This window comes from Variovorax sp. RA8 (genome assembly GCF_901827175.1).
Classification (GTDB): domain Bacteria; phylum Pseudomonadota; class Gammaproteobacteria; order Burkholderiales; family Burkholderiaceae_C; genus Variovorax.
Window position 1 is genome coordinate 4813650 of the sequence record NZ_LR594662.1, and the last position, 54002, is coordinate 4867651.

Here is a 54002-nt window from a genome sequence, read left to right on the forward strand (position 1 = left end):
TGCCTTCGTGGCTCAGCACGGTAAACACACCGTTGCCGACATATCGCAGGTCGATGGAATCGGACGCGGTGCCGCCGATCGAGCCACCCGTGCCCAGGGTGGTCGATGCTTCGGACATGAAGAACTTAGAGCCGAACGCGATGGCCACCATTCTGCTGGCGTCCGCCGAGGCAGCCACCCAATACCACGGCCGGCTGGACTCGCGCGCAATCCAAGTCACGCCGCTGTCGATCGAGGTGTAGATCTGGTCGTCGGCCGCTACCGCCACCAGCTTGCTGCCATCCGCCGACGAAGCCACCGAGGTCCATGCGTGGGCGGACTCGCGCGCCGTCCAGCTGACACCGCTGTCGGTCGAGGTGTAGAGCTGGCCCCCAACATCTACTGCCGCGACCAGCTTGCTGCCGTCGACGGACGAGGCCACGGAAGACCACATCCGACCGGACTCCCGCGGCGTCCAGCTGACACCGCTGTCGGTCGAGGTGTAGAGCTGACCGAGAGCGCCGTCCACCGCCACAAGCTTTGTGCCGTCGGTCGAGGAGGCGATGGAAGTCCACCATCTATTGGACTCACGCGCCGTCCAGCTTGCGCCGTTGTCGGTCGATGTATAGATCTGGCCGCCGGACACCGCAGCAGCCAGCGTGCTGCCGTCGGCCGAGAACACCATGCGACTCCGGCTGATGACGGTGCCCTGCCCATCGACGGACGACAAGGGCAAATTGGATTCGCGCACGGTCCAGTTGGCCCCGGCCATGCCGCCCAGGCTCTTCGTGTCCACCGCCTGCCCGGGGTTCTGCGCGATCTTCCAGCCGCCCAGGCCGGCACCGCGAACGCGCACCACGTCGCCGATGGCCGGACTGGCGGGCAATGTCACCACCACCTGCGCCGTGGCGTTGCGGGCGATGTAGCAAGTATTGGGCTGCGCCTGCACCGCCACGCCAGTGACGTCGACCTGGGGGCCCCCTGCGCAGTTGCAGATGTAGCTCGTGGCGCTGACTTCGTCCGCATCCAGCACGCCGTTGGCGTTGCCGTCCACCCCTGCAATCACCTTGCTGCCGCCAGCGCAATTCGCAGCCACGGCATCGCCGACCACGCTCGCCAGCGTGTTCGATTCGCTCGCGGCAATGCTGCCGTCCGTGCCGTTGCACACGTAGCCCGTGCTGCCGATCTCGGCTGCTTGGTCCGCCGGTGTCGATGCTTGGGTCGACGATGCTTGGTTCAGCGGTGCTTGGGCCATCGGTGCTTGCCCCGGTGCTCGTACTCGAGGGTGTGCTCGCAGCTGCGAGCGCGGCCAGGGCGGCCCATTCGCTTCGATCGCTGCCACCGCCGCCGCAGGCGCTCAGCAGCAAGGACAGCATTAGGGTCCCGATGAGGGGGTAAGAAGTTCGCATGACTCAATCCTGGAAAATAAGGAGCGCGCGGCACCTCGGCCACGGCGGCCCACCACTTCCAGGCCCTCTCGTACGCAGGTCCAGTCGAGGCAACGACGATTCTTGTGACGGCGGATCGCTTTGCTTTGATTCCGACAGAAAAAGCGAGAATTCAGACGGCAGGACTCGGGCCATCGGCCGCGTATTTCGTACCTGCCCCGGTCACGTGCGCGAGACGTTCCGCTTCTGCTTGTGCGGCGTGGGGCGCCTACGCCGGCAGCATCAGAAGGTCGACATGCCCCACGTGCAGGCAACTGCGCGGCGCTGACACCCGCCGTTGCGCCTGCCACGCCTGAATGAGCGCGTACGCGCTCGGATCCTGTTCCAGCGCAGCGCTGCCCATGCCGTCGATCATGGCCTGCAGCATGGTCATCTCCTCGATGTGCCAATCGCTGCACGACCGAGTGACACGGTAGTCCATTGCAGTCAGGCGAGCTGCCGCCATCGCCGGAGCTTCGCCTCCGAGCGCGGGCCCGAAGCCCTTGTCGCGACGCTGGTGCGCCGCAAACAGTTGGTGGACGAGCTCATCGCCTTCGACAACGGGCGTCCAGTTCACGCGCCCATCGACGCTGAGGGCAAGGAACATCGCCGCGTTCGCCTTTCGCACCCGCTCGAACAGCGCATCGAGCCAGGATGCGGACACCAGGTCCAGCAGCGCAGCGGCGGTGACGAGCTGTGCGTCCGCGAAAGGCACGGTATCCAGCGCGCTCGCGAGATCGGCGCGCCGCCATCGCACCTCTGCATTCCAATCCGGCCCTTCGATGAGAAGGCACTCGATGCCAGCACGCACGACCAGCCCCTGCGCGCGCGACCACTGCGCGAAAACGCCGGGCAGCGCAGCCAGAAGCCGCGGATCATGGTCGACCAGCAGCCAGCGCTGCGCGCCGCCCAAACAGGGCGCCAGCGCACGCAGATTGGCGCCGGTGCCGCAAGCCAGGTCCAGGACATCGAGCGGCCGGGCATCGCGGCGCATCCGGGTCGCCATGCCGCGCAGGTCCAGCGTCGCAGCCGATCCGGCGCGCGCCGCAAGATCGAACGGTTCGCGCAGTGCCAGCCACTCGGCGCTGAAGCCTGTCATGGCAAAGCCGCCTGCCGCCCGAAGCCCGCCAGCGCCGATGCAAAGCGCGCGCTGCTTTGCGCCCAGCTCGGCAGGTCGCCCCGCGCGGCGCGCGCGCCGGCGCCAAGCTGTGCACGCCAGGTCGCATCGTCCATCAAGCGCTGCAGCGCGCCGCGCAGTTCGGCAACATCGCCGGGCGCCACCAGCATTCCCGCCCCATCCGGCACGGTATCCGGGATGGCCCCGGCGCGCGTGCTGATCACGGGCAGCCCATGCGCCAGCGCCTCGGCCAGCGCCATGCCATAGCCCTCGTGGAAGGAAGACAGCACGAAGGCGTCGGCCTCGGCGTAGAGCGTGCGCAGGCCCGCCTCGTCCTGCTCGCCGTGAAGCAGCACGCGCTCGCGCAAGCCGTGGGCGTCGATGGCCTGCGCGAGCGCGGAAACGCAGGCGGGGTCCATCGCCAGGCTGCCGGCGCAATGCAGGACCCATTGCCGGCCCTTCAATCCGGCCAGCGCCTCGACCAACAGCGCGTGGCCCTTGCGCGGCGTCACGGTCGCAACGCACAGCAGCGACAAGGCATCGCCGCCCGAGCCCGTGGCCAGCGGCGCCGCCTCGGTGCCCGGCTCGACCACGACGATGCGCGAGGCCTCGACATCGAAGTCCGCCAGCGCGCGCGCGGTGGACGGGCTGGTCACGATCACGCCGCGCGCATGGGCGAGCGCACGCCGCTCGCTCTCGAAAAGCGCTTGGCGCCGGGCGGCATCCAGCCCCGTTTCGAGCGCAAGCGGATGGTGGACCAGCGCGACCCAGTCCAGCCGCTGCGCATGCTGCCGCACGAGTTCGGGCACGACACCGAAGGCCAGGCCATCGACGACGGCCAGCGCGCCATCGGGCAGGGCCTCGACAACATGCGCGGCGCGCGCCAGCGCGGCGGCCTCCGGCGCCGGATAGCCCTCGCCCAGCGACAGCACCTCGACCGCCCAGTGCCGCGCACGCAAGCCTTCGATGATGTGGCGGTCGTAAACGTAGCCGCCGGTGCGGGTGCCCAGGTCCCCCGGCACCAGGAAGCTGCACTGGCCTGAGCCGGTCAAAGCGCCGCCTCGTAGGCAGCCCACGCCACGTGCGATTCGTTGAGCCGCACGCGCATGGCCGCGAGTCCGCCGGCATGCGGGCCGAGCTCGCCGGCCGCGATGCGCCCGGCCACGCGATCGAAGATGACGCGCGCCATGAACTCGGTGGTGGTGTTGCGGCCCTCGAAGGCCGGGTCATCGTCGAGGTTGCGCAGGTTGAGCTCGGCCAGCACGCTTCGCAGGACCTCGGTGGCGCGCGCGATGTCGACCACCATGCCGTCGGCGTCGAGTTCGGCGCGGCGCAACTCCACGTCGACCACATAGGTCGCGCCATGCAGGCGCTGTGCCGGACCGAAGGCCTCGCCTCGAAAGCTGTGGGCAATCATGAAATGGTCGCGGACGTTGACGCTGTACATGGCTTCCTTGCGATGAGTGAAGGGTTCAGGGATAGTCGATGCGATGGCACAAGGTCTGCGGCGCGCCCGCGGCCAGGCGTGCCAGCACCGCCGGCAGCTCGTCGAAGGGCGCTGCATCGGTCATCAGCGCGTCGAGCGCCGGATCGCGCAGCAGCGCCAGCGCCAGCGCCAGCCGGCGGCCATGGCTCCAGCGCGCCCGCTGCGGCAGCGCGACGTGCCCCACTTGCGAGCTCCTGAGCGTGAGCCGCCGCGAGTGGAACGCCTCGCCCAGCGGCAGCGTGACGGCCTGCCGGCCGTACCAGCTCATCTCGAGCACCGTGGCCTCGAAGGCGGCGAGCCGCAGCGCGGTCGCGAGCCCCTCGGCGTTGCCGCTGGCATGGATGACCAGGTCCGCATCGGGACGCGCGCGCTGCGGGCTCGCGAAGACGAGGCCCAGCCGCTCGGCCACCGCACGGCGCTCGGTATTCGTGTCGATGAGCTCGACCTCGCAGCCCGGCACGCGTCCGGCCAGCCAGGCCGCCAAAAGCCCCACCACGCCCGCGCCCACCACGGCGACGCGATCGCCGATGCGCGGCGCCGCGTCCCACAGCGCGTTGACGGCCGTCTCCATGTTGGCCGCCAGCACGGCGCGCGCAGGCGTCAGGCCTTCGGGCAGCGGGTGCACCGCCTCGGCCGGCACCACGTAGCGGGTCTGGTGCGGATAAAGGCAGAACACCGTGCGCCCCAGCAGCGCCTGCGGCCCCTGCTCGACCACGCCGACGCTGGCATACCCGTACTTGAGCGGCGCAGGGAAGCTGCCTTCCTGGAAAGGCGCGCGCATGCGCTCGTACTCGCTCTCGGGCACCTCGCCGCGAAACACCAGCAGTTCGGTCCCGCGGCTGATGCCGCTGTGCAGCGCGCGCACCAGCACCTCTCCCGGGCCCGGCCCGGCCAGCACGGCCTGTCGCAGGCCGGCGCGGCCCGGCGCCTCGACCCAGCAGGCCCGGGACTCGCCCGGGGCGACGCGAGATGGATTTGCTGGCATGCTCCTTGGGGTCGTCCGCCGGCGGCGGGCGATTCGTGTTCGGCAACCGATCTTAAGACCATGCTCACGCGATCCCCTGATGCACCTGCGCGCGGCGCAACACGCCTGGCCGCACTGCGCCGCGATGCCTGGCGCGAGGCCCTCCCCTGCTTCCTCTTGTTGGCGGCGCTGGCCGCCTTGCTGGGCCACCTGGGCGAGTTCGGTCCCTGGTTCCAGCTCAAGTCGCTGGCCGTGTTCGCCACGGCCTTCGCTCTGGTACTGGCAGGCCTTGCCGCGCACGCGCCGAACACGCGCTTCGGTGCCGCCAACCGGGTGACGCTGGCGCGCCTGGCGCTGATCGCGCTGCTGGCCGCGCTGATCGGCGAGCCGGCCGACGACGCCGTGGCCTGGGGCAGCATCGTGGTCGCCACCAGCGCCGCGCTGCTCGATGCGCTCGACGGCCCGCTGGCGCGCCGCGGCGGCCTGGCCAGCGACTTCGGCGCGCGCTTCGACATGGAAACGGATGCGCTGCTGGTGCTGGTGCTGTCGCTGCTGGTCGTGCATTTCGGCAAGGCCGGCGCCTGGATCGTGGCGGTAGGCCTGATGCGCTATGCCTTCATACTGGCCGCGCGGCCCTGGCCCTGGCTGGCGCGCGCGCTGCCGCTCAGCGGGCGGCGCAAGACGGTGTGCGTCGTGCAGATCACCAGCCTTATCGTGTGCCTGGGCCCGATCATCGCGTTGCCTTGGAGCCGCGCCCTCGCGGCCGCGAGCCTCGCCCTGCTGGCGGCTTCCTTCGCAATCGACGTCGCATGGCTGCTGCGCCGACGGGACGTTCCACCGGAGACTGCGACATGAAAGCTCCCGCTGCCCGCACGCTGTGCGCGGCCTTCCTGCTGACGCTCGCCGCGGCATCCGCCCGCGCGGAGTCTGCGCGCTACGAGCTCGATCCCGAGCACCTCACGGTGGGCTTCCTGGTCGACCACATCGGCTATGCCAAGGTGCTGGGTCTGTTCCGCGCCGCGCGCGGCAGCTACAGCTTCGACGAAGCCACCGCCGCGCTCAGCCAGGTGCGCATCGAGATCGACACGCAAAGCGTGTTCAGCAACTACGCCAAGCGCGACCAGCATCTGAAGAGCGCCGACTTTCTCAACAGCGCCGAGTTCCCGCGCATGGTGTTCACCGCCGCCAATGCCAAGCGCACCGGCGAGCGCAGCTTCGAGATCGCGGGCCAGCTCGAGCTGCTGGGCCGCACGCAGCCGCTCACGCTCACGGCAACCTGGAACAAGAGCGGCCCCTCGCCCATCGACAAGGCCTACATCATGGGCGTCTCGGCGCGCGGCAGCTTCAAGCGCAGCGCCTACGGCATGCGCTACGGCGTCGACAACGGCTGGGTCGGCGACGAGGTGGCGCTGATCATCGAGTTCGAGGCCAGGCGCAAGTGACCACCACGCGCCAGCCCTCGACACCGCCCGCGGGCGGGGGCGGCTGGCTGGCGCGCTTCGCCTTGCCGCTGCTGCCGCTCAATGCGCTGCTGACGCTGGAGAACCACGGCCCCGGCCTGTGGCCGCAGCCTGCTCTACGGCTGTCCTTCGAGCTGGTGGTGGCGCTGCTGGCGCTGGGGGCGTGGGTCGCCTGGCGCGGCCGGACCGGCACCGGCGCGCTGCGCATGCTGGCCGCCGCGAGCAGCTTCTGGATCGTCGCGCGCTACCTCGACGTCACGGTATCGGCCGTGTTCGGCCGTCAGCTCAATCTCTACTGGGACAGCCGCCATGCGCTGGAGGTGCTGCGCATGGGCGAGTTCCCGGCCTGGCAGATCGGGCTGGGCGCGCTGGCGGTCCTGGCCGTGCCGCTGCTGCTGTACGCGCTGGCGCTGCGCTGCTGGCGCGCAATTGCGCAGGCCCTCGCTTGGCCGCGCCCGCGCCCGGCGATCGGGCTGGCCGGCCTGCTGCTCGGCGCCTGCTTCGCGGCGCACGGCGTCGGCGGGCGCGACACGCGCTGGTTCTTCTCCATGCCGGTAGCGCCGATCCTCGCCCACCAGGCCGGGGTGCTGGCGGGCCAGCTGCTGCCCGGGCAGGCCAGCGCGCGCCTCGCGCCCAGCCCCGACTTCGCGCAGGGCAGCCTCGCCGGCCTGCGCGGCGCGGACGTGCTGTTGCTCTTCGCCGAGTCCTACGGCGTTACCACGCTGGACGATCCGCGGCAGGCCGCCGCCCTGGCGCCGCAACGCGCGGCCTTCGCGCAGGCGCTTGCCGCCGGGGGGCTGCAGGTGGTGTCGGCGCGCGTACGCTCGCCCACCTACGGCGGCGCTTCATGGCTGGCCCATGCCGAACTGCTGAGCGGCGTGGACATGCAGGATCCCGGCGCCTACGAGCTGCTGCTCGCCACGCAGCGGCCGACCCTGGTGCGCCACTTCCAGGCCAACGGCTGGCGCACCGTGAACTGGATGCCCGGCCTGCAGCGGCCCTGGCCCGAGGGCCGCTTCTTTGGCTTCGACCGCTATGGCGACGCCCAGCGCATCGGGTACCGGGGACCGGCCTTCGGCTACTGGCGGGTGCCCGACCAGGCCTCGATGGCGCTGCTGCATGCGCAGGAGCTGGCCACCCCGCCCGCCGAGCGCGCGCCCCGCTTCATGGTCTTCGCGACGCTCGCAAGCCATGCGCCCTTCCGGCCGCTGCCGCCGTATGTGACGGACTGGGACAAGCTCACGGGCAGCGAGGCCTACACCCCGGCCGAGCTGGCGCGATCACTGGCCGCGCCGGTCTCCTGGCAGGCGCCGGTGCCGGCCTACCTCGAATCCCTGGCCTACACCTTCCGGTGGCTGGGCGACTACCTCCAGCACCGCGCGCCGCGGCAACTGCTCACCATCGTGATCGGCGACCACCAACCGCTGGCCAGCGTGAGCGGCGCCGGTGCATCCTGGGACGTCCCGGTCCACATCATCAGCGCCGATGCCGCGCTGCTGCGGCGCTTCGAAGGCCATGGCTTCAGCCCGGGCCTGCTGCCGGCACCGCGGACTGAGCCGACGCACATGCACGCGCTCACGCCGCTACTGCTCGAGGTCTTCGACAGCGGCCGGGCCGGCCTGACGGGCGCGGCCGAATGAGGCGGATCGTGTCAGTGTTCCGAGAAATAGTTCACAGCCGCGAACCACATGCTCTGATACCTTTTCGTCCATGCGCATCCTCCTCTTTCTTGCCAGCATTGGGGTCCCTGTCACGGCCTGGTGGCTGGGCTCCTTCACCGGCCTCTTGATCGCGATCGGCGGCTGCTTCGTGCTCGCCGCCGCGAGCTTCGCGTTCTCCAGGGCCGGCAAGGAGGCGCGCGAGTCGAAGCAGATGCAGCGCGCCTTCGGCCGCAGCACCACGTTCCTCGCCGGCCTGCGCAAGCACTGAGGCACGGCGCCGAGCCCCCTCGGCACGCGTTCAACCGGCAGCAGCCGCCTTGGCCACCGCGACTTCGGTCTCGCGCGGCAGCGTCACGTTGTTCTTCACGGCCAGAATCTCGGCCATCACGCTGACCGCGATCTCCGGCGGCGTCTTGCTGCCGATGTAGATGCCGATCGGGCCGCGCAGGCGCGCGAGCGAAGCCTCGGTCTGGTCGAAGTGCTCGATCATTCGCTCGCGCCGCGCCTGCGCGTTGCGGCGCGAGCCGATCGCGCCCACGTAGAAGGCCTCGCTCTGCAGGGCTTCCAGCAGGGCCAGGTCGTCGAGCTTGGGATCGTGCGTGAGCGCCACCACGCAGCTGCGGCGGTCGGGCTTGAAGGCGAGCACGGCGTCGTCGGGCATCTCGGTGCTGATCGTCACGCCCGGCGTGGACCAGGCGGTGCGGTACTCGGCGCGCGGATCGCACAGCGTGACCGCGAAGCCGCTGAACTTCGCCATGGTCGACAGGTATTCGGCCAGCTGGCCGGCGCCGATCAGGAGCATGCGGTACTCGGGCCCGAAGGTGTTGACCAGTTCCTTGTCAGTGACCGTGAGCTCCGCGGGCGCGCCCGCCTCGGCCAGCCGCACGCCGCCGTCCTCCAGCGAGACCGTGCGCTGCATCAGCCGCCCCTGCTCCAGCGCCTCGACGAGCGTCGCGAGCGAGGCAGCGTCGGGGTCGTACTCGAGCAGCAGTTCCAGCGTGCCGCCGCAGGGCAGGCCGAAGCGGTGCGCCTCGTCGGCCGTGATGCCGTACTTGACCAGCGCCGGCGGGCCCGAGGGCATCTCGCCCCGGGCGTCGTGGGCACGGCTGTAGCGCGCGATCAGGTCGTCCTCGATGCAGCCGCCCGAGACCGAACCGACCACCGCGCCGTCCTCGGCCAGCGCCATGATCGAGCCGATCGGCCGCGGCGAGGAACCCCAGGTGCGCACCACCGTCGTGAGCAGCGCGCGGCGGCCTGCGAGCCGCCAGTCGCGCAGCGTGCGCAGGACCATCACGTCGAGGTTTTCCATGCTCGTGTCCGTTGCGCTATTCGCCGGGCTTCTGGCCGGCGTCCGCTTCGGGCGAGTCGTCCTTCTTGCCGAAGCCCATCTTGCGCATGAGACCCGCCATCTTGCCGGTCTTCTCGGAAGGCTCTTCAGCCTGCGCCTCGGTGCCCTCGACCGCAGGTGGCGGGCCGTAGCGCGCCTGCATCTCGGCCTCGAAGCGCTTGAAGAAGTCGTCGGCCGTCGACTTGGCTGCGCCGTCGATCAGGCGCTGGCCCAGCTGCGCGATCTTGCCGCCCACCTGCGCCTGCACCGTGTAGTCGAGCTCGCAGCCCGGCGATTGCGCATCGGCCACCGGCTTGAGCGAGACGCTGGAAGACCCCTTGGCGAAGCCCGCCACGCCGCCCTGCCCCTCGAAGGAGAGCCTGTAGCTGTCGGGCGGCGTGATCTCGGCCAGCTTGACCTTGCCGTTGAACTTGGCCGAGACCGGACCGATCTTCACGGCCAGCGCGACCGTGTATTCGTTTTCGCCGGCAGGTTCGAACTTGTCGCAGCCGGGGATGCACTTCTTCAGCGTCTCCGGATCGTTCAGCGCCTCCCAGGCCTGCTGCTGCGTGATCGGGAGGCGGCGGTTGCCGAGCATTTCCATGAGGGTTCCTTTTTTTCGTCACCGGCCGCAGCGCATCAGCGCCGCGAGGCTGGAGGCCAGTTGCTCCAGTGCGTTGAGATTGTGGACCGCGAGCATCGCGTCCGCATGGCGGTGCAGCACCGCGGCCCCGCGCGCCAGCGGGGCATAGCCTTCGTAGCGCAGCAGCGGATTGAGCCACAGCATGCGCCGCGAATGGCGCTTGAGCCACAGCAGCTCGCGCTCCAGCACCTCGGGCTCGCCGGTGTCCAGGCCGTCGCTGATCACCAGCACGAGAGTGCGGCGGCCGGTCAATCGGCGCGCGTGGTGCCGCCGCAGCTCGGCCAACGAAGCGCCCAGACGGGTGCCGCCGGCGAAATCGGCGATCGCCTCGCCGGCGGCGCCCAGCATGGCGTCGGTGTCGGCGATGCGGAAGGCCGGCGTCAGGTCGGTCAGCTGGGTGCCGAAGGCGAACACGTCGCGCCGCCCGGCACGGCGCGTCGCCGCATGCAGGAAGGCCAGCAGCAGGCGCGCATAGCGCTCCATCGAGCCCGAGACATCGATCAGCACCAGCAGGGGCAGCGGCTGCGTGCGCCGCGCGAGCCGCGGCAGGCGCAGCATCTCGCCGCCGGTGCGGCCGGCTTCGTGCCAGACGCCCGGCCAATTCATGCGCGAATGGGCGCCGGCGTCGCCGGCCGCATGCAGGCGCCGCGCGGGGATGGTGGGCACCGGCAGCGAGACATCGCGCGCCAGGCGCTCCACCAGCCGGTACTCGGCGGCGCCCAGCGCGTTGAAGTCGGCATGGTGCATGCGCTGGCGGTCGCTGGCGGTCATGGCGGCATCGAAGTCCACCTCGCGCTCGGTCTGCGCGGCCTGCACCGTCTCGCGTGGCGCGGCGAGCGCCTCGCGCACCCGCGGCCGGCGCTTCGAGGGCTCGGCCTTTCCCTCGGCGCTCGGCAGCATCTGCGCGAGCAGCTTGGCGGCGAGTTCGGGGTCGCGGAACCAGGCGTCGAAGAGCTCGCGGAAGACCCCGCGGTCCTGCTCGCGGCTGATCATCACGGCCTCCATCGCGGCGGCGAGGTCGGCCCGGCTTTGTACGCCCACGAGCATCGCGGCCTCGGCCGCGAGCGCGATGCGGGCCGAATCGGTACGCACGCCGGCACGCCGCAATGCGCGGCCGAAGCCGGCCATGTTGTCGGCCAGCTTGCCGCGGCGGGCGTCACCGAGCTGGTGCATTCATGTCCCCGTCTCGCCGGTCTTCAGCAACTCCGAGGCCAGATCCAGCGTCAACGCCGCCACGTCGTCACGCTGCTTGAAGAGGATGCCGGCGGTGTCTACCACGACCTCGGGGTCGAGGGCCAGCGTGTCGAGCGCGACCAGGGCGCGGGCCCATTCCACGCTCTCGGCGATGCCGGGCGCGCGCTGGAAGGCATTGGCGAAAGGCGCGCTGCGCAACCCGGCGACGAAGGCCGCGACCTGCGCGGACAGGCGCTCGCTGGCGCCCGGCACCTGCGCGCGCACGATCGACAGCTCGCGCTCGCGCTCGGGGTAGTCCAGCCAGTGGTAGAGGCAGCGGCGCTTGACCGCGTCGTTGAGCTCGCGCGTGCGGTTGCTGGTGAGCAGCGTCACCGGCGGGACCAGTGCGCGCACCGTGCCCAGCTCGGGAATGCTGATCTGGTATTCGCCGAGGTATTCGAGCAGGAAGGCCTCGAAGGGCTCGTCGGCACGATCGACCTCGTCGATCAGCAGCACGGCGCCGGGCGCCGGCGCCTGCAGGGCCTGCAGGAGCGGCCGGCGGATCAGGTAGTGCGGCTGGTAGACCTCGGCTTCCACATCGCGCGCCGCGCCGTGCGCCTCGGCCGCGCGCATGTGCAGCAGCTGCGCGGCGTAGTTCCATTCGTAGAGCGCCTCGCGCTGCTCCAGTCCGTCGTAGCACTGCAGCCGCAGCAGCTCGCGCTGCAGCGCGCTCGACAGCGCCTTGGCCAGTTCGGTCTTGCCCACGCCGGGCTCGCCCTCCAGCAGCAGCGGGCGCTGCAGCTTGAGCGCGAGAAACACCGCCGTCGCCAGCCGCCGGTCGGCGTAGTAGCCCGCGCCTTCCAGCGCCTGCACGACCGCGTCGATGGTCGGAAACGGGAAGGTCGTGGCAAGCGTGGCGTCGGTCATCCGGAAAGCTTAGCCCAGCGCCTTGCGCACTGCCCGCTGCGTCAGCACGCCTATCAGATTGGCGCGGTAGGCCGCCGTCGCATGCAGGTCGCTGTTGAGCTCGCTCGCGTCGATCTTCACGCCGGCCGCGGCCTCGGGAGTGAAGCTCTTGGTCAGCGCTTCTTCGAGCCCCTTGTGCCGGAACACGCCATTGCCCGCGCCGGTGACGGCCACGCGCACGCCGCCGTCGCCTTGCGTCACGAAGATGCCGACCAGCGGGAAGTTGGAGGCCTTCTGGCGCAGCTTCTCGTAGGCCGCGCGCTTCGGGATCGGGAAGCGGACCGCGGTGATCAGCTCGCCCTCCTCCAGCGCGGTCGCGAACAGGCCTTGGAAGAAGTCGTCGGCGGCGATCTCGCGCTTGCTGGTGATGACGGTGGCGCCCGAGCCCAGCACGGCACTCGGGTAGCAGGCCGAGGGATCGTTGTTGGCCAGCGAGCCGCCGATGGTGCCCATGGCGCGGACCTGGCGGTCGCCGATGTGACGGGCCAGCCAGGCCAGGGCCGGGAAGGCGGCCTTGATTTCCGCGTTGGCGCCGACGTCGAGATGGCGCGTCATGGCGCCGATCACGAAGGCATTGCCCTCCTTCCTGACGCCGGCCAGCTCCTTGATGCCGCCGAGGTCGACCAGTTGCTCCGGCGCCGCGAGGCGCAGCTTCATCGAGGCCAGCAGGGTCTGGCCGCCGGCCAGCAGCTTGCCGCCGGCCGCGGCCAGCCTGGCCGCATCCGCCACGCTGGCGGGACGTTCGAGGGTGAAGGCATACATGTTGGATTTCCTCCTGAGGTCAGGGCGCCGGGCGGCCCTGGGTGCTGGCGGTCAAGGGCGCTTGCTGCGGTTCCTGCGTCGGGCTCACGCTGCCCTTCTGGATGGCTTCCCACACGCGGTGCGGCGATGCAGGCATGTCGAAGTCCTTCACGCCCAGCGGCGCCAGCGCGTCGAGCACCGCGTTGATCAGCGCCGGGGGCGAGCCGATGGCGCCGGCCTCGCCGCAGCCCTTGGTGCCCAGCGGGTTGTGGGTACAGGGCGTGCAGGTGGTGCCGAGCTTGAACATCGGGAAATCGTCGGCCCGCGGCATGGCGTAGTCCATGAAGCTGCCGGTCAGCAGCTGACCGCTTTCCTTGTCGTAGACGCAGTTCTCCATCAGCGCCTGGCCCAGGCCCTGCACGATGCCACCGTGCACCTGGCCCTCGACGATCATCGGGTTGATGATGGTGCCGAAGTCGTCCACCGCGGTGAAGCGGTCGACCTTCACCTCGCCGGTCTCCTTGTCCACCTCCACCTCGCAGATGTAGGTGCCGCCCGGGAAGGTGAAGTTGGTCGGGTCGTAGAAGGCGGTCTCGTCGAGCCCCGGCTCCAGCTTGTCGAGCGGGTAGTTGTGCGGCACGTAGGCCGTCAGCGCCACCTGGCCGAAGGGGATCTTCTTGTCGGTGCCCTTGATGGTGAACTCGCCGTTGGCGAACTCCACATCGGCATCGCTGGCCTCCATCAGGTGGGCGGCGATCTTCTTGGCCTTGGTCTCGATCTTGTCGAGCGCCTTCATGATCGCCGCGCCGCCGACCGAGATCGAGCGCGAGCCGTAGGTGCCCATGCCGAAGGGCACGCGGCCGGTGTCGCCGTGCACCACGTCCACGTTCTCGACCGGGATGCCCAGCCGCGCGGCGACGACCTGCGCGAAGGTGGTCTCGTGGCCCTGGCCATGGCTGTGCGAGCCGGTGAAGACGGTCACGCTGCCGGTCGGGTGCACGCGGATCTCGCCGCATTCGAACAGGCCCGCGCGTGCGCCCAGCGCACCCGCGATGTTGGAAGGCGCGATGCCGCAGGCCTCGATGTAGCTGGAGTAGCCCATGCCGCGCAGCTTGCCCCTGGCCTCGCTCGCCTTCTTGCGCTCCGCGAAGCCTGCCACCTCGGCCAGCTCCTTTGCCTTGTCCATGGAGGCGTGGAAGTCGCCGGTGTCGTACTGCAGCGCGACCGGCGTCTGGTAGGGGAACTCGGTGATGAAGTTGCGCTTGCGGATCTCGTCCTGCCCGAGATTCATTTCCCAGGCGCAGCGCGAGACCAGGCGCTCCAGCAGGTAGGTCGCTTCCGGCCGGCCCGCGCCCCGGTACGCGTCGACCGGCGCGGTGTTGGTGAACCACGCATCGACCTCGACGTAGATCTGCGGCGTGGTGTACTGGCCCGCCAGCAGCGTGGCGTAGAGGATGGTCGGCACCGCGGTCGAGAAGGTCGACAGGTAGGCGCCCAGGTTCGCATCGGTGTGCACGCGCAGGGCGAGGAACTTCCCGTCCTTGTCCATCGCCATCTCGGCATGGCTCACGTGGTCGCGGCCGTGCGCGTCGGACAGGAAGCACTCGGCGCGCTCGCCCGTCCACTTGATGCTGCGGTTGAGCTGCTTCGCGGCCCAGGTCAGCGCCACGTCCTCGGCGTAGAGGAAGATCTTGGAGCCGAAGCCGCCGCCCACGTCGGGCGCGATCACCCGCACCTTGTGCTCGGGCAGGCCCAGCACGAAGGCCGTCATGAGCAGCCGCTCCACATGCGGGTTCTGGTTGGCGACGTAGAGCGTGTACTCGTCGTTGGCTCGGTTGTAGCTGCCGATCGCGACCCGCGGCTCCATCGGGTTGGGGACGAGCCGGTTGTTGACGAGGTCCAGCTTCGTCACGTGCGCCGCCTTGGCGAAGGCCGCGTCGACCTGGGCCTTGTCGCCGAGCGCCCACTTGTAGCACTGGTTGTCGGGCGCGGCATCGTGAAGGGTGACGCCGCCGGCCTTCTTCGCGGCATCCGCCACGCTCACCAGCGCGGGCAGCACCTCGTAGTCGACCTCGATCGCCTCGGCGGCGTCCTTGGCCTGCTCCACCGTATCGGCCACCACCATCGCCACGTGGTCGCCCACATAGCGCACCTTGCCGATGGCGAGGATGGGGTGCGGCGGCTCCTTCATCGGCGTGCCGTCGGGGTTGTTGATGAGCCAGCCGCAGGGCAGCCCGCCCATCTTGCCGTCGATGTCCTTGCCGCTGAAGATGCCCACCACGCCAGGCATCTTCGAGGCCGCCGTGGTGTCGATGGACTTGATCGCCGCATGCGCATGCGGCGAGCGCAGGAACACGGCGTGGGACTGGTTGGCCAGGTTCACGTCGTCGGTGTATTGCCCGGCGCCGGTGAGGAAGCGGTAGTCTTCCTTGCGCCTGAGTGCCTCGCCGATGTGCGGCAGTTTCGCGAAGTCGGGTGCGCCCATGGTCGTGCTCCTTATGCCGTGGCCGAGGCCTGGGCCGGCGCGGCCGCCATGGCCTCGCCGCCCATCTGCACGGCCTTGACGATGTTCTGGTAGCCGGTGCAGCGGCACAGGTTGCCGTCCAGCAGTTCGCGGATCTCGGTCTCGCTGGCCTTGGGGTGGTGGGTGCACAGGTCGATCGCGCTCATCACCATGCCCGGGGTGCAGAAGCCGCACTGCAGGCCGTGGCACTCCTTGAAGGCGGCCTGCATCGGATGCAGCGTGCCGTCGGGCTGCGCGACGCCCTCGATGGTGGTGATCTGGGCGCCGGCCACCTGCGCCACCAGCACGTTGCACGACTTGACCGCGCGGCCATCGACCAGGATCGTGCAGGCGCCGCACTGCGCGGTGTCGCAGCCCACGTGGGTGCCCGTCAGGTGGAGATGTTCCCGGATGGCTTGCACCAGGAAGGTGTTGGGGGGTGCATCGACCGTGACCGCGCGGCCGTTGACCGTGAATGGAACCTGCATGTGGCTGTCTCCGTATTGGTGATGGCTGGGAAGCAACTGGAATGTTGGCCGCCGGCCAGGGTCACCACCCTAGGCAAAACCCTAGGCGCTTGCGGCTTGCCCTTGAAATTCTCAAAATGAAACATCCCGCCGCGCGGCGGGCCTTCAGCATGCGTCGATGACGGCGCCTTCCATCACGATGAGCATCTCTTCCACGCCCCTGCCCGAACGCTCGCTCGCCATTGCCCAGGCGCGGCGCGAATGGATCGAGGGCGAACCGGCCGGCGCACGCGGCGCCCGCATCGAGCCCTGGCTGCTGCGCTCCTGGCAGCGCTGCCTCGCGGCGGGCCACCGGCCGCAGCAGCGGCTGAGCTTCGATCCCGTCACGCGCCAGGCGGTCCATCGCGTGGCCGAGCGCAACCGGGCCCTGCTCGCGGCCGCGCGGCCGGTGCTGGCGCGGCTGTCGCGCGCCATCGCCGACACGCGCTACTTCGCGATCCTGACCGACGCCGACGGCATCGTGATCGAGGTCGGCCCCCTGCCCGGCGGCAGCGACCCGGCCGACCGCCATGCGCGCGACATCGCGCGCGTGGGCGTCGACCTGTCGGAGCGCGCGGTCGGCACCACCGCCATCGGTGCCGCGCTGGCCGAGCACGAATCCGTTTGGCTGCACCGCGGCGAGCACTTCTTCGACGACACCGCCATCTACAGCTGCGCGGGCGCCCCGCTGTTCGGCCCGCAGGGGGAGTGCGTCGGCATGCTGGACCTGACCGGCGTGCAGGTGGCAGAGCGGCCCGAGCTGCGGCACCTGGCGGTGCAGTCGGCGCACAGCATCGAGAACGCGATGGTGCACAACCACCCGTGCGCACTGCGGCTGCGCCTGGACTGGCCGGGCTACGGCGCCGGGCCCGGCAGCGAAGGCCTTGTGTGCATCGATGCCGACGGCCGCGTCACGGCCAGCAACACGGCGGCGCGCCAGATGCTGCACCGGCCACCGGGTGCGCAGGCCGCGCCGCACTGCAGCGATCTGTTCGCGCTGCCGCCGCACATGCTGTTCGACGCGGCGCGACGCGGCGACGCGGCGCTGGAGGTGCCGCTGTGGTCCGGCCTGCGCGTGCAGGCGAGGCCGCAACTCGCCGATCGCGCGCCGCCGCCGCACGCGACCGGCCCCGAACGCCCGCGCCTGCGCGATGTCGAGACGGCGCTGATCCGCCGTGCCGTCGACGATGCACGCGGCAACGTGGCCGAGGCGGCACGCGCGCTGGGTATCAGCCGCGCGACCGTCTACCGCAAGCTGGGGCGGCGGCGGCGCTCCAAGCCTGCATGAGCTGCACGGCCGCTCCGCGCCCCGTCGGCCAAGACCGACGCCGGCCCCCGAAATCCCCGCGCAAGCGCGGCCGCGCCGTCCCTTCCAGAATCACGGCATGAACACTAGCTACGCAAACGCCGAGCCCTCCCGCGAGGAGGTCGACGGTCTCTCCGGTTCCACGCTCGTCGAGTTCGGCGCCCCCTGGTGCGGCATCTGCAAGGCGGCGCAGCCGCTGATCGCCAAGGCGCTGGCCGGCGCGGAGCCGCTGCGCCACCTGAAGATCGAGGACGGCAGCGGCCGGCCGCTGGGCCGCTCCTACGGCGTCAAGCTCTGGCCTACGCTGATCTTCCTGCGCGACGGCCGGGAAGTGGGGCGGCTGGTGCGGCCCACGAGCGTCGATGCGATCTCGGACGAGCTCGCCCGGCTCGCCCAGCCTGCCTAGGGCATGCCCGCGGCGCGCGGAATCAGCCGCCCTTGCGCGCTTTTTCGTAGACCCGCGGCTGCGTCAGCACCTCGTGGCGCAGCGCGTCCTCCAGTTCGGCCTCGGTCATGAGCTTGCGCCTGAGCACCACCTCCCGAACATTGGTGCCGTTGGCGTAGGCCTCGGCCGCGACCTCGGTCGCCTCCTTGTAGCCGATGATCGGATTGAGCGCGGTGACCAGCGCGATCGAGCGTTCGATGCTCTCGCGCAGCCGGTCCGGGTTGGCGGTGATGCCCTTCACGCACAGGTCGGCCAGCGTCGTGCAGCCGTTGGTCAAGTGCTTGAAGCTGCGGAACAGAGCGCTGGCAATGATCGGCTCGAAGGCATTGAGCTGCAGCTGCCCGCCCTCGGCGGCAAAGGTCACGGTCAGGTCGTTGCCGAACACCTCGAAGCAGATCTGGTTCACCACTTCCGGGATCACCGGGTTGACCTTGCCCGGCATGATCGATGAGCCGGCCTGCATCGGCGGCAGGTTGATTTCGCCCAGGCCCGAGCGCGGCCCGCTGGAGAGCAGGCGCAGGTCGTTGCAGGTCTTCGACAGCTTGACAGCGATGCGCTTGAGCACGCCCGACAGCTGCACGAAGGCGCCGCAGTCCTGCGTCGCCTCGATCAGGTTGGGCGCGGTGGAAAGGTCGAGCCGGGTGATCGAGCGCAACGCCGCCAGCGCCTTGCCCGCGTACTCGGGATGGGCGGTGATGCCGGTGCCGATCGCGGTGGCGCCGAGGTTGATCTCGCGGATCAGCGCCGAGGCCTCGGTCAGGCGCGCGATGTCCTCCTCCAGCATGACCGCGTAGGTCGAGAACTCCTGGCCCAGCGTCATCGGCACCGCGTCCTGCAGCTGGGTGCGGCCGATCTTGAGCAGGTGCGCGAACTCCGTGGCCTTGGCGGCAAAGGCGCCGCGCAGGTGCGCCATCGCCGCCAGCAGGCGCTCGATCGCGAAGCAGGTGGCGACGCGGATCGCCGTCGGGTATACGTCATTGGTGCTCTGCGCCATGTTGACGTGCTCGTTGGGGTGCAGGTACTGGTACTCGCCGCGCTGGTGGCCGAGGATTTCCAGCGCGCGGTTGCACACCACCTCGTTGGCGTTCATGTTGGTGGAGGTGCCCGCCCCGCCCTGGATCACGTCGACCACGAACTGGTCGTGCAGCGCGCCGTGGCGGATCTCCTCGCAGGCAGCCACGATGGCGTCGCGCAGCTCGGGGGGCAGCAGGCCCAGTTCGGCATTGGCCTGCGCCGCCGCTTCCTTGACGGAGGCCAGCGCAATCACCAGCTCCGGGAAGGCCGAGATGGTGGTGCCCGAGATCTGGAAGTTCTCCTTGGCGCGCAGCGTGTGGACACCGTAGTAGGCCTCGGCGGGTACCTCGCGGTCACCCAGCAGATCGTGTTCGATGCGGAACTTGCTCATGCTTTGCGTCCTTGTGCGGCTCGTGTTGCTTCGGGGGCTGGACCGGAGTGTGCGCCCAAGGCGCTTCGCCGCAAAGCCGCGCGTGGACCCGGCGCGTCCGGCCCCGGGTGACCCGATCGCGCGGCGCACCCTACGATCTAACCATGGCCGCCCTCTCCTCCCCCGATACCCCCCAGCCACTGCGGCTGCAGCAGCTGGACGCGCTGCGCGGCTTCGCGCTGGCGGGCATCCTGATCGTCAACATCGCCTCGTTCGCCTCCGCCTATTACGTCGCGGCGGTGCCCGATCCGCTGTTCGCCCGGCCCATCGACCGCGCCGTGCGCTGGGGGGTGGCCTGCCTGTTCGAGACCAAGTTCTACCTGCTGTTTTCCTTCCTTTTCGGCTACAGCTTCACCTTGCAGATGAGCGCGGCCGGGCACAGCCGCGCGGCCTTCGTGCCGCGCATGCTGCGCCGGCTGTCCGGGCTCGCAGTCATCGGCGTGGCGCACGCGGTCTGGCTCTATCACGGAGACATCCTGTGCGCCTATGCCGTGCTGGGGCTGGTGCTCCTGGTCGCACGCCGCCAGAGCGAGGCCCAGGCGCTCCGGCGCGCCTGCGTCCTCACCGTGCTGCCGGCGATGGTCCTGATCGTGCTGGGCGGACTGCAGCTGCGCACCGGCGAGTTCACGGACCTCGCCGGTGCCCTCGCGCGTGCGGAGGCTGCGCAGCAGGCCTGGCTGGGCCCGCCCGCCGGCGTGGTCGCGCAGCGCCTGCGCGAGTGGGGCAACAGCTGGTGGGTCCTGGTGCTGGTCCAGGGACCGTGCGCGCTGGCCATGTTCATGGCCGGCTTCGCGGCGGGCCGGCGCCGCATCTTCGCCGACCTCGACGCCCACCGCGGCCTTTGGCCCCGCCTGGCCGCTTGGGGCCTCGCAGTGGGCGTGCCGGGCGCGGTGTTCTATGCAAACGCCACGGTTTGGGGCGTGGGCTCCGGACGGGACATCCTGGGCCTGGGCGTGAGCCTCCTGAGCGCGCCGTTCCTCAGTGCCGCCTACGTGGCCCTCGCGCTGATGCTGTTCCAGCGCGATGCCGGCGCGCGCGTCGTTCGCGCGCTGGCGCCCGCGGGGCGCATGGCGCTGTCCAACTACCTGCTGCAGTCGCTGGCGTGCTCGCTGATCTTCACCGGCTATGGGCTCGGCCTCATGGGCCGGGTCTCGCCGGGGTCCAGCGTGCTGATCGCACTGGGCCTCTTCGCCAGCCAGATGGCGGCCAGCGCCTGGTGGCTGCGACGCTTCGCCTATGGCCCGGTGGAATGGGTCCTGCGCGCGCTGACCGTCGGCGGCTGGCCGGCGATGCGCAGGACGTCGCAGCGCCCGGTGCGCTGAGTCTCAGGTTACGCCGCGCACCAGCTTCACCAGCCTTTCCAGTGACTTGAGCGCCGTCTCCGGCGCAGGGTCGAACTGCGCGTGCGCGATGGCGCCGTCGACGGCCAGTGCGATCAATTGGGCGTCTCTTGCGCGCTGGCGCGAGGGCGGCAGCAGCTTCTCGATCTCGGTCGTCATGGCGAGCTTGTGATTACGTGCGATCTCCAGCACCTCGGGCAGCGCACCGCCCAGCTCGCCCACGCTGTTGAGAAACGCGCAGCCGCGAAAGCGCGGGTCCGAGAACCACTCGCGCAGGGCCGGCACGAGCGCATCGACTCCCTTGCCGCGGTCGGCGCCGTGGCGCTGGAGCGCATCGGCGAACCAGGCCATCCAGCGCTCATGGCGATAGGCCAGGAAGGCGCGAACCAGCTCGTTCTTGCTCGGAAAGTGCCGGTAGAAGGTGAGCTTCGCGACGCCCGACTCCGCAATCACGCGGTCGATGCCCGTGGCACGGATGCCCTCGCTGTAGAACAGGTCGTGCGCGGTCAGCAGGATGCGGTCGCGGGCCGGGAGCTCCTGGCGCTGCGGAAGTTGTGCGGTCGACATGCGAGGCATTGTAGACAGATCCGTCTACCTGGGCTAGACTGGCAATGTAGACAGCTCTGTCTACTCCGTAGATCCCTACCTCATTCAACCAGGAACCCGCCATGGAAACCCGCCCGCCCCTGCCGCCCTTCACGCTCGAAACCGCCACCCAGAAGGTCCGCCTTGCCGAGGACGGCTGGAACTCACGAGATCCTGCCCGGGTGGCGCTGGCCTACAGCGAGGACACCCGCTGGCGCAACCGCGCCGAGTTCCCGGTCGGGCGCGCTGCCGCGCAGGTCCTGCTCGAACGCAAGTGGGCGCGCGAGCTGGACTACCGCCTGATCAAGGAACTGTGGGCCTTCGGCGGCCCGCGCATCGCAGTGCGTTTCGCCTACGAATGGCACGACGACGCCGGCAACTGGTTCCGCAGCTACGGCAACGAGAACTGGGAGTTCAACGACGCCGGCCTGATGACGCACCGCCACGCGAGCATCAACGACCTGCCGATCAAGGAGAGCGAACGCAAGTTCTTCTGGCCGCTGGGGCGGCGGCCGGACGAGCATCCGGGGCTGAGCGACCTGGGGCTCTGAGCTGACCACTGGGGGTGAGCACCGGCGCTGTCCGGTCAAGACGGACGGCTGCGCGGAGCCCCTACCCCGGCAACGCCACCACCACAGCCGCTTCGTCGACCGTGGCCAGCACGCGCTGCCGCGCACGCAGCCCCGACCCGCCGGGTGCGAAGCCGACGAGTTGCAGGCCGCCTTCGAGCGCCATCGCGATCTCGTCCCCGTCCTCACCGCGCGCAACGCCCTGCACGACGCCGGCAAGCTGGTTGCCGCGGGTCCGGCGCGGCGCGGCGGCACGGCCGATGCGCACCGCCGTCGCCTTGCACAGTGCGATCGACTCCATGCCTTCGGCCAAGCCCAGGAGCTCGGCGCTTTCCTGCGTGATCCGCGCGGCCATGGGCTGCACGCCGCCCAGCAACAGCGTCACGCGGACGATGCGGCCGGTGGGTTCGATCGACTGCACGATCGCCGGCAGCTGATTGCGCATGCTGGTGCGAATGGCCAGCCGCGCGACCGCCGATCCCGCGCCCGCGGCCCCTGCACGCGATTGCACCTCGCGCCGCGCCCGTGCCAGTGCGTCGGCCAGCTCGAGCAGATGCGTGCCATGCGCCGTGAGCGAGGCTCCCCCGCCGCCTGCACCGCCCACCGCCCGCTCCACCAGCGGCACGCCGGCCAGGTTGGTGAGCGTCGCGACCGCCTGCCACGCGGCCTTGTAGCTCACCGCCGCCTCGCGCGCGGCCTGCGAGATGCTGCCCGTGCGGCCGATGCCGCGCAGGATGTCGATGCGCTTGTCGCTCATGCCGTGGCCGAGCGCGTCGCCGAAGCGGGGAGATGCCATGCGCGGCATTGTGCAGCCGGGCCTTACACTTTCGCTATTCCGATGATGAATAGCGAAGATGAACCCCGCATCCCTGCTCTCGCGCTCGCTCGCCGCCCTGCTCGCGCTGGCCGCCTCGCTGGCCGTCCACGCGGCCGAGGTCCAGGTCGCGGTCGCGGCCAACTTCGCCGGCCCGATGAAGGTGCTGGCCGCCGGCTTCGAGAAGGCGACGGGCCACAAGGCGGTGCTCTCCTCGGGCTCGACGGGCAAGTTCTACGCGCAGATCCGCAGCGGCGCGCCCTTCGATGTCTTCCTGGCGGCCGACGATGAGACGCCGGCCAAGCTCGACACCGAAGGCGCGACCGTGCCGGGCAGCCGCTTCAACTACGCGACCGGCAAGCTGGTGCTGTGGTCGGCCCGGCCCGATCTGGTGGACGCCAGCGGCGAGGTGCTGAAGAGCGGCAGCTTTGCGCACATCGCGCTCGCCGCGCCCAGGCTCGCGCCCTACGGCGCGGCGGCCGTCGAGACGATGACACGGCTGGGCGTGCTCGCCCGGCTGGAGCCGAAGTTCGTGCAGGGCGAGGGCATCGGTCAGGCCTTCGGCTTCGTTTCCACCGGCAATGCGGAGCTCGGCTTCGTTGCGCTGTCGCAGGTGTGGGAGAACGGCAAGCTCAAGAGCGGCTCGGCCTGGATCGTGCCGGCCGAGCTGCACAGCCCGATCCGCCAGCACGCCGTGCTGCTGGCCCGCGGCAAGGACAATGCGGCCGCCGTGGCGCTCGTGGCCTTCCTCAAGTCCAACGCCGCCAAGGCGGTGATCCGATCCTTCGGCTATGACGTCGAGTAACGCCGTTCACACATGCCTACCGCCGCCGACCTGGCCGCCATCGTCCTCACGCTCAAGCTGGCGGCGCTCACCACGCTGATCCTGCTGCTGCTGGGCACTCCTTTGGCTTGGTGGCTGGCACGCACGCGCTCGGCGTGGAAGGGCCCCGTCGGCGCGCTGGTGGCCCTGCCGCTGGTGCTGCCGCCCACCGTGCTTGGCTTCTACTTCCTGGTCACGATGGGGCCGAACGGGCCGATCGGCGCCTTCACCCAATGGCTGGGCGTGGGCCTGCTGCCCTTCAGCTTCGCGGGGCTGGTGATCGGCTCGGTGCTGTATTCGATGCCCTTCGTGGTACAGCCGCTCCAGAACAGTTTCGAGGCCATGGGCAGCGAACCGCTGGAGGCGGCGGCAACGCTGCGGGCCTCGCCGCTGGACCGCTTCTTCAGCGTGGCCCTGCCGCTCGCGCGCCCCGGCTATCTCACGGCCGTGGTGATGGGCTTCGCCCACACGGTGGGCGAATTCGGCGTGGTGCTGATGATCGGCGGCAACATCCCCGAGAAAACGCGCGTGGTGTCGGTGCAGATCTACGACCACGTGGAGGCGCTGGAGTATGCGCAGGCGCACTGGCTGGCCGGCGGCATGGTGCTGTTCTCCTTTCTCGTGCTGCTGGCGCTCTACGCGCTCAATCCCACGGGGCGGCGGCGATGAGCGATGCAGCGGCGGGAATGGGCGTGCAGGCTCGCCTGAAGGTGGAGCATCCCGGCTTCTCGCTCGAGGTCGCGCTGACGCTGCCGGGCCGCGGCGTGAGCGCGCTCTTCGGGCCCTCGGGCTGCGGCAAGACCACCTGCCTGCGCGCCATCGCGGGGCTGCAGCCGACGGCCCGCGGCTCGGTGGTGGAGATCAACGGCGAGCGCTGGCAGGACGACACGACCTTCGTGCCGACGCATCGGCGCGCGCTAGGCTACGTGTTCCAGGAGACGCGTCTCTTCGCGCACCTCGACGTGCGGCGCAATCTCGAATACGGCATGAAGCGGGTCGCCGCCACGCAGCGCCGGGTTCCGCTGATGCAGGCGGTGGAGCTGCTGGGCATCGGCCATCTGCTGGCCCGCCGGCCCGACACGCTCTCCGGCGGCGAGCGCCAGCGCGTGGGCATCGCGCGAGCCCTGGCCACCAGCCCGCGGCTGCTGCTCATGGACGAGCCCCTGGCCTCGCTCGACCTGCAGCGCAGGCGCGAGATCCTGCCCTACCTCGAGCGGCTGCATGCCGAGCTCGACATCCCGGTCATCTACGTGAGCCACGCGCCGGACGAGGTCGCGCGCCTGGCCGACCACCTGGTGCTGATGGAGGCCGGGCGCGTGGTCGCCAGCGGCCCGGCCCATGCGCTGATGACGCGGCTCGATCTGCCGCTGGCCCACGGCGACGCGGCCGGCGCGCTCGTCGAGGCCAGCGTCACCGGCTTCGATGCGGCCTTCGGCCTGACGCGGCTCGCGTTCGCCGGCGGCACACTCTGGCTGCCGCACGGCGGCGCGCGCCTCGGCCAGGCCGTGCGGGTGCGCATCCACGCGCGCGACGTGAGCCTTACCCTCACGCCCCAGGCCGACACCAGTGTGCTCAACATCCTGCCTGCGACCGTGACCGATCTCGCGGACGACGGCCCCGCGCAGGTCATGGTGGGACTGGATGCCGGCGGCGCTCGCCTGCTCGCGCGCATCACGCGCAAATCGGCCGCACTGCTGCGCCTTCGCGCGGGCACGGCCGTGCATGCGCAGGTCAAGGGCGTGGCGATCGTCGAGTGACGATCACGCGCCGACCGGCACCTTGTCCAGGAAGCCGGTCACCGCGCGCAGCTTGCCGGACTCGAGCTGCACGAAGTCCGTGCCCTCGACCAGGTCCTCGGCGCCGCTCGGGCCCAGGGTCCACGAGAAGCGCAGGTGGTCGCCGTGCGCGTCGGCCTGGCCCTTGAGCTTGAAGCGGAAGCCCGGATAGCGTTGCTGCACGCCACCGACCAGCGCGCTGATCTGCGCGTGGCCGCTGCCCTGCATCAGGGGGTCGACATAGCGCGCGTCGGCGCTCCAGTGGGCCTCGAGCAGCTTCAGGCGGCGCTCGGCATCGGTCTCGTTCCAGACGGCGATGTACTGTTCGGCGATGCGCGCGGCATCGGGTGCGGCGGTGTTCATGGTGCGATCCTTTCGTTTCAGGGCCCGCAACGGCGCGGGGTGAACGAATGGTCGCCGCGGGCGCGCCGCGGGTCGATGACGTGGGAGGTCATGCGGTTGGCTGCGCGCTCGCTGCCCCTTACTGCCGCACCGGCGACTTCGCCCTGCGGGGCTGCCGAGGGCGCACTACCATGCAGGCAGTTCTTGAACGGAGCAGGTCATGAGGATCGCGGTGATGGGTGCGGGTGCGGTGGGTTGCTACTACGGCGGGATGCTGGCGCGCGCCGGCCATTCGGTGGTGCTGGTCGGGCGGGCGCAGCATGTGGAGGCGATCCGCAGCGATGGCCTGCTGCTGGACACGCAGTCCTTCCAGGCCCGCGTGGCGCTGGAGGCCAGCACCGAGGTCGATGCGGTGCGCGATGCCGGGCTGGTCCTCTTCTGCGTGAAGTCCACCGACACCGAGAGCACCGCCGCGGCGATGCGGCCGCACCTGGCGCCCGATGCCCTGGTGCTCACGCTGCAGAACGGCGTCGACAACGCGACCCGCCTGCAGGCCGCGCTGGCGCAGGAGGTCGCGGCAACGGTGGTCTACGTGGCCAGCGAGATGGCCGGGCCGGGCCACGTCAAGCACCATGGGCGCGGCGAGCTGGTCATCGCCCCATCGGCCAGGAGCGCCGAAATCGCCGGGCTGCTGATCGCCGCCGGCGTGCCCACGCAGGTCTCCGACAACGTGAACGGCGCCCTCTGGGCCAAGCTGATCCTCAATTGCGCCTACAACGCCTTCTCGGCGATCACGCAGTTGCCCTATGGCCGCCTGTCGCAGGGCGAAGGCGTGCAGGCCGTGATGGCCGACGTGGTGCGCGAATGCCTGGCCGTGGCCGAGGCCGGCGGCGTGGCCGTTCCGGGCGACACCTGGGCGGCGGTGCAGCGCATCGCCGAGACCATGCCCTCGCAGTTCTCCTCCACCGCGCAGGACCTGGCACGCGGCAAGCGCAGCGAGATCGACCACCTCAACGGCTACGTGCTGCGCCAGGGCGAGGCGCTGGGGGTTGCGACGCCGGTCAATCGCGTCCTGCACACGCTGGTCAAGCTGCTCGAGGACCGCGCCGCGCGGCCGGTCTGATCAGGCCGAGGCAGCGCCCGGCGCGGTTGCGACGAGGCGCCCCCGCTCCGGCGCGGCATAGCGGTCCATCGCCAGCCCGTCGGTGCGGATGTCGGGCCGCCGCCCCATTACCTGGTCGGCCACCAGCTTTCCGGAGCCGCAGGCCATCGTCCAGCCGAGCGTGCCGTGGCCGGTGTTGAGGTACAGGTTGGCAAACGGCGTGGGGCCCACGATCGGGGTGCTGTCGGGCGTCATCGGCCGCAGCCCGGTCCAGAAGCTGGCACGCGGCAGGTCGCCGCCGGGGAACAGCTCGCCGACCACCCGCTCCAGCGTCGCGCGCCGCTGCGGGTTGAGGCGCAGGTCGAACCCGGCCAGCTCGGCCATGCCGCCCACGCGGATGCGGTCGTCGAAGCGCGTGATGGCGATCTTGAAGGTCTCGTCGAGCACGGTGGATTGCGGTGCCAGCGTGGGGTCGACCAGCGGTACGGTCAGCGAGTAGCCCTTGACCGGGTAGACCGGGATGTCCAGCCCGAGCGGCGCGATCAGCGCACGCGAATAGCTGCCGAAGGCGAGCACATAGCGATCGGCTTTGAGCACCTCGGCCTTCGGCCCGGCCAGCCGCACGCCGCCAATGCGCCCGCCTTCGGTGAGCAGGCCCTCGACGGCCTCGTCGAAGCGGAAGGCAACGCCCAACCCGCGCGCCACCTCGGCCAGGCCGCGGGTGAACAGGTGGCAGTCGCCCGTCTCGTCGTTCGGCAGGCGCAGGCCGCCGGCCAGCTGCTGCGCGCTGCGCGCCAGCGCGGGCTCGACCGTGGCGAGCTGGTGGCGGTCGAGCAGCTCGAAGGGGACGCCGCACGCCTGCAGGACCTCGACGTCGCGCTGCACCGCGTCGAGCTGCGCCTGGGTGCGAAAGAGCTGCAGCGTGCCCTGCGTGCGGTGCTCGTAGCGCACGCCGGTCTGCGCGCGCAGCTCGCGAAGGCAGTCGCGGCTGTACTCGGCCACGCGCATCATGCGTTCCTTGTTGGTCGCGTAGCGCTCGGGCGAGCAGTTCTTCAGCATCGCGGCCATCCAGCGCAGCTGGAACAGGCTGCCGTCCGGCCGGATGGAAAGCGGCGCGTGCTTCTGGAACATCCACTTGAGCGCCTTCAGCGGAATGCCCGGCGCGGCCCAGGGCGTGGAGTAGCCGGGGGAGACCTGGCCGGCATTGGCGAAGCTGGTTTCCTCCGCGGGGCCGCGCTGGCGATCGACCAGCGTGACCTCGGCACCGGCTCGCGCCAGGTAGTAGGCCGTCGTGACGCCGATGACGCCGCCGCCCAGAACAATTACTTTCATGGCAGTTCCGTAGATCTCGAGAGAGAAGCAGAGGTTATTCGTCCTCCTGCCATAAACTTCACTCAAATTTGGCTGAAAACCAGTGCTTCTTGCTGTCGAAGCTGGCCCCAGTCGCTTCCAGGAGTGAAATGACCGAGCTCGACCGTATAGACCGCAAGATCCTCGAGATCCTGCAGCTGCAGGGCCGCATCCCGATGACCGAGCTGGCGCAGCAGATCGGCCTGTCGACCTCGCCCTGCACCGAGCGCGTGCGGCGCATGGAGCGCGAAGGCGTGATCACCGGCTACCACGCCCGCATCGACCCGCAGGCCGTCGGCAAGACGCTGCTGGTCTTCGTGGAGATCACGCTCTCCTCCAAGTCGGCCGACGTCTTCGACAAGGTGCGCACCGAGCTGCTGCACGTGCCCGAGGTCATGGAATGCCACCTGGTCTCGGGCGGCTTCGATTACCTGGTGAAGGCGCGGCTGCGCGCGATGAGCGACTACCGGCGCCTCCTGGGCGACCTGTTGAAGAAGCTGCCGGTCACGGCCGAATCGAACAGCTATGTCGTGATGGAGGAGGTCAAGGAAAGCCTCTACCTGCCGCTCGACCGGTGAGCCGTGACGCTACGGCAGCTCACGCGCGAGCGTCCTTCATCCAGGCGAGCACCGGCGGCGCGAAGCGCTACTGGCTGCCCGCGTTCGGAAAGAACAGCTGCTCGCCGCCGATCTTGTAGCTCGCGATGGTCGACTGCCCCGCCGGCGAGATCACCCAGTCGACGAACTTCCGGGCGCCGGCATGGTTGAGCTGCGGAAACTTCGAGGGGCTCACCGCCATCACGCCGTACTGGTTGAAGAGCCGCTTGTCGCCCTCCACCAGGACCGCCAGGCCGGCGCGGTTCTTGAAGCTGAGCCAGGTGCCGCGATCGGCCAGCACATAGGCGGCGCTGGAGGCCGCCATGTTGAGCGCCGGCCCCATGCCGCAGCCGCATTCCTTGTAGCCCGCGCCCTTGCGGTCATTGGGCAAGGGCCGGCCCGCTTCGCCCAGGCCGGTCTGCGCCCACAGGCGGCGCTCCGCGGCATCGGTGCCGCTCTTGTCGCCGCGCGAGACGAAGGCCGCGTTGGCCGCGGCCACCTTCTTCAGCGCAGCGGCGATGTCATTGCCCCTCGCCGCCGCGGGGTCGCTCTTCGGCCCAACCAGCACGAAGTCGTTGTACATGACTGCGTAGCGTTTCTCGGCAAAGCCATCGGCAACGAACTTCTCCTCGGCCGCGGCGTCGTGCACGAATAGCACGTCGGCATCGCCGCGCCGGGCCATGTCGATGGCCTGGCCGGTGCCCACCGCCACCACCTTCACGTCGATGCCGCTGGCCTGCCTGAAGGCCGGCAGCAGGTGCGAGAACAGGCCCGACTGCTCGGTCGAGGTGGTCGACGCCATGGTGATCGTCTCGGCCTGCGCCGCGAAGCTGCCCGCCGCAAGGGCGAGGGCCGCCGCCAGGAACTTGAATGCATTCATACCAGCTCTCCTTTGACAAACAAGCGTGCTTCCTCGGGCAGCGGCCCATGAAAGAAATCGTCCACGGGCAGGTCGGCCAGCACCCGCCCCTGCTCCAGGTAGATCACCCGGCTCGCGAGCCGCTTGACCTGGCCCAGGTTGTGGCTTGCGAAGACCAGGGTGCGGCCTTGTGCCGCATCGGCGATCAGGGCCTCGACCTCGCGCTTGGCCGTCGGGTCCAGGCTTGCGGTGGGCTCGTCGAGCAGCAGCACCGCCGGCTTCAACGCCCACGCGCGCGCAAGCGCCATGCGCTGCTGCTGCCCGCCCGACAGCGTGCGCGCGTTGCGCCCGGCAACATCGGCCAGGCCGACCCGTCCCAGCGCCACCATGGCCTCGCCCTGGGCGCTGCGCCACGGCACGCCGCGAAGCCAGAGTGCCAGCGCGACGTTCTTGTGGACACTCATGCGCAGCATGTGCGGGCGTTGGAACAGCATGGCCTGCGCGCGCAGCGGCACCTGGCTGACGAACGCGCCGGCTGCGTGCGGCACCAGGCCGTGCAGCACGCGCAGCAGCGTGCTCTTGCCGCTGCCGTTGGCGCCGATCAGGGCGACGCGCTCGCCGGCATGGATGGACAGCGTGATGTCGGCCAGGGCCGGCACGCGGCCATAGCGCACATCGATGGCGTGCAAGGCGAAGAGCGCGGGGCCTGCCAGCGCGGGGGCCTGCGGCTCGCCCTCGCTGCGCGCGGCCACGACGCGCAGGCCGGGACGAACGCTCATGCCGCCACCTCCACCCGCCGCGGCCCCGCGGCATCGGCTGCGCCGCCATCGACACGCTCGCGCCAGCCGCGCAGTGCGCTGATCGCGAGGTTAAGCAGCAGCACCACGCCCAGCAGCACGAGGCCCAGGGTCAGGGCCAGCGGCAGGTCGCCCTTGCTGGTCTCGAGCGCGATGGCGGTGGTCATGACGCGCGTGAAGCCGTCGATGTTGCCGCCGACGATCATGACTGCGCCGACCTCCGAGACCGCTCGGCCGAAGGCGGCGATCAATACGGTGACCAGCGCGTAGCGCTCGTCCCACACCAGGAGCAGCGCCCGCACCAGCCCGCGCGCGCCGAGCGAGCGCAGTTGCTCGCCGTGGGCGCGGTCCGCGTCCTCGACGGCCTGGCGCGTGAGCGCCGTGACCACCGGCAGCACCAGCAGCGTCTGCGCCAGCACCATGGCCTTGAAGGAGAACAACCAGCCCAGGAAGCCCAGCGGCCCCGAGCGCGAGAGCAGCAGGTAGATCACCAGCCCCACCACCACCGAGGGCAGCGCCAGCAACGTGTTGAGCAGCGTGAGCAGCAGCCCCCGCCCCGCGAAGCGGGCGACGGCGAGCCAGGCTCCGAGCAGCAGGCCGAATCCGCAGGCCAGCGCGCAGGCCGTGGCGCTCACTGCCAGCGAGCGCCCGACGATGGCGAGCAGCACGGGATCGCCGGAGACCAGCAGGTGCCAGGCGGCGATGGCGCTGTCGGTGAAGGTGTTCATCGGGACGGGTGGCGTAATTCGCGCAGTATCTGAAAGGCCGGCGCACGACCTATGCAAGCGCGTGCATAGGTGCGGGGTGCACTCTGCATAATCCGTCGCGCCACCCCCGGCCTTCTCTTCCACCGTCGTGCAGCAGATCGAACTCTCCTACGCCATCGCCCCGCGCCGCAGCGGGCGCACGCTGATCCGCAATCCGCTGATGGAGCTGCTGCACGCGGTGCGCGAGCACGGCTCCATCTCGGCCGCGGCGCGGGCGCTGGGCCTGTCGTACCGCCATGTCTGGGGCGAGCTCAAGCATTGGGAGCAGGCCCTGGGCCATCCGCTGGTCACCAGCGAGCAGGGCCGCTCGGCGCAGCTTTCCGAGTTCGGCGACAAGCTGCTGTGGGCCGAGCGCCAGGCGCAGGCCCGGCTGGCACCGCAGATCGAGGCCCTGCATGCCGACCTGGAGCGCGCCTTCGCCATGGCCTTCGACGACGGCCTGCACGTGCTGAGCCTGCATGCCAGCCACGACGACGCGCTGGTGCTGCTGCGCGCCCACGCGGCCGAGCGCGCGCGGCTGCAGCTGGACATCCGGTTCACCGGCAGCGTGGACGCGATCAGCGCGCTCAACCAGGGGCGCTGCGTGATGGCGGGCTTCCACACGCTCGAGCGGCCGCCGGCCGGCTCGCTCGCGCAGCGCACCTACAAGCCGCTGCTCAAGCCCGGGTTGCACAAGCTGATCGGCTTCGCACGCCGCACGCAGGGCCTGATCGTCGCGCCCGGCAATCCGCTGGGCCTGCGCAGCATCGGCGACGTCGCGCGGCGGCGCGCACGCTATGTGAACCGCGCCCTCGGCACCGGCACGCGGGTGCTGCTGGACGACTTGCTGGTGCAGGAAGGGCTGGACGCGGACGCGCTCGAAGGCTATGCGCGCGACGAGCCCTCGCACACGGCCGTCGCCCATGCGGTGGCATCCGGGCAGGCCGACGCCGGCCTGGGCATCGAATCGGCCGCGCGCGGAGCGGACCTTGGCTTCGTGCCGCTAGTGCACGAGAGTTACCACCTGGCCTGCCTCAAGTCGGCGCTGGACCAGCCGGCCGTCGAGGCCCTGCTCGCGCTGCTGCGCAGCGCCGCCTGGCAGCACCAGCTCGGTACCTTGGCGGGCTATGAGAGCGCCGGCAGCGGCGAGGTGCAGTCGCTGAGCGCGCTGCTGCCGTGGTGGCGCTTCAAGGGGCCGAAGCCATAGCAAAGCGCTGGTACGCCGCGCGCGGCGCACTCGTCAGCTCAACTTGCGGTCCTCCCGCTTGGCATCGGCCATCGCTTCGGGCTCCAGTTCCTCGGCCGAGCGGTTGAGATGGACGAACAGCCCCCATCCGGCCAGCAGCAGCGCGACCGAGCCCACCATGCCCGCCGCATAGAGCAACTGCGCCGGGTCACCATGCGCTCTGAAGGTCGCCACCAGCCCTTCCACCGCCAGCGCGACCACGATGACCACCATGAAGCGCGACAGGAAGCGACGCACGCGGGTCGGCGCGCTGATGTGCGCATCGCGCACTACCTCCTCCTCCAGGATGGTCTGCGCCACCTGCAGCGCGACGACTGCCGCAGCCAGCAGTCCCACCGCCTCGATGATCGATTCCGCGGCCGAGCGGTCGAGGCCCTCCGCGAGGGCCGACCAGCCGATGCTCGCCGACACGGCAATCAGCATCAGCGCCGCGCAGGCGAAGAGCAGTGCCATGAAGGCATGAATGCCGGAGAACATGCGCAGCAGCCATTTCATGCTCAGGCTCCGTTTGTTGTTGGATGCGGCAGTGTCGCGTTCTTTGTATCGGGCGAATGTCAGCCGGGGCCCCTGGTTTGCACGCAGCGCTAAGGGCGAAGACGAGCCGCCAGCCGCTGCACGCTCGCCCTCCACCGGTTCGGCTTCTCTTCCGCCCACTGTTGCGCAAGTTCGGAGGACGTGGGATCTGTCACGCGGGTCACGGCCTGCTGCGCGCGTGGCGCGAGTGCGCGAAGCTGGTCGTGCGTCGCCGCAGCCAGGCAGGGCACCACCCGGGTCCTCGGCGCCGCGCCGTTCCTGCCCAGCGCATTGGCAAGCACTTCGGCGGCCGCCACGGCAGCGGCGCCGTCGTCGGCATCGACGAAGCTCGCGACAAGCGCCATGTCGATGGCCTCGGTAACCACGGCGACGTCGGTGGAGCGCGCGCATTCCGCCAGGAAGTCCTGGGCGGCATCGTTGTCGAAGGCGCCTTCGCCCCAGGCACCCGCGCGGGCCGGCAAGATCAGCATCCATGCGAGGGCGGCGATGCAGGCGCGCTTCGACAAGTTCATGCGGCGAATTCTCCATCAGCGCCCAGGCCGGTCGCCACACCCAGCCGGCGTGCGAGGTTCGCGGCGTCGTAGGGCGCATGCACCTTGATGTCGTTGTCGAAGTAGCAGTACACATCGCGTCGGGCCCGGCGCGGCGCGGCCCGCGTCGAGGCCCTGCGTGCATCCTTGACCTGGCGGCCGTGGCGCCAGGCATCGATGCGCGTGGCCCACTGGTCCAGCGCGGCATCGTCGTAGCCGCTCGCATAGAGCTCCTTGTCGCCATGCAGCCGCAGGTAGACGAAATCGGCGGTCAAGTCCTCGAGCAGCGGCCAGCGTCCTGCGGTGTCGGCGACCACCAGCGCGATGCCATGCCGGCCCAGCTGGGCGATGAAGGCAGGATCGACGAAGCTCGGATGGCGCACTTCCACGGCATGCCGCAGCGGCCGCTTCGCGGAACGCTTGAGCCAGCTTCGGCCCTCCAGCCGCTCGTCGTGCTGGCGCGCGAGGGCCAGGGCCGCACTCGTGTCGCGCGGCAGCAGCGAGAGGAAGTCTTCGAACCGCTCCGGGTCGTAGGCCATCGAAGGCGGCAGCTGCCACAGAAACGGCCCCAGCTTCGCGCGCAGCGCCAGCACCCCCGATGCCAGGAAGTTCGCAAGTGCGATGCGCACGTCCTTGAGCCGCCGCATATGCGTGATGTAGCGCGAACCCTTGACCGCGAACACGAAGCCGTCCGGCGTCTCGTCGTGCCAGGCAAGGTACGACTCGGGCCGCTGCAGCGAATAAAAGGAGCCGTTGAGCTCGATGGTGGGCAGCATGCGCGAGGCAAAGGCGAGCTCCTGGCGCTGCGGCAGGCCCTTGGGATAGAACTTGCCGCGCCAGGGCGCATAGCGCCAGCCTGAAATGCCGATGCGGGTCTCGCCGGATGTTCCAGCCATGGGTTCCTGGGCCTGGAAAGAGGCCTCGCGTGCGGGCCCGCGCAGGATGCCGGGCCTCGGCGTGCGATTCTGTGCCGCGGCATGGCCCCCGCCGTGAAGGACAAGGCCGCGCCTGCCGCGCTCGCTATGCCACTTTCTCGGCGCGCGCTCCCAGCCCCAGGTAGGTGTCGATGATGCGGCGGTCGTGCAAGAGCTCCGAGGCCGCGCCCTGCAGCGCGACCGCGCCCATCTCCAGCACGTAGGCCCGGTCGGCCACCTGCAGCGCGGCGCGCGCGTTCTGCTCCACCAGCAGCACCGACACCCCGTGCTTGCGCAGCGAGGACACGACCTGCAGCACTTCGCGCACGATGAGCGGCGCCAGGCCCAGCGACGGTTCGTCCAGCATCAGCAGGCGCGGGCGCGCCATCAGCGCGCGGCCGATCGCCAGCATCTGCCGCTCGCCGCCAGAGAGCGTGGAGGCCAGCTGCGCGCGGCGCTCGGCCAGGCGCGGGAAGATGGCGAAGACCTCGTCCATGCGCTGGCGCTGGTCGCGCTCGCCGCGCCACCAGCGCGAGAAGCCGCCCAGCAGCAGGTTGTCCTCCACCGCCATCTCGCCGAAGAGCTCGCGCTTTTCCGGGACGAGGCCCACGCCTCGCGCCACCATGGCCTCGACGCTGACCCGCGTCATGAGTTCTCCGCCGAGCAGCACGCGGCCGCGCGAAGGCAGCAGGCCCATGGCGGCGCACAGAAGCGTGGTCTTGCCGGCGCCGTTGGGGCCGATCACTGTGACGATCTCGCCGGTGTCGACGCGCAGATCGATGTGGTGGACTGCTTCGACGGGGCCGTAGGAGACGCAGAAGTCCTCGAGTTGGAGAAGGGGAGAGGAGCTCATTTGTGCGTTGCCGTTGGTTTGAGGTTGAGCCGGGAATTCGCCCCGGCGGGCGAGTCACATTCTTCGTCTCGCCAAAGAAAGTAACCAAAGAAAGGCGACCCCAGTGCCCGCGACCCGCGGCGAAGCTGCGGGCAACCTGCGGTGCTCGCTCACGTTGACTCTCGCGCACAAGCACACGCACACGCTCGTGCTCGTGCTCGTGCTCGTGCTCGTGCTCACGTTCGTACACGTACACGTACGCGCACGCGCACGCACCTGTTCCAGGCCTCGCGCAGCGAGGCCCTTGGTGGCCGAGCGAAGCGATGGCCCGGCCCATATCCCCTCTGCGCGTGCCGAGGAGCGCAACTTTTCGCGGATCAGGGCCGCGCGTGTTTGAGCGAAGCGAGTTTGCGCGGACCCCGCGAAAAGCGAGCACCGCAGGTTGCCCATAGCGAAGCGAAGGGTCACGCGCAGTGGGGTCGCCTTTCTTTGGTTACTTTCTTTTGGCGAGACAAAAGAAAGTGACTCGGCCGCCGGGACGAACCCCCGGCTCCTGCCTCCGATCAAGCGCAACGTACAAACAGAAGCAGAAGGCTCCATTCCCGCACCCCAACCCGCTCTCAAGGGACGAGGGAGCAAGACGGGACGCGACGGGCCGCTCACACCACCTGCTCCACAAGCCCGGCTTCAACAGCCTCGTCCACCCCGCCCAGATAAGCATCCAGCACCTTCGGATCCCCCTGCACCTGCGCCGGCGTGCCCCGCGCAATGACCGCGCCGAACTCCAGCACGGTGACGCGGTCCGCCAGGTTCATCACGAACTCCATGTCATGTTCCACCACCAGGATGCCCAGGCCCTCGGCCCGCAACTGGTCGAGCAGGGTCGCGAGCGCCCGCTTCTCCAGGTGACGTAGTCCGGCTGCCGGCTCGTCCAGCAGCAGCACCGCGGGATGGCCCGCCAGGGCGCGCGCGATCTCGACCACCCGCTGCTGGCCGAGCGCCAGCGAGCCCGCCGGGACCTCCGCGAACTCGCCCAGGCCGCAGCGCTCGATCTGCTGGCGCGCCTGCGCAAGCAGCGCCGCCTCCTCGGCACGGTCGAGCCGCAGCATCGAGGCGATCCAGCCGCGCTGCCCACGTCGGTGCGCGCCCAGCGCGACGTTCTCGATCACGCGGCGCTGGCCCAGCAGGCGCACATGCTGGAAGGTCCGGCCCAGGCCCAGCGCCGCGAAGGCACGCGAGGGCCGGCCGGTCATGGGCCGGTCCATCAGCCGCACCTCGCCGTCGGTGGGGTCGTCCACACCCGAGATCATGTTGAAGAAGGTGCTCTTGCCGGCGCCGTTGGGCCCGATCAGCGCATGGATCTCGCCGGCCTTGACGTCGAGGCTGACGGCGTCGTTGGCCACCAGGCCGCCGAAGCGCTTGGTGACGGCCTTGGCCTCCAGCACGACCTGGCCGCGCGGCGGCAACGCGGTCTCGGGCAGCGCGAGCACGCGGCGCGCCGGCCGCACCGCTGCCGGCTTGAGGAACCGCCCGCCGATGCGTGCCAGCGTCGGCCACAGCCCATCGGCGAAGCGCTGCAGCACCACGAGCATCAGCAGCCCGAAGACGATCACCTCGAAGTTGCCGCTCGAGCCGAGCAACTGCGGCAGGATGTCCTGCAACTGCTCCTTCAGCAGGGTGATCAGCGCAGCGCCCAGGACCGCGCCCCACAGGTGGCCTGCGCCGCCGACGACCGCCATGAACAGATACTCGATGCCGATGTTGAGGTTGAAGGGCGTCGGGTTGATGAAACGCTGCAGGTGCGCATAGAGCCAGCCCGAAACCGCCGCCAGCAGCGCCGCCAGCACGAAGACCTTGATGCGGTAGCGGCCCGTGTCCACGCCCATCGACTCGGCCATCACGCGCCCGCCCTTGAGCGCGCGAATGGCGCGGCCCTCGCGCGAATCCAGCAGGTTGTGCAGTGCCCAGAGTGCCAGCAGCAGCACGCCCCAGATCACGAGGCCCAGCGAGCGCGGCGAGGCGAAGGAGATGCCCGCGACCTCGATCGCCGGCACGCCCGCCACGCCCGTATGGCCGCCGAGGAACTCGAGGTTTCCGAACAGGAAGTAGAAGCTCAGCCCCCAGGCGATGGTGCACAGCGGCAGGTAGTGGCCCGACAGGCGCAGCGTGATCGCGCCCAGGCCCCAGGCAATGACGAAGGTGACCACGATGCCGAACAGCAGGCCGATCCACGGCAGCAGCGCCGGGCTGATGCCGCCCAACGCCGAGGCGGCCATCGGCGAGGTGCAGATCCACGCGGTCGCGTAGGCACCGGCGCCGACGAAGGCGGCTTGGCCGAAGGAGGTCATGCCGCCCACGCCGGTCAGCATGACGAGGCCGGCGGCCACCAGTGCGTAGAGGCCGATATAGCTGAGCACCGTGACCGAGAAGTCCGGCAGGAAACCCCAGGCGGCGGCCAGCGCGATGATGAAGGCCATCACCAGATGGCGGCGCGTCATTGGGAGGCCTCCCGCGGGCTTGTCGACTGCGTTTGCTGTTCGATGGGTTCTTCGACTTTGAGAAGGCTCATGGTCTTGCTCCTTCCCGCTCTGAAGGAGGATTGGGGTGGCGGCACTCGTTGGCCTGATTCGAACATTGCTGTTGGCGTGAGGCCGGCTCCTGCCTCACACCAACTGCAAGGTAAAAATCAGCCCACCGAGCGCCCCCACCCTTCCCCAAACGGCAGGGGAGCAAACCGGCAACCAGGGCGCTCATTCCTCATCCTCCACATGCCTGCTGCTGAGTGACCGCCACCACAGCACCGGAATGATCAGCGTGAAGACGAAGACCTCCTTGAAGGCGCTCGCCCAGAAGGAGGAGAAGGCTTCGAGCTGCCCCACGATCAGCGCCCCCACCAGCGCCAGCGGGTAGCTGGCCAGCCCGCCGACGATGGCCGCCACGAAGCCCTTCAACCCGATCAGGAAGCCCGTGTCGTAGTAGATGGTGGTGATCGGCGCAATCAGCAGTCCAGAGACCGCGCCGATCGCCGCCGCCAGCGCGAAGCTCAGGTCACCCGAGAGCCCGGTGGGAATGCCCATCAGCCGCGCGCCGACGCGGTTGATCGCGGTCGCGCGCAGCGCCTTGCCGACGATCGAGCGCTCGAAGAACAGGAACATCAAGACCACCAGCGCAGCCGTGACCGCCACGACCACCAGCGACTGGCCGGTGATCGCGACGCCGCCCAGGTCCAGCCGCATCTCGGAAAAGGCCGGCGTGCGCGAACCCTCGGCGCCGAAGAAGAGCAATCCCAATCCCACGAGCACGCCGTGCAGTGCCACCGACACGATCAGCAGCGTGAGCACGGTCGCATCGGCCAGCGGCCGGTAGGCCAGCCGATAGAGCAGCGGGCCCAGCGGCACGATCACGGTGAGCGCGGCGAGCGTCTGCGTGACCAGCGACTCGGGGCGCATCAGCAGCACCAGCGCGCAGGCCGCGAGCGGCAGCGCCACGCACCAGGCGAGCGTCGACACCCAGTCCACCACCGCGCCGCGCTTCCAGCGCCACAGCTCCACCACGAGTGCAGCCGCCGCCAGCACCAGCAGCAGCCACAGCGTGGCCGGCACGCGGCCGGCCTGCAGCGCCACCACCGACAGCGCGCTGAAGGCGACGAATTCCCCTTGCGGGATGAAGATGACGCGGGTCACGGAGAACACCAGCACCAGTGCCAGCGCCATGAGCCCGTAGATCGCCCCGTTGACGATACCGTCCTGCCCCAGGATCAGGGCGATTTGCAAATCCATGCATCCACTCCGACGCAGAGCGCCAAGACTCCAATTGACTCATTGCTCAAAAACGAACGCAGGCCCCTTCGGGAAACGCCGCGGAACCGGCTTTGCCGGGCCGCTGGTGTTGCCCCCGGTGAGGGGGTGGGAGGCTACACGGAGTGAGCCAACCTGGGGGAGAGCAATATCCCCCGGGCCGCTGGTGTTGCCCCCGGTAGGGGGTGTGCGGCTACACGAAGTGAGCCAACCTGGGGGCGAGCCTTAGTCCTGCGGCTGGTACTTCCAGGCGCCGTTCTCGATCTTGACCATCACGCGCGCGCGCTGATCCAGGCCCAGGTGGTCGGTGGGCGACATGGTGAAGATGCCATGGGCGCCGGCGACGTTCTTCACCCCTTCCAGCGCGTCGCGCAGCGCGGCGCGGAAGTCCGGCGTGCCGGGCTGCGCCTTCTTGAGCGCGACGGGAATCGCCGCATTCATGATCAGGCCGGCATCCCAGGCATGGCCGCCGAAGGTGGAAACGCTGCCCTTGCCGTTGGCCGCCTCGTAGGCGTTGACGTAGGCCAGCGCGGACTTCTTGAGCGGATGCGAATCGGGCAGCTGCGACGCGACCAGCATGGGCCCGGAGGGCAGCAGCGTGCCCTCGACGTCCTTGCCGCCGACGCGCAGGAAGTCGGAATTGGCAACCCCATGGGTCTGGTAGACCTTGCCGGCGTAGCCGCGCTCCTTCAGCGTCTTCTGCGGCAGCGCGGCCGGGGTGCCGGAGCCGGCGATCAGCACCGCGTCGGGCTTGGCGGAGATGAGCTTGAGCGCCTGGCCGGTGACCGAGGTGTCGCTGCGGGCATAGCGCTCATTGGCCACGACCTTGAGCTTCTTCAGCTCGGCGGCCTTGGTGAACTCCTGGAACCAGCCTTCTCCGTAGGCGTCGGAGAAGCCGATGAAGCCGACCGTCTTCACGCCGTTGGCGGCCATGTGCTCGGCGATCGCGAGCGACATCATGATGTCGTTCTGCGGCGTCTTGAAGACCCACTTGCGCTTGGCGTCCATGGGCTCGACGATGCGCGCCGAAGCCGCCATCGAGATCATCGGCACCTTCTCCTCGGCCACCACGTCGATCATGGCCAGCGAGTTGGGCGTCACTGTCGAGCCGAGCACGATGTCGACCTTGTTCTCGCTGATCAGCTTGCGCGTGTTCGACACCGCGGCCGTGGTGTCGGAGGCGTCGTCGAGCACGATGTAGTTGATCTTCTGCCCTCCGATGGTCTTGGGCATCAGCGCGATGGTGTTCTTCTCGGGGATGCCGAGGGAGGCGGCCGGCCCGGTCGCCGACAGGGTGACGCCGACGTTGATGTCAGCGTGTGCGGCGAAGGCCATGGCGCACAGCAGTGCCACGCCGAGGCGGGTGAAAGAACTCATGAACGGTCTCCGGTAGTTGAAAAATCGTGCGCGCTCAGCGTTCGTCGAAGGACAGCCGCACGCGCTCGGTCAGGGGGTGTGCCTGGCAGGTGAGGATAAAGCCGCCCGCGACCTCATTCTTGTCGAGCGCGAAGTTGCGCTCCATCCGCACTTCCCCTTCCAGGAGCTTGGCGCGGCAGGTGCCGCAGACGCCCGAGGTGCAGGAGTACGGCACCTCCAGGCCGGCGGAGGACGCCGCGTCCAGGATGCTGGGCTGACCCAGGGTGTAAGGGATCTCGCGCGCGATCCCGTCGCGCACGATGGTGATGCGCGCCGTCTCGGCATCGCCCGGCTGCGGCGCGTGCACCACGGCGCCCACCGTGCCGGTGGGCGACTGGGCGAGGCCGAAGCGCTCGATGTGGATGCGCTCCTCGGGCACGCCGGCCTCCAGCAGCGCGGCCTCCGCCTCGTCGTTCATCTGGAAGGGGCCGCAGATGTAGACGTGGTCGATGCTCCCGGGCGGCACCAGGCCCTGGAGGAACTCGGCGATCTTCTCGCGGTTCATCAGGCCGGCGTTGATGGGCACGTCGGTGTGCTCGTCGGAGAACACGAGCTGCAGCGACAGGCGCGACATGTAGCGGTTCTTCAGGTCCTCGATCTCTTCCTTGAACATCGTGGACCGAAGCTGCCGGTTGCCGTAGATGAGCGTGAAGCGCGAATGCGGCTCGCGCGCCAGCACCGTCTTCATGATCGAGAGGATGGGCGTGATGCCGCTGCCGCCCGCGATGCCCACGTGGTGGCGCCGCGCCTCGGGCTCGATCGGCACGAAGAAGCGGCCCTGCGGTGCCATCACCTGCAGCGTGTCCCCCGGCTTGAGGCTGCTGTTGATCCAGTTGGAGAACAGGCCCTGCTGCACCTTGCGCACGCCCACGCGCAGCTCGCCGTCGTCGACGCCGGCGCAGATCGAATAGGAGCGGCGCAGGTCCTGGCCGTCGATCTCCTTGCGCAGCGTGAGGTACTGGCCCTGGGTGAAGCCGAACACGCCGCGCAGTTCCTGCGGCACGTCGAAGGAGATGATGACCGCCTCGGCGGTGTCGGGCTCGATGCTGCGCACGCGCAGCGGGTGGAAGATGACGCTCATGGCTCAGAGGGGTTTGAAGTGCTCGAAGGGCTCGCGGCAATCCAGGCAGCGGTAGAGCGACTTGCAGGCCGTGGAGCCGAAGGCCGAAAGCCGCTCGGTGTGGGCGCTGCCGCAGTGCGGGCAGGCCACCGGCGCGGCAGCCTGGCGCCGCACCAGGCGAACCGGCACCGCGCCGCCGGGCAAGGCTGCCGCGCCCGGCGGCGCGATGCCGTATTCGCGCAGCTTGCGCTTGCCTTCGGCGCTCATCCAGTCGGTGGTCCAGGCCGGGGCGCGGCGCAGCGTCACGCGAGCCGGCCCGAGTCCAGCGGCGTCGATGGCATCGAGCACGCTGCGCTCGATCACCTCGGTGGCGGGGCAGCCGGAATAGGTCGGCGTCAGCACGATCTCCAGCCCCTCCCCTTGCGGCAGGACCTCGCGCACGATGCCCAGGTCGCAGACCGACAGCGCCGGAACCTCGGGGTCGAGCACGGTGCCCAGCACCTCCCAGGCGCGCGCGACGCGGGCCTCGTCTGCAGCGGGGAGGCGCAGTTCACTCATCGGGTAGCCTCCCCCAGGCTCGTCACTTCGTGTACTTCGCGCATCCCCTCCTGAAGGAGGGGGCGAGCGCCTTCGGGCGGCCGGGCGGCGCTCACCACACCCCTCCCGGATAGGCGCGCTGCAGATGCTGCATCTCGGCCAGGATGTAGCCCATGTGCTCGCTGTGCACGCCGCGCTTGCCGGTGCTCAGGAAGGCCGACTCGGCCGGCATGGGAAGCGTGGCCTCCTCGAGCACCGAACCCATCTCCGCGAACCAGGCCTCGCGCAGTTCGGACCAGGCCGGCCCCAGGCCGCTGGCGCGCGCCTCTTCGTCGATGGCATCCGACGCGAAGAGCTCGGGCACATAGCGCCACAGCTGGGCCAGCGCGGCCTCCATGCGCGAATGCGATTCGTCCGTGCCGTCGCCCAGGCGCACGACCCAGTCGGCCGCATGCTGCTGGTGATAGCGCGCCTCCTTGACGGCCTTCGCCGCGATGGCGGCCACCTCGGCATCGCTCGAGGATTCGAGCCTTTCCCACAGCAGCTTGAGCAGCGTCGCGGCCATCGCGTTGCGCAGCACGCTGAAGGCGAAGTCGCCGCGCGGCAGCTCGACCAGCGTGGCGTTGAAGTAGTCGCGCTCGTCGCGCAGGAAGGCGAGCTGGTCCTCGTCGTGTGCGCGGCCCTCGATCTGGCCGGCGCGAGTCAGCAGGGCGCGCGCCTGCCCCACCAGGTCCAGCGCCATGTTGGTCATGGCGATGTCCTCCTCCAGGACGGGCGCGTGGCCGCACCATTCGCCCAGGCGCTGCGCCAGGATCAGGCAGGTGTCGCCGATGCGCAGCAGGTACTGCACGGCGGGACTGCGGTCGAGTTCGATGGAGGCTTGCATGGCGTCACGTCACATGTGGTCGACCGACTTCGGCAAGGCGTAGAAGGTCGGATGGCGGTAGACCTTGTCTTCCGCCGGGTCGAAGAACATGTCCTTGTCGCCGGGGTCGCTGGCGACGATCTGGTCCGAGCGCACCACCCAGACGCTGACGCCTTCCTGGCGCCGCGTGTAGACGTCGCGCGCCATCTGCAGCGCCATCTTGGGGTCGGGCGCATGCAGGCTGCCGCAATGCTTGTGGTCCAGGCCGGCCTTGCTGCGGACGAACACCTCCCACAGAGGCCACTCGCGTCCTGCGGACGCGGTGGCCTTCGGCGCTTCCGTGCTCGACCCCACCCCAACCCTCCCCTCACCAGGGGAGGGCAACGTGCCCTCTTCAACGCCGCTCATGCTGCCAACCTCTCTGATCGTTCGTGCTTTGCCGCGTACGCAAGGGCCGCTTCCCGCACCCAGGCGCCCTCTTCCCAGGCCTTGACCCGCGCGCCGAGCCGCTCGCGGTTGCAGGGCCCGTCGCCGCCGATCACCCGCCAGAACTCGGCCCAGTCGATCGGGCCATGGTCGTGCGCCTGGCGCTCCTCGTTCCACTTCAGGTCGGGGTCGGGCAAGGTCACGCCCAGCACCTTGGCCTGCTCGACCGCGGCATCGATGAACTTCTGGCGCAGTTCGTCGTTGGTGAAGCGCTTGATGCCCCAGCGCATGGACTGCGCGCTGTTGGGCGACTGGTCGTCGGGCGGGCCGAACATCATGATCGAGGGCCACCACCAGCGGTTCACCGCGTCCTGCACCATGGCCTTCTGGGCCTCGGTGCCGTGCTGCATCATGGTGAGCAGCGCCTCGTAGCCCTGCCGCTGGTGGAAGCTTTCCTCGCGGCAGATGCGGATCATGGCCCGCGCATAGGGCGCATAGGAGCAGCGGCAGATCGGCACCTGGTTCATGATCGCCGCGCCGTCCACCAGCCAGCCGATGGTGCCCATGTCGGCCCAGGTCAGCGTGGGGTAGTTGAAGATCGAGCTGTACTTGGCCTTGCCGGTGTGCAGCGCATCCAGCATCTGGTCGCGGCTGGTGCCCAGGGTCTCGGCGGCAGCGTACAGGTAGAGGCCGTGGCCGCCTTCGTCCTGCACCTTGGCCAGGAGGATGGCCTTGCGCTTGAGCGTGGGTGCACGGCTGATCCAGTTGCCCTCGGGCAGCATGCCGACGATCTCGGAATGCGCATGCTGGCTGATCTGGCGCACCAGCGTCTTGCGGTAGTGCTCGGGCATCCAGTCCTTGGCCTCGATGAAGCCGCCGGCATCGATGCGCTCGTCGAAGCGCTGCTCCAAGCGCATCTCCTCGGCCGAACGCACGGCCTTGGGGCCGTCCTTGTCCTTGCCCATCGTGTCCATGGCCTGGGTGTACATGGCGTGTCCTTTCAGCGATTTCTCAGGTTTTGGGGCGCTCGTCGATCACGCGCCTGGCCTTGCCGGTCAGCGTGCGCTCGAGCGACTCGGGAGGCTGCACCACCACCGTGGTGGAAATGCCGACCAGGGTCTTCACGCGCTGCTGCACCCACTGGGCGATCTGGTCGCATTCGGCGCCGGGGATCTCGGCCGCTGTGCGCTGCAGCTCGCAGCGCACTTCCACGTTGTCGAGATGGCCCTCCCGGTCGACCTTGATCAGGTACTGGCCCGAGAGCTTCTCGTGCGCCAGCACGATCTCCTCGATCTGCGTGGGAAAGACATTGACGCCGCGGATGATCAGCATGTCGTCGCTGCGCCCGACGATCTTGCCCATGCGCCGGAAGCTGCGCGCGGTGGGCGGCAAGAGGCGCGTGAGGTCGCGCGTGCGGTAGCGCACGATGGGCAGCGCCTCCTTGGTGAGCGAGGTGAAGACCAGCTCGCCTTCCTCGCCGTCGGGCAGCACCTCGCCGGTCTCGGGGTCGATGATCTCGGGATAGAAGTGGTCTTCCCAGACCACCGGACCATCCTTGCTCTCGATGCATTCGCTGGCCACGCCGGGGCCCATCACTTCCGACAGGCCGTAGATGTCGACCGCGTCCATGCCGCCCTTGTGCTCGATCTCGCGGCGCATGGCTTCGGTCCAGGGCTCGGCGCCGAAGATGCCTACCTTCAGCGAGTTCTCGCGCGCATCCAGCCCCTGGCGCTGGAACTCCTCGATGATCACCTGCATGTAGCTCGGCGTGACCATAATGACGTCGGGCCGGAAGTCGCGAATCAGCTGCACCTGCTTCTCGGTCTGGCCGCCGGACATCGGGATCACGGTGCAGCCGGCGCGCTCGGCGCCGTAGTGCGCGCCCAGGCCGCCGGTGAAGAGGCCGTAGCCGTAGGCCACGTGCACGATGTCGCCGGGCCGCGCGCCGGCGGCGCGGATCGAGCGGGCCACGAGGTTCGCCCAGTGCTCGATGTCCTGCAGCGTGTAGCCCACCACGGTCGGCTTGCCGGTGGTGCCGGAGGAGGCGTGGATGCGCGCCACCTGCTCGCGCGGCACTGCGAACATACCGAAGGGATAGTTGTCGCGCAGGTCCTTCTTGACGGTGAAGGGGAACTTCGCGATGTCGCTCAGCTGCTTCAGGTCGTCAGGGTGCACGCCTCGCGCATCGAAGGCCTGGCGGTAGTGGGGCACCTTGTCGTAGGCGCGCTGAAGGGTGGCCTTGAGGCGCTGCAGCTGCAGCGCGGCGATCTCGTCGCGGCTCGCAGTTTCGATGGGTTCGAGATCACCGGGCGAAGGGTGTCGGACGGGCATGGGAGTCTCCTAGGTTCCTGGGGGCTGCTGCATTCAGGCCGGTGCGACCGGCTTGCCCTTGAGAGTGTAGGAACGCCCGCGGAACACCGCGACCCGCTCGCCGCGCTGGTTCAGCACCTCCGTGTCGTAGACGCCCGTGCGGCCCGTCTTCGAAACCTCGACGCAGCGCGCGACCAGCCGGTCGCCCTCGCGCGCAGGCGCGACGAAGTCGATGCCGAAACCGGATGCGACGGTCACCTCGTTGTAGGAGTTGCAGGCATAGGCGAAGGCCGAATCGGCCAGGGCCGAGATGAAGCCGCCGTGGCAGATGTCGTGGCCGTTGAGCATGTCTTCGCGCACGGTCATGACGACGTCGGCGCGGCCCGGCGCGATGGCCTCGATCTCCATGCCAAGGCCGCGCACGGCGCGGTCCCTGGCGAACATGGCATCGCGCACGCGTTCGGCGGTGTGCTGGGCGTGGGGGTCGCTCATGGGTCGGGGCTTTCTCAACGGTCGTTGAACTGCGGCAGGCGCTTGGCGCGAAAGGCCTCCACGCCTTCGCGGTAGTCGGCAGCGGCGCCGAGCTCGCGCTGCAACGCGGCCTCGCGCGCCAGCGCGGCGGGCAGGTCCAGCGCCTGAGCATCGGCCAGTGCCTGTCGTGTGGCCACCAGCGCGCGCACAGGCATCGCGGCCAGGCGTTGCGCCAGGCCCTCGACAGTGAGGCTGAGTTCGTCGTCCTCCACGCATTTCCAGATCAGGCCCATCTGCGCCGCCTCGGCCGCCGGCAGCTTGTCGCCCAGCAGTGCCAGGCCCAGCGCGCGCGCCTGCCCTACCAGGCGCGGCAGCAGCCAGGTGCCGCCGGTGTCGGGCACCAGCCCGATCTTGGCGAAGGCCTGGATGAAGCTGGCCGAACGGCCGGCCACGACCAGGTCGCAGGCCAATGCGAGATTGGCGCCCGCGCCCGCCGCGACGCCATGCACCTCGGCGATCACCGGCACCGGCATCGAGCGGATGCGCAGCACCAGCGGAGCGTAGAGCGACTCGATCACCTGGCCCAGGTCCTTGGGCGTGGCACCGGGCGCGAAGTCCGGCGCGACCATCGGGTCGGACAGGTCCTGGCCGGCACAGAAGGCGCGCCCCGCGCCACCCAGAACGACACAGCGCACCGCCGCATCGTCCGCGGCCTCGTCGAGCGCGGCCATGAGCGCGGCATGCAGCTGCGAGGTGAAACTGTTGAGCGCCTCAGGCCGGTTGAGCTCGAGCGTGCGCACGGCGCCCGATTGCGTAGTACGTACCAAGGGTTCGTTCATCGTGGTGCTGCTGGTGGGATTGACGATCGGCCGAAGGATGCGTCTCGAATAATTGACCGACCGTTCGGTTGATTATACGATTCGCGATCTTGCCCTCGCAAGCTTTAGTCCTCGGTGCTAACCCTGAAGGCTAGCGCGGGCGGCCCACTTTTCCAATCATCATGGAGCGGCTCTCATGCCCTGCTATGCGCTCGAAGGGGTGGTACCCGTGGTCGACCCCGGCGCCTACGTGCATCCCACCGCCGTGCTGATCGGCGACGTGATCGTGGGCCCCGGCTGCTACGTCGGCCCCTGCGCCAGCCTGCGAGGCGACTTCGGGCGCATCGTGCTCGCGCGCGGCGCCAACGTGCAGGACAACTGCGTGATCCACGGCTTCCCGGACCAGGACACGGTGGTCGAGGAAAACGGCCACATCGGCCACGGGGCGGTGCTGCACAGCTGCGTGGTGCGGCGCGACGCACTGGTGGGCATGAACGCGGTGGTGATGGATGAGGCAGAGATCGGCGAATCGGCCTTCGTCGCGGCCTGCGCCTTCGTGCCGGCCGGCATGAAGGTGCCGGCGCGCAGCCTGGTGACCGGCGTACCGGCCCGCGTGCGGCGCCAGCTCGGCGAGGAGGAGATCGCCTGGAAGCAGGAAGGCACGCGGACCTACCAGGACCTCACCCGGCGCTGCCTCGCCAGCCTGGTCGAGGTGCAGCCGCTGGCCGCGGCGGAGGAGAACCGGCCGCGCCTGCAGTCGCCGGACGTGCGCCCGCTGATCGCCACGCGGCGCGGCTGAGCCCATCTCTCACCTTTTCCCCTCACCTTTCCTCGCACCTCCCTCGTTCCTCTCAACGCAGCTTGCGCGCACCGGCCGGCGCGCGCTCGCCCTTTGCCGCGAGCGCCGGCGGCAGCTCCACCGCCCGCACGCCACCGAAGAACAGGTCGGCGACGATCTCGCCGATCGCCGCGGGGTCGAGCTCGCGGCCGGGTTTCATCCAGGTGAACATCCAGTTGATCATGCCGAAGAGCAGCATCGCCATCGGCTTGCCGAGCTTGCTGGCCGGGTCCTCGCCGCGCACGTCGGCGATGGTGCGCGCGAAGGCGGCGACCACGCGCCGCTCGACGCCGATGATGCGCTGCTGGTCTTCCTCGCGCAGGAAGCGCACGTCCTCGGTCAGCACGCGCTGGGCGTTCTGCGCCATCGCGTATTCGGCCACGAAGCTGCGGATCAATGCGCCGAGGCGGGCCTCGGGCGTCTCGTGCTCGCGCAGCACCTCTTCCACCACCGCTTCGAGGCGCTGCACATGCTCCTCGGCGATGCGCACGGCGAGGTCGTGCTTGTCGCGCACGTAGTGGTAGAGCGTGGCCTTGGAGACGCCGCAGGCCGCGGCCACCTCGTTCATCGACGTGCCCGCATAGCCGCGCTGCGCGAACAGCTGCGCCGCGTTCGAAAGAATCATTTCTCGCTGGCCGTCATAGCCAGCCGGGTCACGCACGCGAGCCATCCGGCAGCGCCCTTTCCGTCGATGTTGTGCCGGCGCCGATGATGGCACGCCGCTAAAGCGCGCAGGTCCTGAACCCGAAGAACCCGTCGTCCCGCTCCGGCCAGGCGAAGCCGCGACGCTTGGGCGATCGCAAGCGCGAGCGGGTGGCGGCAGAAGCGCCGCGCAGCACGCGCGCCGTGCCGAAGGCGGGCTCCGGGTCGAACTCGGTGCCTGCGCTCCACGGGTCGGCACGGAAGTCGGGCCAGGGCTGCAAGGTGCCGGCGGTCCACTCGTGCACGTCGGCCCAGCGGAAGCCGTGCCGTACGGCGGTGTGGGCGGCGATCTCCCATTCGATCTCGGTCGCGACCCGGCGCCCGGCCCAGCGCGCCCAGGCATCGGCCTCCCACCAACTCACATGCACCGCGCTCTGGTTGCCGGCCGCGCGCATGGGGCGGCCGAAGCGCTGCTGTAATACCGAGCCGCCGCTGCCGCGGCGCGCTACGCCGATCTGCTCGACGTAGCGCGGGCCACGGCGCCCCTCGGTCTGGGCGGCGAGCCAGGCCAGCCCGCCCGGCAGCCACAGCTCTTCGCGGTCGTAGCCGCCGTCGTCGACGAACTCCACGTACTGGCTCCAGGTGACGGGCTGGGCATCGATCTCGAACTCTGGCACCTCCAGCGTGCGCTGGCCGCGCTCCTGCGCGAAGGCGAAGCCGGGCTCGTCGAAGCCGAGCGTCCAGGGGGTGGCCGGCAGCAGCAGCGGCGCACGCTCCACCGGCACGGGGCGGGCCTCGATGCCCAAAGGCAGGCCGAGGGTTTGCGCCATCACGACCAGTTGCTCGCCGCGCAAGTCTTCGTGGAATAACGCCAACCGATAGAAGTAGAGGCCGGCATCGGTCTCGACCGCATGCTCCAGCAGTTCGAGCGTGCTCTCCAGCGTCTCGAGCAGGTAGGCCTTGGTCAGCGAGAGATCGGGCAGTTCCGGCGACCAGCGCGCCTTGCCCTCGATCTGCGACGGGTTCCACCAGGCATCGGCCTGCGGCTCGATGGCGGCCAGCCGCGTCGGCCGCACCGGGCAGTCGGCCCCGAAGGCGCGCTGCGTGTTGCGCGCGATCCACCACTCGGCGAACCAGCCGATGTGGCCGGCGAGCCAGAGCGGCGGATCGATGCCTTCCTGCCGCGGCACCGCCAGGCTCTCGGAGCCCAGCGCCTGCTCGTAGAGCGACAGCAGGTGCAGCGTGTGGTTGCGGGCGTCGATCAGCGCCAGCGAGAGCAGCTCGCGGCCCGCACGCCGCATCTCCGGCGAATCGATGGCATGCGGAGGCGGGCCGGACGTGCCGAAAGGCGTGCGGGACGGCGGACTCGAAGGCATGAGTTCATTATGGCCACGCCCCTCGCGCCACGCGGGGGGACTTCCCCGGGTAAACCCGCCGAATGCCCCGGGCGGGCGTTCTGCGGCGGCGAGTTAACATTCCGGGCTTTTGCGCCGACCCTACCCGACTGGCGCCGAAACCACCCCAAAGAGACATACCTTGTCCGCATTTCTCAAGTTCGCGCTGGCCATGGACTGGATCAGCGCCCAGCTCGGCAGGCTGGCGGCATGGGCCGTGCTCGCCGCCTCCTTGATCTCCGCCGGCAACGCTTTCGTGCGCTACGGCCTCGACCTCAGCTCCAACGCCTGGCTCGAGATCCAGTGGTACTTGTTCGCCGCCACCGTGATGCTCGGCGCGCCGTTGGTGCTCAAGCTCAACGAGCATGTGCGCGTCGACATCATCTACGGCAAGCTCAAGCGCAACGGCCCGGTCTACGTCGATCTCTTCGGCCTGATCTTCTTCCTGCTGCCGGTGATGGGCCTGCTGTTCTGGCTCACCCTGCCCTTCTTCCTCGGCATGCTGAGCAGCGGCGAGATGTCCGGAAACATTGGTGGCCTTATCCGCTGGCCGGCCGCGCTGATGATGCCGCTGGGCTTCGGCGCCGTGTTCCTGCAGGGCGTGGCCGAGGTGATCAAGCGCGTGGCCTACCTGCGCGGCCTGATCGAGATGGATACGCACTACGAGAAGCCGGTGCAATGAGCGCCGTTCCCTACACGCACCGCTTCCCAGGATAAGAAATGCAGATGGAAAATTTCGCCCCGATCATGTTCGCGGGGCTGGTGCTGATCATGCTGATCGGCTTTCCGGTGGCGTTCTCGCTGTCGGCGCTCGGCCTCCTCAGCGGCTTCATCGCGATCGAGATGGGCTGGTTCCCGCCGGGCTTCATGGCCAACCTGCCGCTCAACGTGTTCGGCATCCTGTCCAACGAGACGCTCCTGGCCATCCCCTTCTTCACGCTGATGGGCGCAGTGCTCGAGAAGTGCGGCCTGGCCGAGGACATGCTCGACTCCATGGGCCAGCTCTTCGGCCCCACCCGCGGCGGCCTGGGCTATTCGGTGATCATCGTGGGCTTCATCCTCGGCGCCATCACCGGCACCGTGGCCGGCCAGGTGATCGCGATGGCGATGATCTCGCTGCCGGTGATGATGCGCTACGGCTACAACATGCGCTACTCAACCGGCGTGCTGGCGGCCTCGGGCACCATCACGCAGCTGGTGCCGCCTTCGCTGGTGCTGATCGTGATGGCCGACCAGCTCGGCACCGACGTGGGCCAGATGTACAAGGGCGCCTGGGGCCCCTCGATCCTGCAGGTGCTGATCTTCGCGGTCTACACCTTCCTGGTCTCGCGCATCCGGCCGAGCTACGTGCCGGGCGTGCCGGCCTCGGCGCGCACGCTCTCGGGCTGGGCGCTGTGGGCCAAGTGCCTGCGCGGCATCATCCCCTCGGCCATCCTGATCTTCGCGGTGCTGGGCTCGATGGGCGGCCTGCCCTTCATGGACCACGCGATCGCGACGCCGACCGAGGCCGGCGCGATGGGCGCGGTGGGTTCGCTGGTCCTGGCCGCCATCCACCGGCGGCTGAACTGGCCGATGCTCAAGGAAGCGATGAACGGCACCATGCGGCTCACCGCAATGGTGGTCTTCATCCTGATCGGCTCGCGCGTGTTCTCGCTGGTGTTCCAGGGGGTGGACGGCGGCAAGTGGATCGAGCACATGCTCTCGGGCCTGCCGGGCGGGCAGATCGGCTTCCTGATCGCGGTCAACGTCTTCGTCTTCTTCCTGGCCTTCTTCCTCGACTTCTTCGAGATCGCCTTCATCATCCTGCCGATGCTCGGGCCGGTGGCGGCCAAGCTCGGCATCGACATGGTGTGGTTCGGCGTGCTGCTGTGCGTGAACATGCAGACCTCGTTCATGCACCCGCCCTTCGGCTTCGCGCTGTTCTACCTGCGGGGCATTGCCGACACGCTGTTCAAGAACGGCGCGCTGCCGCGCAAGGTCGAATCGCGCGACATCTACCTGGGGGCCATCCCCTGGGTCGGCCTGCAGCTGCTGCTGGTGGGCATCGTGATCTTCTTCCCGCAGACCGTCACCGTGTTCCTTGAAAAGAAGGTCGTGGTCGACGTGGACAAGATCCAGTTGGAGATGCCGGCGGATCTGCAGGGCCCCGGCAGCGGCGGCATCAACATGGACGACCCCTTCGGCAACAGGAAGGCCGGCGAGCCGGACGCGCTGCCGATGCCCGAACCCGAACCGCCCGCCCCGGGGGCTGGGGCCGACAGCAAGCAGTGAGTGCCGCCGAGCCCGACACGGGCGGGCCGCTCGAAAGCCCGGCCTATCCGCCCCTGGTGCGGATCCTCGCCGTGGTGCTGATCGTCGACCTGCTGGCCTTCGGGCTGTGGAGCCTGCCCGCGCTGCGCAGCGCGGAGTGGGCAACACCGAGCCTGCTGCTGTTCGGTGGTGCCACGGTCTGCATCGTGTGGGTGGGCTACTGGATCGTCTACAGCCGCACCCGGCTCGAAGGCGATGTGCTGACGCAGACCTGGATCTGGAACCGGCGAGCGGACGCGGCCAAGGTCACGCAGCTCAAGCTGGTGCATTGGCGTTGGCTCGACCGCATCGTCGCGCCGCGGCTGCTGGTGCGGCAAGGCCCGGCGGTCACCTGGTTCCACTCTGCCGATGCGCGGCTGCTCACAGCGTTTGCTCAACGCGTCGCAGAACGCATGGGGCAGAAAAAAACCCCGCTGTAGGCAGCGGGGTTTTTTGTTGGCAAAGGCCCGGATCAGAGCTTCTGCTGCTGCATGAAGCGATCGAAGGTGCCTTCGGTGAAGCGGAACCAGGCGTTCTGGTCAGCCAGGAACTTGGCCCAGTCGCCGTAGATCTTCTTCCACTCCGGGTTGGTGTTGTTCAGCTCCGCGTAGATTTGCTGGGCCGACTTGAAGGCGGCGTTCATCACGTCCTGCGTGAAGGGCTTGAGCACCGTGCCCGAGCCGACCAGCTGCTTGAGCGCCACGGGGTTGCGCGCGTCGTACTTCGCGGTCATCGTGATGTTGGCCTGCGCGGCCGCCGCTTCGACGATCGCCTTGTACTCGGCCGACAGGCCTTCCCAGGCCTTGGTGTTGATGTAGAAGTCCAGCTGCGGGCCGCCTTCCCACCAGCCGGGGTAGTAGTAGAACTTCGCGACCTTGTTGAAGCCCAGCTTCTGGTCGTCGTAAGGGCCGACCCATTCGAGCGCATCGAGCGTGCCCTTCTCGAGCGCGGGGTACAGGTCGGCGCCGGGGATGGACTGCGGAATCATGCCGAAGGGTTCGAGCACCCTTCCAGCGAAGGGGTTGGTGCGGAACTTCAGCCCCTTCAGGTCGGCGACCGACTTGATTTCCTTGCGGAACCAGCCGCCCATCTGTGCGCCCGTGTTGCCGCCCGGCAGGTTGAAGATGTTGTACTTGGCGTAGAAGGCGCGCATCAGCTTGAGGCCGTTGCCTTCGTACATCCAGGCGTTCATCTGGCGCGTGTTCATGCCGAAGGGCACCGCGCAGCCGAGGCAGAAGGTCGGGTCCTTGCCGTAGAAGTAGTAGGGCGCGGTGTGCGCCATTTCGACCGAGGCGTTCTGCACGCCGTCCACCACGCCGAAGGCCGGCATGAGCTCGCCGCCCGCATGCACGGAAATCTGGAACTTGCCGCCCGTTGCGTCGCTCACCTGCTTGGCGAACACCTCGGCCGTTCCATAGATTGTGTCCAGCGATTTGGGAAAGCTCGAGGCCAGGCGCCAGCGAACAGCGGCCTGCGCGTGGACTGCGGGCGCGATGCCGGCAGCGAGGACGCCGGCAATGCCTGCGTTTTTGATGAGGGAACGACGATCCATTGAGGTTGACTCCGAGTGCTTGGAAAAAACAAGAACGCGGCTCGTGGCCGCGTTGCCGACTTTGCTGTCGAGGCAGCAAGATTGTAAAAAGTGCTTACATGGCCCCGGGGCGGGTTTTCCCTGCGGGCTCGCTCGCGCCAAAGCGCTCGCGTATCGATTGCTCGATGCCGGCTGCGTCAAGCCCGATGCTTGCCAGCAGCCTGGCCGGATCGCCGTGTTCGATGAAGCGGTCGGGCAGGCCCAGCTGCAGCACGGGCCGCTGCACATCGGCCGCCTGCAGCGCCTCCATGACCGCACTGCCCGCGCCACCCATCACGGCACCTTCCTCGAGGGTCACGACGCAATCGTGCGTGGCCACGGTCTTCAGCAGCAGCTCGACGTCGAGCGGCTTGACCCAGCGCATGTTGAGCACCGTGGCATCGAGCGCCTCGGCGGCCTTGAGCGCCGGATGGAGCAAGGTGCCGAAGACCACGATCGCGATGCGCCGCCCGGAACGACGCAGCTCGCCCTTGCCGAAGGGCAGCGCCTCGAGCCCGCGCGGGGTCGGGACGCCGGCGCCCGCGCCGCGCGGATAGCGCACGGCCACCGGGTGATCCTGCGCGAAGGCACTGGAGAGCAGCTGCCGGCACTCGGCCTCGTCGGCTGGGCAAGCCAGGCTCATGTTGGGGATGCAGCGGATGAAGGC

General features: G+C 69.5%; 57 protein-coding genes (2 of these 57 cut by a window edge). 18 read left to right on the plus strand and 39 right to left on the minus strand.

The genetic code is table 11. The features are described 5' to 3' along the window. From E5P3_RS22660 to E5P3_RS22680, 5 genes are all read right to left on the minus strand, one after another. Positions 1–1234: the 5' portion of a WD40/YVTN/BNR-like repeat-containing protein gene (locus E5P3_RS22660; RefSeq protein ID WP_162588006.1), read on the minus strand. 17 nt of this gene lie to the left of the window's left edge; the window shows 1234 of its 1251 coding nt (coding positions 1–1234); the start codon lies at positions 1232–1234; its stop codon lies off the left edge, out of view. Between the two features lie 401 nt (positions 1235–1635). Next, positions 1636–2505 (minus strand): class I SAM-dependent methyltransferase, encoded by an 870-nt coding sequence (locus E5P3_RS22665; protein WP_162588007.1) that lies wholly within the window; start codon positions 2503–2505, stop codon positions 1636–1638. After that, entirely contained in the window at positions 2502–3575 is a 1074-nt protein-coding gene (locus E5P3_RS22670; protein ID WP_162588008.1) for a glycosyltransferase family 4 protein, read from the minus strand. The genes E5P3_RS22665 and E5P3_RS22670 overlap by 4 nt, the downstream gene beginning before the upstream one ends. Further along, positions 3572–3970, minus strand: coding sequence for a 6-pyruvoyl trahydropterin synthase family protein (locus E5P3_RS22675; RefSeq protein ID WP_162588009.1), 399 nt, complete (start codon positions 3968–3970; stop codon positions 3572–3574). The genes E5P3_RS22670 and E5P3_RS22675 overlap by 4 nt, the downstream gene beginning before the upstream one ends. A 25-nt stretch (positions 3971–3995) precedes the next feature. After that, positions 3996–4994 carry a zinc-dependent alcohol dehydrogenase gene (locus E5P3_RS22680; RefSeq protein ID WP_162588010.1) on the minus strand — a complete coding sequence of 333 codons (999 nt, stop codon included), beginning with the start codon at positions 4992–4994 and terminating at the stop codon, positions 3996–3998. Positions 4995–5054: 60 nt separating this feature from the next. On the opposite strand from E5P3_RS22680, the gene E5P3_RS22685 reads away from it, so the two are divergent. From E5P3_RS22685 to E5P3_RS22700, 4 genes are all read left to right on the plus strand, one after another. Beyond that, positions 5055–5828 (plus strand): CDP-alcohol phosphatidyltransferase family protein, encoded by a 774-nt coding sequence (locus E5P3_RS22685; protein ID WP_162588011.1) that lies wholly within the window; start codon positions 5055–5057, stop codon positions 5826–5828. Beyond that, the gene (locus E5P3_RS22690) at positions 5825–6415 is read left to right on the plus strand and encodes a YceI family protein (RefSeq protein ID WP_162588012.1); all 591 of its coding nucleotides are present in this window, start codon (positions 5825–5827) and stop codon (positions 6413–6415) included. Before E5P3_RS22685 ends, E5P3_RS22690 begins: the two co-directional genes overlap by 4 nt. Further along, positions 6412–8073: a hypothetical protein gene (locus E5P3_RS22695; RefSeq protein WP_162588013.1), complete on the plus strand. Its 1662-nt coding sequence runs from the start codon at positions 6412–6414 to the stop codon at positions 8071–8073. Before E5P3_RS22690 ends, E5P3_RS22695 begins: the two co-directional genes overlap by 4 nt. A 70-nt stretch (positions 8074–8143) precedes the next feature. Next, complete coding sequence (locus E5P3_RS22700) at positions 8144–8362, plus strand: hypothetical protein (RefSeq protein WP_162588014.1); 219 nt, start codon at positions 8144–8146, stop codon at positions 8360–8362. 30 nt (positions 8363–8392) lie between these two features. Here E5P3_RS22700 and E5P3_RS22705 read toward each other — a convergent pair whose 3' ends face one another. From E5P3_RS22705 to E5P3_RS22735, 7 genes are read right to left on the minus strand one after another with little or no spacing between them, the layout of a single operon-like run. Continuing rightward, positions 8393–9403, minus strand: a complete 1011-nt coding sequence (locus E5P3_RS22705) for an XdhC family protein (protein WP_162588015.1) — start codon at positions 9401–9403, stop codon at positions 8393–8395. Between the two features lie 16 nt (positions 9404–9419). Continuing rightward, positions 9420–10025: a CoxG family protein gene (locus E5P3_RS22710; RefSeq protein WP_162588016.1), complete on the minus strand. Its 606-nt coding sequence runs from the start codon at positions 10023–10025 to the stop codon at positions 9420–9422. Between the two features lie 18 nt (positions 10026–10043). Then, on the minus strand, positions 10044–11237 hold the full coding sequence (locus E5P3_RS22715; RefSeq protein ID WP_162588017.1) for a vWA domain-containing protein: 1194 nt from the start codon (positions 11235–11237) through the stop codon (positions 10044–10046). Beyond that, positions 11238–12164: an AAA family ATPase gene (locus E5P3_RS22720; protein WP_162588018.1), complete on the minus strand. Its 927-nt coding sequence runs from the start codon at positions 12162–12164 to the stop codon at positions 11238–11240. A gap of 9 nt (positions 12165–12173) precedes the next feature. After that, a complete protein-coding gene (locus E5P3_RS22725; RefSeq protein ID WP_162588019.1) occupies positions 12174–12965 on the minus strand; it encodes an FAD binding domain-containing protein in 792 nt (263 codons plus the stop codon). A 19-nt stretch (positions 12966–12984) separates the two neighbouring features. After that, on the minus strand, positions 12985–15429 hold the full coding sequence (locus E5P3_RS22730; protein WP_162588020.1) for a xanthine dehydrogenase family protein molybdopterin-binding subunit: 2445 nt from the start codon (positions 15427–15429) through the stop codon (positions 12985–12987). A gap of 11 nt (positions 15430–15440) precedes the next feature. Beyond that, positions 15441–15935 (minus strand): (2Fe-2S)-binding protein, encoded by a 495-nt coding sequence (locus E5P3_RS22735; protein ID WP_162588021.1) that lies wholly within the window; start codon positions 15933–15935, stop codon positions 15441–15443. A 157-nt stretch (positions 15936–16092) separates the two neighbouring features. On the opposite strand from E5P3_RS22735, the gene E5P3_RS22740 reads away from it, so the two are divergent. Next, complete coding sequence (locus E5P3_RS22740; RefSeq protein ID WP_162588022.1) at positions 16093–17241, plus strand: helix-turn-helix domain-containing protein; 1149 nt, start codon at positions 16093–16095, stop codon at positions 17239–17241. Positions 17242–17338: 97 nt separating this feature from the next. Then, a complete protein-coding gene (locus E5P3_RS22745; protein WP_162588023.1) occupies positions 17339–17665 on the plus strand; it encodes a thioredoxin family protein in 327 nt (108 codons plus the stop codon). A 22-nt stretch (positions 17666–17687) separates the two neighbouring features. On the opposite strand, the gene aspA is transcribed toward E5P3_RS22745, so the two are convergent. Continuing rightward, positions 17688–19109: an aspartate ammonia-lyase gene (gene aspA / locus E5P3_RS22750; protein WP_162588024.1), complete on the minus strand. Its 1422-nt coding sequence runs from the start codon at positions 19107–19109 to the stop codon at positions 17688–17690. 143 nt (positions 19110–19252) lie between these two features. On the opposite strand from aspA, the gene E5P3_RS22755 reads away from it, so the two are divergent. After that, positions 19253–20470 (plus strand): DUF418 domain-containing protein, encoded by a 1218-nt coding sequence (locus tag E5P3_RS22755; RefSeq protein WP_162588025.1) that lies wholly within the window; start codon positions 19253–19255, stop codon positions 20468–20470. Between the two features lie 3 nt (positions 20471–20473). On the opposite strand, the gene E5P3_RS22760 is transcribed toward E5P3_RS22755, so the two are convergent. Beyond that, on the minus strand, positions 20474–21055 hold the full coding sequence (locus E5P3_RS22760; RefSeq protein WP_162588026.1) for a TetR/AcrR family transcriptional regulator: 582 nt from the start codon (positions 21053–21055) through the stop codon (positions 20474–20476). A gap of 101 nt (positions 21056–21156) precedes the next feature. Here E5P3_RS22760 and E5P3_RS22765 point away from each other — a divergent pair, with 101 nt between their 5' ends. Next, the gene (locus E5P3_RS22765) at positions 21157–21624 is read left to right on the plus strand and encodes a nuclear transport factor 2 family protein (protein ID WP_162588027.1); all 468 of its coding nucleotides are present in this window, start codon (positions 21157–21159) and stop codon (positions 21622–21624) included. 61 nt (positions 21625–21685) lie between these two features. On the opposite strand, the gene E5P3_RS22770 is transcribed toward E5P3_RS22765, so the two are convergent. After that, positions 21686–22438, minus strand: a complete 753-nt coding sequence (locus tag E5P3_RS22770; RefSeq protein WP_162588028.1) for a TOBE domain-containing protein — start codon at positions 22436–22438, stop codon at positions 21686–21688. 58 nt (positions 22439–22496) lie between these two features. On the opposite strand from E5P3_RS22770, the gene modA reads away from it, so the two are divergent. Genes modA through modC form a run of 3 tightly spaced genes read left to right on the plus strand, consistent with a single transcriptional unit; the run spans position 22497 to position 25036 of the window. Then, a complete protein-coding gene (gene modA / locus E5P3_RS22775; RefSeq protein ID WP_162588029.1) occupies positions 22497–23261 on the plus strand; it encodes a molybdate ABC transporter substrate-binding protein in 765 nt (254 codons plus the stop codon). 12 nt (positions 23262–23273) lie between these two features. After that, positions 23274–23948 carry a molybdate ABC transporter permease subunit gene (gene modB, locus E5P3_RS22780; protein WP_162588030.1) on the plus strand — a complete coding sequence of 225 codons (675 nt, stop codon included), beginning with the start codon at positions 23274–23276 and terminating at the stop codon, positions 23946–23948. Then, on the plus strand, positions 23945–25036 hold the full coding sequence (gene modC, locus E5P3_RS22785) for a molybdenum ABC transporter ATP-binding protein (RefSeq protein ID WP_162588031.1): 1092 nt from the start codon (positions 23945–23947) through the stop codon (positions 25034–25036). Before modB ends, modC begins: the two co-directional genes overlap by 4 nt. A 3-nt stretch (positions 25037–25039) precedes the next feature. Here the strand turns inward: modC and E5P3_RS22790 are convergent, their stop codons facing one another. Then, positions 25040–25417 (minus strand): nuclear transport factor 2 family protein, encoded by a 378-nt coding sequence (locus E5P3_RS22790; RefSeq protein WP_162588032.1) that lies wholly within the window; start codon positions 25415–25417, stop codon positions 25040–25042. A gap of 199 nt (positions 25418–25616) precedes the next feature. Here E5P3_RS22790 and E5P3_RS22795 point away from each other — a divergent pair, with 199 nt between their 5' ends. After that, positions 25617–26519 (plus strand): ketopantoate reductase family protein, encoded by a 903-nt coding sequence (locus E5P3_RS22795; RefSeq protein ID WP_162588033.1) that lies wholly within the window; start codon positions 25617–25619, stop codon positions 26517–26519. Here the strand turns inward: E5P3_RS22795 and E5P3_RS22800 are convergent, their stop codons facing one another. Beyond that, positions 26520–27845, minus strand: a complete 1326-nt coding sequence (locus E5P3_RS22800; RefSeq protein WP_332107406.1) for a D-amino acid dehydrogenase — start codon at positions 27843–27845, stop codon at positions 26520–26522. Between the two features lie 113 nt (positions 27846–27958). Here E5P3_RS22800 and E5P3_RS22805 point away from each other — a divergent pair, with 113 nt between their 5' ends. Next, positions 27959–28426 (plus strand): winged helix-turn-helix transcriptional regulator, encoded by a 468-nt coding sequence (locus E5P3_RS22805; protein ID WP_162588035.1) that lies wholly within the window; start codon positions 27959–27961, stop codon positions 28424–28426. A gap of 67 nt (positions 28427–28493) precedes the next feature. On the opposite strand, the gene E5P3_RS22810 is transcribed toward E5P3_RS22805, so the two are convergent. Genes E5P3_RS22810 through E5P3_RS22820 form a run of 3 tightly spaced genes read right to left on the minus strand, consistent with a single transcriptional unit; the run spans position 28494 to position 30828 of the window. Next, on the minus strand, positions 28494–29324 hold the full coding sequence (locus E5P3_RS22810; RefSeq protein WP_162588036.1) for a substrate-binding domain-containing protein: 831 nt from the start codon (positions 29322–29324) through the stop codon (positions 28494–28496). Beyond that, complete coding sequence (locus tag E5P3_RS22815; protein ID WP_162588037.1) at positions 29321–30082, minus strand: ABC transporter ATP-binding protein; 762 nt, start codon at positions 30080–30082, stop codon at positions 29321–29323. Before E5P3_RS22815 ends, E5P3_RS22810 begins: the two co-directional genes overlap by 4 nt. Continuing rightward, positions 30079–30828 carry an ABC transporter permease gene (locus tag E5P3_RS22820; protein WP_162588038.1) on the minus strand — a complete coding sequence of 250 codons (750 nt, stop codon included), beginning with the start codon at positions 30826–30828 and terminating at the stop codon, positions 30079–30081. Before E5P3_RS22820 ends, E5P3_RS22815 begins: the two co-directional genes overlap by 4 nt. A gap of 127 nt (positions 30829–30955) precedes the next feature. On the opposite strand from E5P3_RS22820, the gene E5P3_RS22825 reads away from it, so the two are divergent. Beyond that, positions 30956–32053, plus strand: a complete 1098-nt coding sequence (locus E5P3_RS22825) for a substrate-binding domain-containing protein (RefSeq protein ID WP_162588039.1) — start codon at positions 30956–30958, stop codon at positions 32051–32053. A 33-nt stretch (positions 32054–32086) separates the two neighbouring features. Here the strand turns inward: E5P3_RS22825 and E5P3_RS22830 are convergent, their stop codons facing one another. The 15 genes from E5P3_RS22830 to E5P3_RS22900 form a co-directional block, all read right to left on the minus strand. Continuing rightward, positions 32087–32587 carry a hypothetical protein gene (locus E5P3_RS22830; RefSeq protein ID WP_162588040.1) on the minus strand — a complete coding sequence of 167 codons (501 nt, stop codon included), beginning with the start codon at positions 32585–32587 and terminating at the stop codon, positions 32087–32089. A gap of 89 nt (positions 32588–32676) precedes the next feature. Beyond that, a complete protein-coding gene (locus E5P3_RS22835) occupies positions 32677–33138 on the minus strand; it encodes a DUF4259 domain-containing protein (RefSeq protein WP_162588041.1) in 462 nt (153 codons plus the stop codon). Continuing rightward, on the minus strand, positions 33135–34052 hold the full coding sequence (locus E5P3_RS22840) for a DUF72 domain-containing protein (RefSeq protein ID WP_162588042.1): 918 nt from the start codon (positions 34050–34052) through the stop codon (positions 33135–33137). The genes E5P3_RS22835 and E5P3_RS22840 overlap by 4 nt, the downstream gene beginning before the upstream one ends. Before the next feature lie 124 nt (positions 34053–34176). Next, positions 34177–34923 (minus strand): ABC transporter ATP-binding protein, encoded by a 747-nt coding sequence (locus E5P3_RS22845; RefSeq protein ID WP_162588043.1) that lies wholly within the window; start codon positions 34921–34923, stop codon positions 34177–34179. 638 nt (positions 34924–35561) lie between these two features. Continuing rightward, the gene (locus tag E5P3_RS22850; protein ID WP_162588044.1) at positions 35562–37400 is read right to left on the minus strand and encodes a branched-chain amino acid ABC transporter ATP-binding protein/permease; all 1839 of its coding nucleotides are present in this window, start codon (positions 37398–37400) and stop codon (positions 35562–35564) included. Positions 37401–37652: 252 nt separating this feature from the next. Beyond that, positions 37653–38681, minus strand: coding sequence for a branched-chain amino acid ABC transporter permease (locus E5P3_RS22855; protein ID WP_162588045.1), 1029 nt, complete (start codon positions 38679–38681; stop codon positions 37653–37655). Positions 38682–38924: 243 nt separating this feature from the next. After that, on the minus strand, positions 38925–40076 hold the full coding sequence (locus tag E5P3_RS22860; protein ID WP_162588046.1) for an ABC transporter substrate-binding protein: 1152 nt from the start codon (positions 40074–40076) through the stop codon (positions 38925–38927). Positions 40077–40110: 34 nt separating this feature from the next. Then, positions 40111–41196: a 1,2-phenylacetyl-CoA epoxidase subunit PaaE gene (gene paaE, locus E5P3_RS22865; RefSeq protein ID WP_162588047.1), complete on the minus strand. Its 1086-nt coding sequence runs from the start codon at positions 41194–41196 to the stop codon at positions 40111–40113. Between the two features lie 3 nt (positions 41197–41199). After that, a complete protein-coding gene (paaD, locus tag E5P3_RS22870) occupies positions 41200–41733 on the minus strand; it encodes a 1,2-phenylacetyl-CoA epoxidase subunit PaaD (RefSeq protein WP_162588048.1) in 534 nt (177 codons plus the stop codon). A gap of 91 nt (positions 41734–41824) precedes the next feature. Then, on the minus strand, positions 41825–42598 hold the full coding sequence (gene paaC, locus E5P3_RS22875) for a 1,2-phenylacetyl-CoA epoxidase subunit PaaC (protein WP_162588049.1): 774 nt from the start codon (positions 42596–42598) through the stop codon (positions 41825–41827). A gap of 9 nt (positions 42599–42607) precedes the next feature. Continuing rightward, complete coding sequence (gene paaB / locus E5P3_RS22880; RefSeq protein ID WP_162589808.1) at positions 42608–42931, minus strand: 1,2-phenylacetyl-CoA epoxidase subunit PaaB; 324 nt, start codon at positions 42929–42931, stop codon at positions 42608–42610. 50 nt (positions 42932–42981) lie between these two features. Further along, a complete protein-coding gene (paaA, locus tag E5P3_RS22885; RefSeq protein ID WP_162588050.1) occupies positions 42982–43992 on the minus strand; it encodes a 1,2-phenylacetyl-CoA epoxidase subunit PaaA in 1011 nt (336 codons plus the stop codon). Between the two features lie 22 nt (positions 43993–44014). Next, on the minus strand, positions 44015–45334 hold the full coding sequence (gene paaK, locus E5P3_RS22890) for a phenylacetate--CoA ligase PaaK (protein ID WP_162588051.1): 1320 nt from the start codon (positions 45332–45334) through the stop codon (positions 44015–44017). A 33-nt stretch (positions 45335–45367) separates the two neighbouring features. Next, complete coding sequence (gene paaI / locus E5P3_RS22895) at positions 45368–45805, minus strand: hydroxyphenylacetyl-CoA thioesterase PaaI (protein WP_162588052.1); 438 nt, start codon at positions 45803–45805, stop codon at positions 45368–45370. A 14-nt stretch (positions 45806–45819) separates the two neighbouring features. Then, complete coding sequence (locus E5P3_RS22900) at positions 45820–46623, minus strand: enoyl-CoA hydratase-related protein (RefSeq protein ID WP_162588053.1); 804 nt, start codon at positions 46621–46623, stop codon at positions 45820–45822. Between the two features lie 175 nt (positions 46624–46798). Between E5P3_RS22900 and paaY the strand changes: the two genes are divergently transcribed. After that, positions 46799–47401: a phenylacetic acid degradation protein PaaY gene (gene paaY, locus E5P3_RS22905; protein ID WP_162588054.1), complete on the plus strand. Its 603-nt coding sequence runs from the start codon at positions 46799–46801 to the stop codon at positions 47399–47401. A 52-nt stretch (positions 47402–47453) separates the two neighbouring features. On the opposite strand, the gene E5P3_RS22910 is transcribed toward paaY, so the two are convergent. Both E5P3_RS22910 and E5P3_RS22915 read right to left on the minus strand, forming a co-directional pair. Further along, positions 47454–48110 (minus strand): TetR/AcrR family transcriptional regulator, encoded by a 657-nt coding sequence (locus E5P3_RS22910; protein WP_162588055.1) that lies wholly within the window; start codon positions 48108–48110, stop codon positions 47454–47456. A 52-nt stretch (positions 48111–48162) separates the two neighbouring features. Further along, on the minus strand, positions 48163–49458 hold the full coding sequence (locus E5P3_RS22915; protein WP_162588056.1) for an SUMF1/EgtB/PvdO family nonheme iron enzyme: 1296 nt from the start codon (positions 49456–49458) through the stop codon (positions 48163–48165). Between the two features lie 160 nt (positions 49459–49618). On the opposite strand from E5P3_RS22915, the gene E5P3_RS22920 reads away from it, so the two are divergent. The 3 genes from E5P3_RS22920 to E5P3_RS22930 are packed head-to-tail and all read left to right on the plus strand — an operon-like array spanning position 49619 to position 52205. Beyond that, positions 49619–50158 (plus strand): TRAP transporter small permease subunit, encoded by a 540-nt coding sequence (locus tag E5P3_RS22920; RefSeq protein ID WP_162588057.1) that lies wholly within the window; start codon positions 49619–49621, stop codon positions 50156–50158. 38 nt (positions 50159–50196) lie between these two features. Next, positions 50197–51747, plus strand: coding sequence for a TRAP transporter large permease (locus E5P3_RS22925; protein ID WP_232073273.1), 1551 nt, complete (start codon positions 50197–50199; stop codon positions 51745–51747). Further along, positions 51744–52205: a hypothetical protein gene (locus tag E5P3_RS22930; protein WP_162588058.1), complete on the plus strand. Its 462-nt coding sequence runs from the start codon at positions 51744–51746 to the stop codon at positions 52203–52205. Before E5P3_RS22925 ends, E5P3_RS22930 begins: the two co-directional genes overlap by 4 nt. 32 nt (positions 52206–52237) lie before the next feature. Here E5P3_RS22930 and E5P3_RS22935 read toward each other — a convergent pair whose 3' ends face one another. Continuing rightward, positions 52238–53317 (minus strand): TRAP transporter substrate-binding protein, encoded by a 1080-nt coding sequence (locus E5P3_RS22935; RefSeq protein ID WP_162588059.1) that lies wholly within the window; start codon positions 53315–53317, stop codon positions 52238–52240. A gap of 94 nt (positions 53318–53411) precedes the next feature. Then, on the minus strand, positions 53412–54002 hold the 3' end of the coding sequence (dxs, locus tag E5P3_RS22940) for a 1-deoxy-D-xylulose-5-phosphate synthase (RefSeq protein ID WP_162588060.1). It continues 1293 nt past the right edge of the window; only the last 591 of its 1884 coding nucleotides appear in the window; its start codon lies off the right edge, out of view; the stop codon is at positions 53412–53414.

What these genes read in the sequence shown, in the direction of transcription:
- E5P3_RS22665 (WP_162588007.1), bottom strand. Translation starts at nt 2,505, where the DNA reads ATGACAGGCTTCAGCGCCGAGTGGCTGGCACTGCGCGAACCGTTCGAT.
- E5P3_RS22675 (WP_162588009.1), bottom strand. Translation starts at nt 3,970, where the DNA reads ATGTACAGCGTCAACGTCCGCGACCATTTCATGATTGCCCACAGCTTT.
- E5P3_RS22680 (WP_162588010.1), bottom strand. Translation starts at nt 4,994, where the DNA reads ATGCCAGCAAATCCATCTCGCGTCGCCCCGGGCGAGTCCCGGGCCTGC.
- E5P3_RS22685 (WP_162588011.1), top strand. Translation starts at nt 5,055, where the DNA reads ATGCTCACGCGATCCCCTGATGCACCTGCGCGCGGCGCAACACGCCTG.
- E5P3_RS22690 (WP_162588012.1), top strand. Translation starts at nt 5,825, where the DNA reads ATGAAAGCTCCCGCTGCCCGCACGCTGTGCGCGGCCTTCCTGCTGACG.
- E5P3_RS22700 (WP_162588014.1), top strand. Translation starts at nt 8,144, where the DNA reads ATGCGCATCCTCCTCTTTCTTGCCAGCATTGGGGTCCCTGTCACGGCC.
- E5P3_RS22705 (WP_162588015.1), bottom strand. Translation starts at nt 9,403, where the DNA reads ATGGAAAACCTCGACGTGATGGTCCTGCGCACGCTGCGCGACTGGCGG.
- E5P3_RS22710 (WP_162588016.1), bottom strand. Translation starts at nt 10,025, where the DNA reads ATGGAAATGCTCGGCAACCGCCGCCTCCCGATCACGCAGCAGCAGGCC.
- E5P3_RS22715 (WP_162588017.1), bottom strand. Translation starts at nt 11,237, where the DNA reads ATGCACCAGCTCGGTGACGCCCGCCGCGGCAAGCTGGCCGACAACATG.
- E5P3_RS22720 (WP_162588018.1), bottom strand. Translation starts at nt 12,164, where the DNA reads ATGACCGACGCCACGCTTGCCACGACCTTCCCGTTTCCGACCATCGAC.
- E5P3_RS22725 (WP_162588019.1), bottom strand. Translation starts at nt 12,965, where the DNA reads ATGTATGCCTTCACCCTCGAACGTCCCGCCAGCGTGGCGGATGCGGCC.
- E5P3_RS22730 (WP_162588020.1), bottom strand. Translation starts at nt 15,429, where the DNA reads ATGGGCGCACCCGACTTCGCGAAACTGCCGCACATCGGCGAGGCACTC.
- E5P3_RS22735 (WP_162588021.1), bottom strand. Translation starts at nt 15,935, where the DNA reads ATGCAGGTTCCATTCACGGTCAACGGCCGCGCGGTCACGGTCGATGCA.
- E5P3_RS22740 (WP_162588022.1), top strand. Translation starts at nt 16,093, where the DNA reads ATGACGGCGCCTTCCATCACGATGAGCATCTCTTCCACGCCCCTGCCC.
- E5P3_RS22745 (WP_162588023.1), top strand. Translation starts at nt 17,339, where the DNA reads ATGAACACTAGCTACGCAAACGCCGAGCCCTCCCGCGAGGAGGTCGAC.
- aspA (WP_162588024.1), bottom strand. Translation starts at nt 19,109, where the DNA reads ATGAGCAAGTTCCGCATCGAACACGATCTGCTGGGTGACCGCGAGGTA.
- E5P3_RS22755 (WP_162588025.1), top strand. Translation starts at nt 19,253, where the DNA reads ATGGCCGCCCTCTCCTCCCCCGATACCCCCCAGCCACTGCGGCTGCAG.
- E5P3_RS22760 (WP_162588026.1), bottom strand. Translation starts at nt 21,055, where the DNA reads ATGTCGACCGCACAACTTCCGCAGCGCCAGGAGCTCCCGGCCCGCGAC.
- E5P3_RS22765 (WP_162588027.1), top strand. Translation starts at nt 21,157, where the DNA reads ATGGAAACCCGCCCGCCCCTGCCGCCCTTCACGCTCGAAACCGCCACC.
- E5P3_RS22770 (WP_162588028.1), bottom strand. Translation starts at nt 22,438, where the DNA reads ATGGCATCTCCCCGCTTCGGCGACGCGCTCGGCCACGGCATGAGCGAC.
- modA (WP_162588029.1), top strand. Translation starts at nt 22,497, where the DNA reads ATGAACCCCGCATCCCTGCTCTCGCGCTCGCTCGCCGCCCTGCTCGCG.
- modB (WP_162588030.1), top strand. Translation starts at nt 23,274, where the DNA reads ATGCCTACCGCCGCCGACCTGGCCGCCATCGTCCTCACGCTCAAGCTG.
- modC (WP_162588031.1), top strand. Translation starts at nt 23,945, where the DNA reads ATGAGCGATGCAGCGGCGGGAATGGGCGTGCAGGCTCGCCTGAAGGTG.
- E5P3_RS22790 (WP_162588032.1), bottom strand. Translation starts at nt 25,417, where the DNA reads ATGAACACCGCCGCACCCGATGCCGCGCGCATCGCCGAACAGTACATC.
- E5P3_RS22795 (WP_162588033.1), top strand. Translation starts at nt 25,617, where the DNA reads ATGAGGATCGCGGTGATGGGTGCGGGTGCGGTGGGTTGCTACTACGGC.
- E5P3_RS22805 (WP_162588035.1), top strand. Translation starts at nt 27,959, where the DNA reads ATGACCGAGCTCGACCGTATAGACCGCAAGATCCTCGAGATCCTGCAG.
- E5P3_RS22810 (WP_162588036.1), bottom strand. Translation starts at nt 29,324, where the DNA reads ATGAATGCATTCAAGTTCCTGGCGGCGGCCCTCGCCCTTGCGGCGGGC.
- E5P3_RS22815 (WP_162588037.1), bottom strand. Translation starts at nt 30,082, where the DNA reads ATGAGCGTTCGTCCCGGCCTGCGCGTCGTGGCCGCGCGCAGCGAGGGC.
- E5P3_RS22820 (WP_162588038.1), bottom strand. Translation starts at nt 30,828, where the DNA reads ATGAACACCTTCACCGACAGCGCCATCGCCGCCTGGCACCTGCTGGTC.
- E5P3_RS22830 (WP_162588040.1), bottom strand. Translation starts at nt 32,587, where the DNA reads ATGAAATGGCTGCTGCGCATGTTCTCCGGCATTCATGCCTTCATGGCA.
- E5P3_RS22835 (WP_162588041.1), bottom strand. Translation starts at nt 33,138, where the DNA reads ATGAACTTGTCGAAGCGCGCCTGCATCGCCGCCCTCGCATGGATGCTG.
- E5P3_RS22840 (WP_162588042.1), bottom strand. Translation starts at nt 34,052, where the DNA reads ATGGCTGGAACATCCGGCGAGACCCGCATCGGCATTTCAGGCTGGCGC.
- E5P3_RS22845 (WP_162588043.1), bottom strand. Translation starts at nt 34,923, where the DNA reads ATGAGCTCCTCTCCCCTTCTCCAACTCGAGGACTTCTGCGTCTCCTAC.
- E5P3_RS22850 (WP_162588044.1), bottom strand. Translation starts at nt 37,400, where the DNA reads ATGACGCGCCGCCATCTGGTGATGGCCTTCATCATCGCGCTGGCCGCC.
- E5P3_RS22855 (WP_162588045.1), bottom strand. Translation starts at nt 38,681, where the DNA reads ATGGATTTGCAAATCGCCCTGATCCTGGGGCAGGACGGTATCGTCAAC.
- E5P3_RS22860 (WP_162588046.1), bottom strand. Translation starts at nt 40,076, where the DNA reads ATGAGTTCTTTCACCCGCCTCGGCGTGGCACTGCTGTGCGCCATGGCC.
- paaE (WP_162588047.1), bottom strand. Translation starts at nt 41,196, where the DNA reads ATGAGCGTCATCTTCCACCCGCTGCGCGTGCGCAGCATCGAGCCCGAC.
- paaD (WP_162588048.1), bottom strand. Translation starts at nt 41,733, where the DNA reads ATGAGTGAACTGCGCCTCCCCGCTGCAGACGAGGCCCGCGTCGCGCGC.
- paaC (WP_162588049.1), bottom strand. Translation starts at nt 42,598, where the DNA reads ATGCAAGCCTCCATCGAACTCGACCGCAGTCCCGCCGTGCAGTACCTG.
- paaA (WP_162588050.1), bottom strand. Translation starts at nt 43,992, where the DNA reads ATGTACACCCAGGCCATGGACACGATGGGCAAGGACAAGGACGGCCCC.
- paaK (WP_162588051.1), bottom strand. Translation starts at nt 45,334, where the DNA reads ATGCCCGTCCGACACCCTTCGCCCGGTGATCTCGAACCCATCGAAACT.
- paaI (WP_162588052.1), bottom strand. Translation starts at nt 45,805, where the DNA reads ATGAGCGACCCCCACGCCCAGCACACCGCCGAACGCGTGCGCGATGCC.
- E5P3_RS22900 (WP_162588053.1), bottom strand. Translation starts at nt 46,623, where the DNA reads ATGAACGAACCCTTGGTACGTACTACGCAATCGGGCGCCGTGCGCACG.
- paaY (WP_162588054.1), top strand. Translation starts at nt 46,799, where the DNA reads ATGCCCTGCTATGCGCTCGAAGGGGTGGTACCCGTGGTCGACCCCGGC.
- E5P3_RS22910 (WP_162588055.1), bottom strand. Translation starts at nt 48,110, where the DNA reads ATGGCTCGCGTGCGTGACCCGGCTGGCTATGACGGCCAGCGAGAAATG.
- E5P3_RS22915 (WP_162588056.1), bottom strand. Translation starts at nt 49,458, where the DNA reads ATGCCTTCGAGTCCGCCGTCCCGCACGCCTTTCGGCACGTCCGGCCCG.
- E5P3_RS22925 (WP_232073273.1), top strand. Translation starts at nt 50,197, where the DNA reads ATGCAGATGGAAAATTTCGCCCCGATCATGTTCGCGGGGCTGGTGCTG.
- E5P3_RS22935 (WP_162588059.1), bottom strand. Translation starts at nt 53,317, where the DNA reads ATGGATCGTCGTTCCCTCATCAAAAACGCAGGCATTGCCGGCGTCCTC.